Raw genomic sequence first — 52,291 nt, 5'->3', positions numbered from 1 at the left:
CCCAGCCGGGATTCGTCTCGCTCCGGATGCACCGGGGAACCGCGGGCAGCCGGCTCATGATGAACGTCGCGGTCTGGGAGTCGACCGAGGCGCTCGCGACGGCGTTCGGCAGCCCGGAGTTCCAGCGCATGGCGGCCGACTTCCCCGACGACATCGTGTCGTACCCGCACATCTTCGAGCGCATCGACGTATGACCCGGCACCTGGCAAGGCGTGGGGGACCGTGAGCCCCGGGTGGTCGATCGGTTGTCGAGGAGCGCACGAGGGACGGCCTGGAGGGTGGGGAGCCGGACCCGGGCCCCGGGCCCGGACCGACGCCAGTGAGAGCTGCGAACGAAAGGGTGGTCCGATCAGCGTGCGTGCCAGGCGCCGCGCGCCGGGCGCCCGTCTTGTTCGCGGCTCTGAGCGATGAGGAGTCCCGATGAGCGTGCAGGAGATCCCCCAGCGAGCACAGCAGCCCTCGGCGGAGCTGTACCAGCAGGTCCAGCAGTTCTACGTGCGGCAGATGCAACTGCTGGACAGCGGCGAGGTGGACGCGTGGATGCACACCTTCACCGAGGACGGCGTCTTCGCGGCGAACGGGCAGCCCGAGCCCACTGTCGGACGCGAGGCGATCGGGGCGGCCGCCCGCAAGGCCGGTGACCACTTCGCCGCGCAGGGCATCCAGCGCCGCCACTGGCTGGGCATGGTGTCGGTCACCGGACAGGAGGGGACGACGGTGACCGCACGCTCCTACGTCCTGCTCATCGAGACCCCGCGCGGCGGTCAGGCGACGATCCTGTGCAGCGCCACCTGCGAGGACGTCCTGGAGATCGGCCCCGAGGGGCCGGCGGTGCGGCGGCGCCACGTCAGCCGCGACGACCTGGTGTGACGGACGGGACACCACCTCGCACGCCGGGACACGAAGAGACCGGACATGACGGAGGGCCTCCGCGGGCGACGCCCGCGGAGGCCCTCCGTCATGTGCCGGGGCCGCGCCCCGGCGCCCCTCACGGAGCCGTCACCACGGTGGCCGCGTTGAAGCCGCCCTGCCCCCGGGCCAGCACCAGCGCGGTGCGCAGCGGCATTTCGCGGGGGGTGGCCGTGACGAGGTCCAGGGCGAGGTGCTCCGGCAGGCCGTCGCCGGTGATGTGCACGGAGGGCGGGATCACGCCGTCGCGCAGCGCCAGCAGGGCGGCGGCCAGATCCAGCGAACCGCCGCCCGCGGCGAGCCGGCCCGTCATGGTCTTGGGCACGGAGACGGACACACCGCGCGGCCCGAACAGCGCGCAGATCGCCTCGGCCTCGGCCCGGTCCAGTTCCGGCACCCCGGCGGCGTCCGCGAACACCACGTCGACCGCGTCCGCGGTCAGGCCCGCGTCGGCGAGCGCGCCTTCCGCGGCCCGCCGCAGGCCCGGCTCGCCCCCGCTGCCGGGCCGCGGGTCGAAGGTGGCCGCGTACCCCGCGAGCGCACCGTAGGACCGGGCGCCGCGGTCCCGGGCGGTGGCGGCGTCCTCCAGCACGAGGATCGCACCGCCCTCACCGGCCACCTGGCCGCAGGCGGCCGCGTCGAAGGGCAGGAAGGCGCGGACCGGGTCCGAGGCGGTGCTCATGTGGCCGCCGGCGAGCAGCGCGGCCCAGCCCCAGGGGCAGATCGCCCCGTCCACGCCGCCCGTGACGATGCGCCGGCTGCCCTTGCGCAGCTGCCGGCGGGCCTGGGCGACCGCGTCGAGCCCCCCGGCCTGTTCGCTGACGATGACCCCGCTGGGCCCGCGCAGGCCGTGTCTGATGGATATCTGGCCGGTGTTGACGGCGTAGAACCAGGCGAAGGACTGGTAGGCGCTGACGTGACGGCTGCCCTTGCCCCACAGGGACTCCAGCTCCCGCTGGCCGAACTCGAACCCGCCCGCCGACGCGGCGGTCACCACTCCGGACGCGAACTCCGGCTCGCTGCGCGGGTCGAGGCCGCTGTCGGCGATCGCCTCGTCCGCGGCGGTGAGCGCGAGCCGTGTCATGTGGTCGGTCTGCGGCAGCAGCCGGCCGGGGATGTGCTCGGCCGCGTCGAAGCCGGGGACCTCCCCGGCGAGCTGTGCCGGATACCCTCGGGCGTCGAACCGGGACACCGGCCTGATGCCGCTCTCCCCGGCCAGGGTGGCCCGCCACCAGCGGTCGCGGCCCAGGCCGTTGGGCGCGGCGACGCCCATCCCGGTGAACACCGGGTGGGCGGGGCCCGCGGAGGGCCGCGGGGTGGCCGTGCCGCTCGCCCGGGTGCTCGTCGGCGTGCTCATCGGACACTGCCTTTCCGTGTGCCGTCGGGCCGGGTCAGCACCATCGCGCTCTGGAAGCCGCCGAAGCCGCTCCCGACGGTGAGGACCCGTTCGGTGTTCTGTTCGCGTGCCGTCAGGGGCGTGTAGTCCAGGTCGCACTCGGGGTCGGGCTCGTGCAGGTTGGCCGTGGGCGGGATCACGCCGTGCTCGATGGCGAGGGTGCTCGCGGCGATCTCCAGCGAGCCGATGGCCCCCAGCGAGTGGCCGATCATCGACTTGATGGAGCTGACCGGGGTCTCGTAGGCGTGCGCGCCCAGGCTCTTCTTGAACGCGGCGGTCTCGTGGCGGTCGTTCTGCTTGGTCCCCGAGCCGTGCGCGTTGACGTAGTCGATGGCCGTCGGATCGAGGCGGGCCTGGTCCAGGGCTACGCGGATGGCCTCCGCCATCTCCTTGCCGTCCGGCCGCAGGCCCGTCATGTGGTAGGCGTTGCAGCGCGAGGCGAAGCCGGAGATCTCGGCGTACAGACGGGCGTCGCGGGCCCTGGCCCGGCCCAGTTCCTCCAGGACGAACACGGCGGCACCCTCGCCGAGCACGAAGCCGTTGCGGGAGGCGTCGAAGGGGCGCGAGGCGTGCTCGGGGTCGTCGTTGCGCGGCGACGTCGCCTTGATGGCGTCGAAGCAGGCCACGGTGATGGGGGAGATGGGTGCCTCGGTGGCTCCGGCGACCATGATGTCGGCCGAGCCCTCGCGGATCAGCTCGGCGGCGTGCCCGACGGCGTCCAGTCCCGAGGTGCAGCCGGTGGAGACCACGGCGGCCGGGCCCTGGGCGCCCACGGCCCAGGCCACCTCCGAGGCGAACGAGCTCGGCACGAAGTGATCGAAGAGGTGCCTGCTCGTGTACTGGTGGTCGACCAGCCACTTGCGGCCGCCGTCGCTGACCACGTTGTACTCGGTGTCCAGGGACGTCGTGGCCCCCACCGCGCTGCCGACGGTGACGCCGACGCGGTGCGGGTCGAGTCCCGCGAAGTCCAGGCCGCTGTCGGCCATGGCCTCCCGGGCGCACACGACCGCGAACTGCGCCGCGCGGTCCATCCGGCTCGTCTCCTGGGGCGACAGGCCGGACTGCTCGGGGTCGAAGTCGGCTTCCGCGGCGATCCGCGAGCGGAACTGGGACGTGTCGAATCGGGTGATCGACCGGGTGGCGGTGCGGCCGGACGTCAGCAGTGACCAGAATTCCTTCAGCCCGATGCCGCCCGGCGCGATCACCCCGATCCCGGTGATGACTACGCGTCGTTCCATGTGACTCCTCCGTTGTGCCGGGATGGGCGTGCGGGCGCGGAGTCCTGGGTGTGCCCCGGCGGATCCCGCAAGCAACTCGACGGTGCACTGGGTGACTCAAACCGTGCTGGAGGGCCGACCCAGCCCAGGCTCGCGCCGCCCCGGGACGAGGGCGGCGCCGCGGCCTTCCCGGCGCGCCGGGCGAAAGGGCGGGGCGGCCGGAGCCGGTGTCCGCCGCGCGCACGGCGACGGCCCGCGCCGCCTGCGGGCGGGCGGGCCGGGGGCGCGGCCGTCAGCGCCTGGCCTCCGCGTGGGCCTTGGCGTGGCCCAGCGTGGCCAGGCTGTTGGTGCTGAGCGCCTCGTGCACGTAGGAGCGTGCGCCCGCGACGGTGGCGTCGGGGCCGAGGACCCGCTCGATGTTGGCCGTGTTGAGGGTGACGGTGTGCTGCGAGGCGGCCCGTACCCCCTCCGGCGTCTCGGTGAACGTCCAGACACCGGTGTGCAGGGTCATCAGCGCCGGCAGGGTGACCTGCTTGTAGGCGATCTTCTCCGGCGGGAAGGTCACCCGGTACGACTTGGTGGTGTGCGTCGAGCCGTCCTTGGCCCTGGTGTCCATCTCCAGGGTCTGCAGGCCCGGCGTGTCCTCCTCGAGCCGGACGCTCGCCACGTGCGGCAGCCGCTCGCTCCACAGGTGCGCCTCGTTCACGAAGTCGTAGACGTCCTTGGCGGCGCCCTGGACGAGTACGGAGTCCTCGAAGGAGAACGTCACGTCCTGCGTCGAGCAGGCCAGTTCGACGTTCTCCTTGAGCGCGGCCAGCTCGGAGCGGGAGTTGCGGTCGACCGCCTCGTCGATCCACCGCAGGCCGTCCGGGTCGTCGTCGACCGCCCGGTAGTCGTGCAGCAGCCGGACGCGGGACCGGGTCGCGGACAGCGCCTCGATGATCCAGGTGCCGCCCATGGCGGCGACCGGAGGCGCGGTGACCTCCTGGCGGAAGGTGATGCGGCGGGCCGCGGGGTCCAGGGTGCGGTGCGAGGTCCAGTTCTTCGCCTCGCCGTTGGCGGTGGCCCAGATCCGGATCCGCTCCTCGCCCTCGCCGCGTTCGACGTGGTCGACGTGGATGGTGGGCGGGAAGATCCGGGGCCAGTTCTCCACCTCGGCGAGCAGCCGGTAGACCACATCGGCCGGCGCCGAGACCGTGATCTCGTGCGCCACTTCACGGATGGTCATCGTCGTCTCTCCTGTCGGGGGGGGGTGCGGGTCAGAAGTTGCCGAGGCCGCCGCAGACGTTGAGGGCCTGCGCGGTGATGGAGGCGGCGGTGTCGGAGGCGAGGTAGCCGACCAGGCCCGCGACCTCCTCGGGGGTGGAGTAGCGGCCGAGCGGGATCTTCGCCTGGAACTTCTCCAGGATCTTGTCCTCGGTGGTGTCGTACGCCGCCGCGTACCCGGCCCGCACCCGCTGGGCCATCGGGGTCTCGACATAGCCGGGGCAGACCGCGTTCACGGTGATGCCGGTCGGCGCCAGCTCGTTGCCGAGCGCCTTGGTGAAACCGACCACGCCGTGCTTGGAGGCGGAGTACGGGGCGCCGAGCACCACGCCCTGCTTGCCCGCCGTGGAGGCGATGTTGATGATCCGCCCGCGCGGCCTGGTCCGCATGCCGCCGGTGTTCAGCACCTCACGGGTCATACGGAAGACGCTGTTCAGATTGGTGTCGATCACGTCCTCCCAGAGCTCGTCGGTCAGGTCGGCGGTGACGCCGCCGCCGGACCGGCCGGCGTTGTTGACCAGGACGTCCACGGCGCCGAACCGGTCGACGGCCGCCCGCACGAACGCTCCCACGCTGTCCGCGGACCGCACGTCGAGCGTCGAGCCGTCCACGTCCAGGCCCTGCTGCTGGAGTTCCTTGACCGTCGCGGCCACGTTCCCGGCGTCGCGCGCACCGATGTACACCCGGTGCCCCTGGGTCGCCAGCAGCCGCGCGACGGCGAGTCCGATGCCGCTCGTCGCGCCGGTGACCAGCGCGGTCCGGCTCTCCTGTGTCGTGTGCTGTGTCATGCTCGCCTCCTCGGGCGTCCGTCAGCGGGTGGCGGCCACGGTCTGCTCGCCGAGGTACCGGTTCACGGCCTCGACCAGCAGGCGCGGGGTGACCGCGTCGGCCAGGGTGTGGTCGGCGAGCGCGACGCCGTACTCGCGCTCGATGCGGCCGCAGGTCTCCAGGAGCGCGAGCGACTCGTAGCCGAGCAGCTGGAATTCGGTGTCCGCGAAGTCACCGTCGGCGACGCCTTCCTCCTCGGTGCCGGCCGCGGCGTACAGGATGCGTTTGAGGTCGTCCTCGGTGAACTGGAGCCCTGACATGGTTCCCCCTCCTGACGGGTTGGCCGGCACGGTCCGTGACGGGCGCCACGAGTGTCCGGACGCCGACCATTGGGCCAGAGCGGCCTCAAGAAGGACTGGATCGCGCCGCCGGAGCACCTGCCGGGCGGGTGCGGTGAGGGACCCGTGATTTCCTCATGCCTTCGGTGTGATCTGTTCGCTGCCCAGGGCGCCGTACGCGGTTCCATACTCAAGGACGCGAGCGGGCCGGTGGACGGAGCCGCACCTTTGCCGGTCCCGCCGCTCCGAGGAGGTGGTTGACCGTGACTCCCCACGCGGAAGACGCCCCCCTGCGCATCCACCACCTGTGGTCCCTGCGCGAGGACACGGTGGTCGGCTGGGACGAGGAAGGGCGGGCGCTGGTGCTCAGCGGCCCGCAGGGCACCGAGCGGGTCGAGGACCCGGGGCCCGCGGTGGCCGAGGCGCTGCGCCGGATGGAACTCGGTCCCGTACTGCTCGCCAACCTGCCGCCGCCGGAGGGCCGCACGGCACCCGGGCACGAGACGTTCACGGTGGTCCTGTCGGTGCTCCGCGGGATCTCCCCCATGGTGATCAGGACGCTGTCCCTGGACGATCTGAGGGGGCCGGTGCTCTCCGTGGTACCGGTGGGCCGCAGCGCCCGCTTCGCCACCGTCCGGCTGCCGGCGTGGCGCCGGGTGCGGCTGCGGCCCACCGCGACCATCACCGTGCGGGGCAACACCTTCCTGGTGCAGTGCCACACCCTGGGGCACCGGGTGGAGATCCACCGCCCGGAGGCGATGTGGGTGGTGTCGCTGCTGGCCTGGCCCATGACACCGGAGGCCATGGTCGAGGTGCTTCCGCTGCCCGCCGAACTGACCCTGGAGATCCTCGGCTACCTGGCCGGGGCCGGGCTGACGGTGGCCGCGGCCTGACCGCCCCGCCGCGCGCTGGGCGAGCAGGCGGCGGGGCCGGTCACAGCAGCCAGCCCGACTCGCGGGCGATGCGGATCGCGTCGACCCGGTTACGCGCGTTGAGCTTGGTCACGGTGGTGGTGAGGTAGTTGCGCACCGTGCCCACCGAGAGCCGCAGGTGTGCGGCGATCTCCTGCGGTTCCGTGCCCTGCGCGGCCAGTTGCAGCACCTCGGTCTCGCGGGTGGTCAGCGGGCTCTCCGCGCCGCCCCAGGCGGCCAGGGCCAGTTGCGGGTCGACCACCCGCTGGCCGGCGGCGACGCGGCGCACGGCGTGGGCGAGTTCGCTGGGCGGGGCGTCCTTGAGGAGGAAGCCCGCCACGTGTGCGGACATCGCCCGGCGCAGGGTGCCGGGACGGCCCAGACTGGTGAGGATCAAGGCCCGGCACTCCGGGAGACGCTCGTGCAGCAGCTCGGCCGCGCTCAGGCCGTCGAGGCCCGGCAGGTCGATGTCGATGATGGCCACGTCCGGCCGGTGTTCGCGCGCCGCGCTCAGGATCTCGTCGCCGCGTTCCAGCTCGGAGACCACCGTCAGGTCTTCCTCCAGATCGAGCAGAGCCACCAGCGCGCCGCGGACCATGTGCATGTCCTCGGCCAGCAGGATCCGTATCATCGTCGCTTTTCCCCGTTCCCCCGCCGACTGCGTACGCTGGATGCTACTCAAGCGTATAGCCGCCGTCGTTTTTCCGTCAGTACGCAAAGATCACGCCAAGACTCCTCACGCGATGTTGTCGGCCCTGCCGTACGTCGCCTTGCCGGCCCCGCCCCGACCCGGACACATGTCGCCCGAGCGCGCCGCCTGGAGCGGTGCCTCGGCGGTGATCCGGAAGGTGTCCGCGCCCGAACCGTCGTGCAGGCGCCGCACGATCAGCCGCCCTCCGATGCCCTCCAGCCGCTGCTGGAGGTTGCCCAGGCCGCTGCCGCTGTCCGGCGAGGAGGGCGTCTGGTGACCGGTCACCAGGCCGTCGTTGACGATCGTGAGACGGACCAGACCGTCCTCGACCCGCGCGGAGATCCGGCAGTACGAGGCCTTGGAGTGCCGCAGCAGGTTGGTGACGCCCTCCCGCAGCACCGTGGCCAGCACGGTGGACGTGGCCGGTCCCAGCCGCCCGATGGCGTCATGGGTGTCGACCGTGACCGAGACCCTGGCGGCGGCCAGCACCGACTCGGCGGAAGTGAGTTCGGAGTTGAGGTACATCTCCCGGTAGTCGCGGGCGACCCGGCGCACGTCGGCCAGCGCCTGCCGGGAGATGCCGAGCACCTCGTCGACCTCCTTGCGGGCCCTGAGCGGGTCGGCCGGGATGAGGCGGTGGATCAGCTCGTTCTTGAGGGTGATCGCGGAGAGGCTGTACCCGAGCAGGTCGTGCAGGTCCCTGGAGAACCGCAGCTGCTCGTTGCTGACGGCGAGCCGGGCGAGGTCGGTGCGGGCCCGGTGCAACTGGTCCACCAGGGCGGTCAGCCGGCTCAGCCCGTACACCACGAGACCGGTGAGCGCGGTGGTCTGGCACATGTACACGATGTCGACGACCGCGAGGTGGTGCAGGCACCCGGGCACGAGCAGGCTGAGCGTCGTCAGCCCGTACAGCGTCCAGCCCGCCCTGGCCGGCAGGAGCAGCAGCACGGATCCGGCGAAGAACCCCGCCATCGCGCCCCAGGGCACTCCGAACCAGATCAGCGGCAGATAGGAGAGGGCACCCTGCGCGGCCAGGGTGAGGAACTTGCTGCGCGGCCGTGCCGCGGAGGCGCCGGGAGCCGAGTGCACGAGCTGGAGCAGGAACACGAGGATCAGGCAGGCGACGGCGAGGGCCAGATTGTAGGGACCGAGCGGCTGGGACAGGATGTTGAGGAAGGTGATGCCCAAATAGCATGCGAGCGCGGCCAGCAGAATGCCGCGGGCGGTTCTTGTGAACGTCTGGCCGGAATGTGCTGCGTGTCCGTTCGGGTCCTTACCGTTCATCGCTCGTCCGAGCCCCCCGCCCGTCTCTCCATCCCGGTTCAGATGGAACCGGCGTCATTCTAGGCAGAGTACGGTCAACGGCTGGCGAATTTTCTACCCGGATTCCGTTCCCCTGTCCGAAAGTATTCGGTCAAACGAAGAGCGGGATCGGATTGAGCTGCTCGTACGGTGTAGGGCCGGCGAGGCGTCCGAGCGCGACCGGTACGTCGAAGAGTCTGCCCGGCGCGTACCGGGCCCAGAAGTGCCGGAGCCCCGGCACCACGACCTTGACCACCGGCATTCCGATGTCCGGCCGGGTCTGGTCCAGGACGAGCAGGTCCAGGCCTTTGGCGCGGACGAGGTCGGTGACGGCCCGGACGTCGTCGAGCAGATCGGTGCGCGCCGCGTAGGCCCAGTGGCCGGGAGTGCGCGGCCGGGTGGCCGGATCCGGCGCCAGGTACGGCTGGTTGGCGAGCGTCGCCTCGCGCCACCAGCGGACCGGCAGGGGGTCCTTGATGCGGTACCCCTCGCCGGGGCGGCACGCGCCCACGGCGGGCAGCAGTTGCCCCATCTCGGTGAGCGCCCTGCGCAGCGCGATGGCTGGATCGAAGTGGGCGCCGAAACCGAAGACGATGTCCTCGGTGGGCCCGTCGGTGCGCCGGGAGAGGGCCACCATCGCGGGGATGCCGAAATCGGAGGTGAGGTCCAGCGCCCACACCTTGCGGCCCAGCTTCCGGTACCCCTCGCGCAGCCGCCCGATGTACGGCTCGTCGAACGCGTCCAGGTCGACCGCCGGCTGCCGGGTGCGGTTGTACCACCACAGGGCCACCGCGTCCCGCTCCACCAGCTCCAGGAAACCCTGCAGCAGGGCGTCCTCCGGGCTGCTGCCCGCCGCGTTGCCGTTGGAGTCGGCCAAGGGCCCGTGCGGAGCCGGGGCGCCGGCGGGGAAGTAGAGCATCGACGTGGGCAGCAGCCGCCTGCGCCGCTCGGTCAGGGACCACACGGGGGCCCACTCCACCGGCCGGTCGTCGTCGAAGGGCTCGGGCACGTGGTGGAAGGGAGAGCCCGAGCGGTTCCAGCGGTCCCGCTCGCGGAACTGCCGCTCCGCGTACAACTGGCAGGAGTTGGGGTGGATGGCCTCGTCGCCGAGCGCGCGCAGGGTGTCCACCACGACCGGCTCGTCGCCGTGCCGTGTGCCGCTGTAGCGCTCCACCGCCTCGCACAGCGCACTCGTGCGGGCCTCGGCGTCGGTCAGGCCCTTGCCGCCGCTGAGCGAGCGCAGCCCGGCCAGACCGTTGTCCCGCATCGCGAGGTTGCGCCCCGACACATATGTGGTGGCGAACTCGGGTGCGCCCGGCGAGGGTTCGAGCATCGGGACGATGCCGGTGACCGGGCTCACCAGGTGCCCGTAGCGCTTCAGCAGCTGGTCGGGACTGAGGGCCCGGTGACCGCTGCCGCCCTGGCCCGCCTTGGGCCGCGACACCGGGACGAACGGTGCGGACACACGCCGCGCCGTCAGTCCGGGGTCCCCGCAGGAGGCGCACTGGGGGACACGGGAGACCGCGTGGACCCTGGTCTCCAGCCGGAGGGTGTCGACCGTACGGACGGAGCCCTGGTCGGCGTAGCGCAGCCCGGCCAGCCACTTGGCGGCCTCCAGGACCACGCTCTGCGCGGCCAGGGCGCGGCCCGCCGGCAGTGAGGCGGCCGGCCGGCCCAGCGGACGGTCGAGCCCCAGCGCCTGCTGGAGCGGTGCCTCGTACCCGCGGTGCTGTGCCAGCCGGGCGGCCAGACACGACCAGCAGGGCCCCTCGTCCGGCTGGAAGAACGGGCCGATCCACGGCTCGTAGCCGCACAGCCGGGCGAGCAGCCACGGTCTGCCCGCCGCCCGGTGCTCGACGTCGACCCGCTTCAGCTCCGGGGAGAGGTAGTCGTCGCACAGGACCAGCGTGAGGTCCGCGTCCGCCTCGGTCACGGTGACGCCGGACCCGGCGCCCGCGGCGAGCACCGGTCCCGCGTCCACACCGGCGAGCGGCAGGACGCGGAGCCGGGCGCCGGCGAGGCCCGCCGCCGCCCGGGCGCCGTCCAGGCCGGCCAGGTCCCAGTACGCCTCGGCGACCGGGTCGGTGTCCGTCGCGGCCGGGGCCGGCTGCTCGAAGCGGAGCAGTCCCGCCTCACTGAGCAGGTGCAGACCGCCCTGGGTCTCCTCGGCGGTCAGCGCGGGTGCGGCGGCGCGCAGGATCTCGGCGAGTGACCGGGTGCCGTCGAGCAGCGGGCCGAGCACCTCGGCGAGGGCGCCGCGCAGGGCGGTGACGCCCCGGCGGGAGACCAGGTAGGTCGCCTCGCCGGGGACGTTCGCGGGACGTAGGTGGTGCCTGAAGCCCACGAGAGTGGAGCCGTCCTGTAGGGCGGCCGGCCCGGATCTCCAGGAGTGCGGCGATCCGGAAGTCATATCCACGCCCCGGCGACCGCGTCCTCCTCGACGGCCACGGGATCCGCGGTCCACGCACCGGAGGCGTCGGCGGACGCGGTGTGGGCGCAGAACGTGAACATCGGGTCGTCGGACGGGTCGGGCTGGGCGCAGAACGTGAACTGGGCGTGGTCGACCGGGTCGGGCTGGGCGCAGAACGTGAACTGGACGTGGTCGGCCGCGGCGGCCGGGGTGCGGAACGTGAGCCGGGGTGCGGCGCCGCCCGCGTAGGTGTAGGTGAACTGCACGGTGGAACCGGCGGAATGGTCGAGGGTCTCGACCACCAGGAGCGGGCGGGCGGTAGCCGTTCCGGTGACGCGCGTCGAGCGAGGCGAGACGAGATCGTCGGACGTGATGCTGGCGTGGCTCATCGGAGAAGATCCTGACTGACGTGGTCGGCTGGTGTTCCAATGGCCGGGATTCTTCGCGGAGCCGGCGGCTGACGGACAGTGTCCGGATCATCGGCGACGGGTGAAGTTCTCATTCAAGTGGAGGCTCCACCTCCATCAACCGCTGCCTCAGCGGTTCCCACCAGCTCCGGTTCTCCCGGTACCAGCGCACAGTTTCGGCCAGTCCCTCCTCGAAGCTCCTGCGGGGTGCGTAGCCCAGCTCCTCGCGGATCTTCGTGCAGTCGACCGAGTAGCGGCGGTCGTGTCCCTTGCGGTCCTCGACGTGTTCGACGCTGCCCTCCCAGGTGGCGCCGCACGCCGCGAGCAGCGCTTCGGTCAGCTCCCGGTTGGAGAGTTCGGTGCCGCCGCCGATGTTGTAGACCTCGCCCGCGCGGCCCCGGGTGCGGACCAGTTCGATGCCCTGCACGTGGTCGTCGATGTGCAGCCAGTCGCGGACGTTGCCGCCGTCGCCGTACAGCGGGACCTTCCTGCCGTCGAGCAGGCTGGTCACGAACAGCGGCACGACCTTCTCGGGGAACTGGTGGTGGCCGTAGTTGTTGGAACAGCGGGTCACCCGCACGTCGAGACCGTGGGTGCGGTGGTACGACAGCGCGATCAGGTCGCTGGAGGCCTTCGCCGAGGAGTACGGCGAGTTCGGCCGCAGCGGGTGGCTCTCGGGCCAGGAACCCTCGTCGATCGAGCCGTACACCTCGTCGGTGGAGATGTGCACGAAGACCTCGACGCCGGCCCGGTGCGCCGCGTCGACGAGGGTGTGCGTGCCGACCACGTTGGTGCGCACGAACTCGGCGCCGCCGTCGATCGACCGGTCGACGTGCGACTCGGCGGCGAAGTGCACCACCTGGTCGTGCTCGGCCATCAGCTTCCCGACCAGCTCGGGCGAGCAGATGTCCCCCTCCACGAAGGAGAACCGCGGGTGTGCGCGTACCTCGTCGAGGTTGGCCGGATTGCCCGCGTACGTCAGCTTGTCCAGGACGGTGACCGAGACGTCGCCGGGGCCCTCGGGCCCCAGCAGCGTACGGACGTAGTGGGAACCGATGAAGCCGGCCCCGCCGGTCACCAGGATGCGGGTGGTGGCCGGTGCGGCCGGTCGGATCGGGTGCATGGGGCGGGCTCCTCGGTCGGCGGGGGACTCGTGTCAGGCGGCGCGGACGGCCGGGCGCGGAATGCGGCGGGAGGCCACCTCAGTGACGTAGGCGCCGTAGTCCGTACCCCGCATCTCCTCGCCCAGGCGCAGGCACTGCTCGGGGGTGATGAAGCCGAGGTTGAGCGCCAGTTCCTCCAGGCAGGCGATGAACTCGCCCTGCCGCTGCTCGACCAGCTGGACGTACTGCGCCGCCTGCAGCAGCGAGTCGTGGGTGCCCATGTCCAGCCAGGCGAAGCCGCGGCCGAGCGGGGTGAGCTGGGCCCGGCCCTGCGCCAGGTAGGCCAGGTTGACGTCGGTGATCTCCAGCTCGCCCCGTGCCGAGGGGGAGAGGTTCTTGGCGATGCCGACCACGTCGTTGTCGTACAGGTACAGCCCGGTCACCGCGAGGTTGGAGCGCGGGTGGCGGGGCTTCTCCTCCAGCGACAGCAGCCGGCCCTGCTCGTCGATCTCCCCGATCCCGTAGCGGTGCGGGTCACGCACCCGGTAGCCGAACAGCGCCGCGCCGTCGAGCCGGCGCACCGCGTCGCCGAGGATCTCCGAGAAGCGCGGCCCGTGGAAGATGTTGTCGCCGAGCACCAGCGCGACCTGGTCGCCGTCGATGAAGTCGGCGCCGATGAGCAGCGCTTCGGCGATGCCGCGGGGCTGGTCCTGCTCGGCGTAGGAGATGTTCAGGCCGAGCCGGGAGCCGTCCCCGAGCAGGGTGCGGAAGCTGTCCGAATGGTCCTTGGACGAGATCAGCAGGATGTCCCGGACACCGGCCAGCATCAGCACGGAGAGCGGGTAGTAGATCATGGGCTTGTCGTAGACCGGCAGGATCTGTTTGGACAGCGCACCGGTCAGCGGGCGCAGCCGGGTGCCGCTGCCCCCGGCGAGGATGATGCCCTTCATCTCAGGCCTCCCTCCACTGCCGTTCGAGCCGGGTGCTCACCTCGTACCGCGGCAGCAGGCCCTGCTCCGCGGCCTGGGCCAGCGTGGGCGCCACCGTGTCCCGCTCGGAGTACACCGGCGTGATGTCCTCGGGGATCGGCAGACCCAGCGCCGGGTCGGTGACCGAGATCGCCAGCTCGTGCTCGGGCACATAGCTTGCGGTGACCATGTACGACATCACCGTGTCGTCCTCCAGCGCGATGAACGCGTGGCCCAGACCGACCGGGAAGTACGTGGCCCGGAAGTCGTTCTGGTCCATCAGCACCACGTCCCACTTCCCGAAGGTGGGCGAGCCGACCCGGATGTCCACCACGATGTCCAGGGCCGAACCCTTGGGGCAGTAGACGTACTTGGCGCAGCCGGGCGGGGTCAGCGTGTAGTGCACGCCGCGCACCACACCGCGCCTGGACCGGCTGTGGTTGGTCTGGGTCACCGGGAAGTGCGTGTTCCCGGTGGCCTCGGCCCAGGCCGGTCCCTGGAACGGGGAGAGGAACAGCCCGCGCTCGTCGGGGAAGACGGTGGGGGTGAACTCCAGGGCTCCGGCGACGGCCAGTTCGCGGACCTTCATCACAGCACCTCCTTCAGGGCGGCGATGACCTTGTCCTGCAGGCCGGCCGGCAGCGACGGGTACATCGGCAGCGAGAAGATCTCGCCCGCCAGCTTCTCCGTCACCGGCAACGACCCCTTCCGGTATCCGAGATGGGCGAAGCCGGTCATGGTGTGCACCGGCCACGGGTAGCTGATGTTGAGGTTGATGTCGTACGCCTTGAGCGCCTCGATGATCCGGTCGCGCTCGGGGTGGCGGACCACGTAGACGTAGTAGACGTGCGTGTTGCCCTCGTTGACCTTCGGCAGGATCAGCTCGGTGCCGCCCAGGGCCTCCTGGTAGCGGCGGGCGACCTCCTGGCGGCCGGCCACGTAGGCGTCGAGCCGGGTCAGCTTGCGGCGCAGGATCTCGGCCTGCACCTCGTCCAGGCGGCTGTTGTGGGCCGGTGTCTGGACCGTGTAGTAGACCTTCTCCATGCCGTAGTAGCGCAGCTTGCGCAGCTCGGCCTCCACGTCGGGACGTGAGGTGAGCACGGCTCCGCCGTCGCCGTACGCGCCGAGCACCTTCGTCGGGTAGAAGGAGAAGGCGGCGGCGTCGCCGGTGGTCCCCGCGAGCCTGCCCCGCCGGGTGGCGCCGTGCGCCTGCGCGCAGTCCTCCAGGAGCGCCAGACCGTACCGGTCGGCCAGGGCCTTCAGCGGGTCCAGGTCCACGCACTGGCCGTAGAGGTGGACCGGGAGCAGCGCCTTGGTGCGCTCCGTGATCGCCGCCTCGACCTGGCCGACGTCCATCAGGAAGTCGTCCTCGTTGACGTCGACGAAGACGGGTGTGGCACCGGTGCCGTCGATCGCGACGACGGTGGGGGCCGCGGTGTTGGACACCGTGATCACCTCGTCGCCCGGGCCGACCCCGAGGGCCTGGAGGGCGAGCTTGAGCGCGTTGGTCCCGTTGTCGACACTGACGCAGTGCTCCGCGCCGTGGTACGCGGCGAACTCCTCCTCGAAACCCTTGACACTGTCGCCCAGCACCAGCGTGCCGGACGAGAAGACCTTCTCGACGGCCTCGAGGATGTCCTCGCGCTCGCTGTGGTACTCGGGCAGGTAGTCCCATACATAGGTGGTCATGCGCGTTCCTTCTCCTGTCGTCGTTCTGGTCCTGCGGGCGCGGGGAGTTCAGCGGCGGGCGTGCGGTACGGCGTCTCCCAGGGCGGCCACCGTGCGTTCCAGGCCCTCGTCCAGACCGACCAGCGGACGCCAGCCGGTCACCGAGCGGAACGGGGTGGAATCGACGGTCACGCTCAGGAAGTCGGTCTCCGGGGCGTGCGCGGGCGGCTGCACCGAGACGACCGGGACGGCGGGGGAGCCCGTGCGGGCCGCCGCGTGCCGGGCCACCGCGCGGAAGACGTCACCGAGCGCGTCGCCGCGTCCGGTGCCCACCAGCCAGGCGCGGCCGGCCAGCTCGGCGGGGTGGTCCAGGGTGGCGGCGAACGCGGCGGCGACGTCGGCGATGTGGACCAGGTCGCGGCGGACGGTGCCGTCGTGCCACAGGGTGATCTCCTCGCCGGCCAGCGCCCGGCGGGCCATCGCGGCGACCACCCCGCGGTCCGCGGTGCCCGGCACGGTGCCCTCGCCGTACACCGTGGGCAGTCTGAGGCTGACTCCGCGGACCAGGCCGGCCTCGCTCGCCGCGAGCAGCAGCCGTTCCGCGGTCAGCTTCTGCTCGTCGTACACCGTCAGCGGCCGGTCCGGCTCGCTGCCGTCGAGCGGCTCCCGCGGCGGGGCGCCGACCTGTCCGGTGGTGCCCGCGTAGACCACCAGCGGTGGCCGGCCGGGGTTCGCCACCACGTCCAGCAGGTCGCGCATCACCCCGACGTTGACCCGCTCGCCGCCCGGTTCGGCCGAGGCCCGCCAGCCGCCCTCGCACAGCAGCAGGTGGATCACCACGTCCGCGTCCTTGACGGAGGCGGCCAGGGCGTCCGGGTCGGTGAGGTCGGCGGTGACCACCTCGACCTGCGCGCGGGCGTCGTCCGGCACGGCGGCGGGGCGCCGGGCCACCGCGCGCAGGCGCAGGTCGCGGCCGGCCAGCGCGGCGAGCACGGCCGAGCCCACGAAGCCGGTGGCGCCGAGCACGGCCACCAGGGGCCGGTCGGTCGGTTCCGTTGTCATGCGGGTGCCTCCCAGGGCGGGCGGATGGTTGCGGTGCGGCCGGTGCGCGGGGGCGCCTTGAGCGGTGCGGGCCCCACGGCCTGCCCAGGTCCCGCCGGCCCCGATGCTGCTGCCGTCCGATCGGGTGCGGGCGGAGAAGCGCTGGAGGCGGCCCCGGCACGGGCGGCGCGGACCACGGCTCGACCGGTGCTTGAGACCGGCTGCCTAGTCTCGGCGCGACGTCTTGCGCCGGTCCTCGGCGGACCGGCGCCTCGCCAGCGACCGCGCGACGGGCACCGCCGCCCCTCCATGGTGAAGTCGGGAAGGAAATCCCTGAATGAGTACTGACAAAGCCGCCGTCGGCGGCGGTGCGGCCGAGGCGGGGAAGTCGCCGGGCACCACCACGCTGATCACGGGCCTGACCGCTTTCATGGCAGGGCTCGACAACCTGGTGGTCGTCACCGCGCTGCCCACCATCAGGGAGAAGCTCGGTGGCAGCCTGCAGGACCTGGAATGGACGGTGAACGCCTACACGCTCTCGTTCGCCGTGCTGATGATGTTCGGCGCCGCCCTCGGCGACCGGTTCGGCCGCCGCCGGGTGTTCACCGCCGGTCTGCTGCTGTTCACGGCGGCGTCCGCCGCGGCCGCCCTGGCACCCGGCATCGGCGAACTGATCGCCGCCCGCGCGGTCCAGGGCGCCGGCGCGGCGATCATCATGCCGCTCTCCCTCACCCTGCTCACCCACGCGGTGCCCGCCGCGAAACGGGGTGCCGCCCTCGGTGTCTACGGGGCGCTCAACGGGCTGGCCATCGCGGGCGGCCCGCTGGTGGGCGGCGTCGTGGTGGAACACATGTCCTGGCAGTGGGTCTTCTGGATCAACGTGCCGGTGGGCCTGCTGCTCGCCCCGGCCGCCTGGCGAGGTCTGGCCGAGAGCCGCGGCGCGAACAGCCGCCTGGACGTGCCGGGCACGTTCCTGGTCAGCATCGGCATCCTCGGCCTCGTCTACGGCCTGATCCGGGCGGGCGGCCAGGGTGGCTGGGGCGCCTGGCAGGCCGTGGGCCCGCTGCTGGCCGGCGTCGTGGTGGTGGCCCTGTTCGTCCTGTGGGAGCGGCGCAGCAGCGCGCCGATGCTGCCCATGGACATGTTCCGCAACCGGGCCTTCAGCGCCGTCAACGCCGGCGGCCTGCTGATGTCCGTCGGGATGTACGGCGTGGTCTTCCTCATCACGCAGTTCATGCAGACCATCCAGCACCTGTCACCGGCCGGGGCGGGCGTGCGGATGCTGGCGTGGACGGCGATGCCGCTCCTGGTGGCACCCGTCGCGGGCATCCTGTCGGACCGGATCGGCGGACGGCCCGTGGTGGTCTTCGGACTCGCGCTGATGGCCGCCGGGTTCGCCTACTGGGCGCTGGTGATGAGCCCGGACGTGTCCTACGCCGCGCAACTGCCCGGCTTCGTCCTGGGCGGCGTGGGCGTCGCCTGCTTCTTCGCCCCGCTCCTCAACCTGACGATGAGTTCCGTCGCCGAATCCGAGCAGGGCATCGCCTCCGGCTCGACCTCGGCCACCCAGGAACTGGGCGCGGCGCTCGGCGTGGCGCTGCTCGCCGGCGTCTTCAGCCACAACGGCGGCTACGCCTCGGGCCAGGACTTCGTCGACGGCTTCGTACCCGCCCTGTGGGTCGGTGCGGCGGCCATGGCACTGGGCGCGGTCGTGATGCTCTTCGCCACCCGGCCCGCCGGCGCGCAGGGGCGGCCCGGTGCCGGAGCGGAGCGTGCCGAACCGGCCCGGGAGGCGGCCGAACCGGCCCCCGTGGCCGGCCGCTGACACCTCACCGGCCGGACCGTGGTCTCCACGCGACGCCGCCGTGCGGGGCGCGGCGGTCCCGTCGCCGCGTCACCCGCCGTCCGTCATCAGGTGACCTGTGACCTGTCATCAAGTCACCTGTCATCGAGTCACCTCCGTCAAGCCATCCGCGTTCACGCCACCCGCCGTCCGTCATCATCCCCTCCGTCACCCGTCATCACGGATCACTTCTTCCGTCATCACTGATCACGTCCTCCTCATCACGCCACCGGCAGAAAGGCCGCCGCGACATGAAGGTTCTCTTCGCAAGCCTCGGAAACTACGGACACATATTCCCCCTGGTGCCGCTCGCCCAGGCGGCCCAGGAGGCCGGGCACGAGGTCTGGTTCGCCACCAGTGAGCCGTTCCACCCGATCCTGGAGAAGGCGGGCCTGCGGCCGCTCACCGCGGGGCTCACCGTCCCCGAGGCGTTCATCGAGGCGGCCGGCGGCCAGGCCTTCCTGGATGCCAACGGCGGTGCCGTACAGGCCAGTGACGTGCCGCCCGAGGTACTGGCGGGCCTGGCCGTGAAGGCGTTCGGCTCGGTGCTGCCGCGCAGTGTGGCCGCGGACCTCGCCCCCGTCCTCGACTCCGTCCGGCCCGACCTGGTCGTGTACGAGATCCTCAACCCGGGCGCGGCCTTCGCGGCCGTCGCGGCGGGCGTGCCCGCCGTCTGCCACGGCATCGGCCGGGTCTCCTACGACGACACCATGGATCCGCTGGTCCAGCAGGAGCTGTACGCCACGGCGAGCGACCTGGGGGTGGCCGGCAAGATCGGCCAGAGCCGCACCCTGGGCAACCCGTACCTCGACATCTGCCCGCCCGCTGTGCAGAACCAGGACTTCCTGGCCTCGGACGTCCAGCGGATCCCGCAGCGGTCCGTCCCCTTCGCCGAGCCGGGCGAACTGCCCGCGCGTGTCACGGAGGGCGAGGGCCCGCTGGTCTATCTCAGCCTCGGCACCGTGCTCGGCTCCGCGGAGTTGCTGCGCACCGCGATCGACGGGCTGCTGCCGCTCGACGTGCGCGTCCTGGTCGCGTCCCCCGTGGTCGATCCGGCCGCGCTGGGCGAACTGCCGGACCGGGTCGTCGTGCTCCCCTGGGTGCCGCAGGCCGAGGCGCTGCGGCACGCCACCGCCGTCGTCCACCACGGCGGCGCGGGCACCACGCTGGCCGTGCTGGCCGCGGGGCTGCCCGCGCTGATCCTGCCGCAGCCCGGGGACGACGGCCCCGACAACGCGGCCGCGGTGCGGGCCACCGGGGCGGGCCGGGTGCTGCCGGCCCCGGAGGTGTCCGCCGAGGCGGTGGAGGCAGAGATGCGCGCCCTGCTGGGCGACGGCGCCCACCAGGAGGCCGCCCGACGTGTCGCCCGCGAGATGGCGGCCATGCCCGAGCCGGCCGAGACGGTCGCGCGGTTCCCCGAGTTCGTCCGCTGACCGGCCCCGGTACGCACCGCGCCCCGAGCTCGCCCTCGAGCGCGGGGCGCGGTGCGTACGGGACGCCGGGCCCCGGCCCGGCGCCACCGCGGGAACCGGCGTGGCCGAGGCCGCGGGCGCGGTCCCTCCGCGGCGGCCACCGGGCTCGTGGAACGGGGTTGTTCCCAGCTCCAGGGCGGCTCGACCGCAGGTGGCGATGCTCTGACCGACCGTTCTTCTCCGACCCAGCCGAAAGAGACCACCATGCCGAAGAACCACCACGCTCTGGTCCAGCACTTCGTGGACATGATCAACAGCCATGACGTCAGCACCATGCCGGAGCACACGGCGCCCGGCCACATCGACCACAACCCGGTGGTGGCCGACGGCATCGAGGCCAACCAGGCCTTCTGGGTCGCGGTGTTCGCCGCCTTCCCCGACATCAAGGCCGTGGCGCACGACATCGTCGCGGAAGGGGACAGGGTGGCCGGCCGCTTCGAGTACACCGCGACCCACCAGGGCACGTTCCTCGGCGTCCCGGCGACCGGGCGCACGGTGAGCTTCCAGTCCATCGACATCTGGAGGGTGGAGGACGGCCTGCTCGCCGAGCACTGGGACCAGCTGGACATGGGTGACATCTTCCGGCAGCTGGGGGTCGACCCGGCGGCCGTCGCGCACGCGTAGGCGCAAGGCGCCGGATGACGTGGCCGACGTGGGCGGGCGGGCCGGCCCCAGGCCGGCCTGTCCTACCGTGCGGCCACAGGCACTCACATCCCGTAGCGGGCAGGCACGTCGGCCTCACCGTCAGCCCGCGAACCGGGAGGGCGTCGGGCCCTTGCCGTCCGCCCGCAGCCGGCGGCGCGCCCTGCCATCCCCCGGCCGATGCGGTCCCGCACGTGGGGAACGACCCCCGAGGAGCTGATCCGTTCCAGCGACCTGGTCGTGTTCGCGACCGTCGCGGGCGAACCGCACGTCACCGACCCGACGCCGGACGCGGATGAGCGCCGGCACGTTGCGGCGCGAATACCGAGCGCCGCTGCTGCCACCGGCACGCGGTGGGGCGGCCACTGTCCGTCATCCGCCTGTTGTCCTGGGGACGACAAGGTTGCGGCTGAAGGTCATGATGAGCGTGTCGTGCTGGTTGCGGCCCCGGGTCTCCACGGTGACCAGCCCGCGCTCGGGCCGGTCCGGGACGACGCTCTTGGCGAGTACTTCACTTTCGGCGTACAGGGTGTCCCCGTGCATGAGGGGACTGTGGTGGTCGATCTTCTCGAAACCGTGGTGGGTGATGGCTTTTCCTGCGACATCCGCCTCTGACAGCCCCAGAAGCAGCGAGAAGATGTAGCTCCCGATGACGAGGGGCTGCTTGTGGCGGGTGGCGGTGCTCGCGTAGTGGGCGTCCAGGTGGAGCGGGTGGCGGACCATGGTCAGGAGGGAGAACAGGTGGTGGTCGTACTCGGTGACGGTCTTTCCCGGCCAGTGCCGGTAGACGGAGCCCACCTCGAACTCCTCGAAGGTTCTGCCGAAGCCCATCACGCCTCGCCCCCCGCCGCCGCGGGCAGCGGGACCTGCGGGACGGTGCCTGTCTGCCAGGTGCCCAGAGCCAGTTCCATGGTGACGCCGGGACCGAAGCCGGCGATCACGCCGCCGGCGCCGTCGCGGGGCCGGCTCTCGGCGGTACGGCGCAGGACGTCGAAGACGGCCGCCGAGGCCACGTTGCCGTGATGGGAGAGGGTGTGCCGGCTGTCGGCGAGTCCGGCGTCGGGAACGCCGCCGTGGGTGCGCATCGCATCCAGAACGCGGGGGCCGCCTGTGTGCACGACGTAGAAGTCCAGCCCTGGCAGCCGCAGGCCGTTCTTCTCGATGAAGGCGTTCAGCCGAGGAATCATCTGCTGCATGGTCCCTGGGACGCCCTTGTCGAGGCGGAAGTGGAAGCCGGTGTCCTTGACCTCGTAGGCGATCCAGGCGCTGGTACCGGGCAACACGTGAGAAGTCTGCGCGTGCAGCCGTACCCCCGTGCCTTCACCGTCACCGCGTACCACGGCGGCGGCGACGGCGTCGCCGAACAGTCCGTTGGACAACAGGCTGCTGACGTCGTGGTCGTCGGGCTGGTAGCACAGGGAACAGAACTCGCAGGAGACGATCAGGGCGTTGGCGCCCGGGTGGGCCACGCAGTAGTCGCTCGCGCGATTGATCGCCGCGGTTCCCGCGGCACAGCCGAGCTGCGCGACGGGCAGCTGCACGGTGTCGGTGCGGAACCCCAACTCGTTGATCATCCATGACGTGAGGGAGGGCATCATGAACCCCGTGCAGGAGACCAGCACGATGATGTCGATGTCCTCGGCCCGCAGTCCGGCATGGGCGAGAGCGTCACTGATCACCGGGGGCAGACGCTTCTTGGCCTCGCTTTCGAAGACGCGGTTGCGGTGAGTGAATCCAGTGTGCTGCAGAGTCTCGTCGACAGGACGGACGATGTGCCGCTTGATCACGCCGGTGTTCTTGATCAGACGGAGCACCAGCGGCAGTTGCGGGTGGTCCGGGTGCAGTCGCGCGGCGAGCGCCAGCGTGTCCGCTTGTGTGATCACATGCTCGGGTACGGCGACGGCAGGCCTGCACAGCAGAGGCAGCGGCATCTCACCCACCCCCCGCGACGCGCCACTCGGCACGGAGCGCGCCCTCGGCCGCGCGGTGCGCACCGTTTCTGCTGTCCGGAGTCACCGGGGCTCCGGGCGCGCGGTGCGACGGCGCGGACGCGCCCCTGTCCGCGGTGAGAACGGCCGTTCTCCGGCCCCCTGAGTGTTCCCGGGCCCAGTCGTCCATCAGGACGTCGCTGTGTCTCATGCCTTCCCTTTCCTCACAGCAGAGGCCGGCGGGCGATGCGGCCGGATGGGTGCCGTACGTCTCGACGCCTCGGTGTTCACTTGGGTAACGGGCATGCCAGGCTTTCGGTTCATCTCCTCACGGCCCGGGCGAGAGCGATGTCCGGGGTCCGGGAGCCGGCGACGGGAATGTGACGGCAAGACCTAGCGTGCCGACTCCCCCCGCACCGCCCGGGTCGCACGCAGGGCGGCGATCAGGGTGCGCGCCTCGATGTTCACGTAGTTGCCGTGCAGCAGCAGGCCGCCGAGTTGTTCCTCCGTCACCCAGATGAACTCCTCCGGCACGTCGAGCGGGAACTCGTCGCCGGTCTCCACCAGCACGTAGCGGTTGTCGGCGTGGTGGAAGCGGCCGCCCTCCTCGGACTGCACCGAGTCGAACAGGATCCGTTCCCGCGGCGCGCCGAGGACCAGGTCCAGGTAGCGGGGCCGGGCCCCGGCCGGCAGCGACCGCGCGCGGCCCGGCTGGCACTGCACCGTCGGCCCCAGCTCCGCCACGTTCAGTACCCCGGCCTCCGACCTGGCCTGCGCCAGCAGGTGGGGCACGCCGTCGACACGGCGCACCAGGAACGCGGCCAGGCCCCGCTCGGCCGGTGCGAGCAGGGGCTGCGACCAGTGGGTCACCTCACGGTTGGTGGCGCGAATGTCCGCGGCGAGCAGCGTGAAGTGATGCCCGGACTCGTGGGCGATCTCGTCGTCGGTACGCCGCCAGTGGGTGACGTCCGCCAGCGGTATGGAACGCTGGACCAGTTCGCGCCGTGACTTCACCTCGGTGAGCCGGCCCAGGACCTCCTGCAGCGAGTACAGCGGGCGCCCGCCGCCGGCGGACGCGGGAATCTGCGACAGCACGGTCCGGGCGTCCATGTTCAGCACGTTGTCCTCGTGCAGCAGCCCGTACAGCTGCCCGAGGGTCAGCCACACGAAGTCCTCGTGCGCGGGCACTTCGCCGACCGCCTCCACCACCACGTTCCGGTTGCGCTTGCGCAGGAACCAGGCGCCCTGCTCCGACTGCAGCGAGTCGAACAGCACCCGGCTGCCCCGGCCGCCCTGGCGCGGCGGCACGAAGTGCTCCAGGTAGCGGACCGCCGAACCCCCGTGCACGCCCGTGTAGTTGCTGCGGGTCGCCTGGACGGTCGGTGACAGCTGCACCGTCTCCAGGTTGCCCGGCTCCATCTTGGCCTGCATCAGGCAGTGCAGGACGCCGTCGAACTCCTTGACCACGATGCCCAGGATCCCGATCTCGGGCTGGTTGATGATCGGCTGGGTCCAGCTGCTCTCCCGTCCGTTCCAGGAGGTGCGCACGTCCAGCCCCTCGATCGAGAAGAACCGCCCGCTCTCGTGCACGAGGTTGCCGGTGCCGTCCTGGAAGTGCCATCCGGCGAGCGCGGAGAACGGGACGCGCCGTACGTCGTAGCGCTTGGCGCGGCGCTGGGCGGTGAACCAGCGCCGGAACCCGGCGTTGGGCGTGATGGCGCTGTCGTGTGCCTGCGCGGACAGCGCGAAGCGCAGGGCGAGGTCCGCGGTCGTCTCGGAGGGCACCCCTGGGGTCGCGGCGATCGTCATGGACGGGCTCCTTCGCGTGGGCTCGTGCGCGGAATGGGGACCACGACCCTCCTGCACCCCGATCGCCTACGGCTGGAGAGAGCCTTGAGACGGGGGAGCGAACGCCGTACGCAGCGCTCCAGCCGGTCTTGAGCAGCACCGTCTACCGTCGCCGGCATGGACTTCCGCAGCCTGGAGATCAGTGAACTCGCCCTTGCGGACGTGTTCCTGGTCTCGTCCCGGGCCGTCGAGGACGACGTCGTGGTCCGCTACGAGGCGTTCCGCCAGGACTACGTCGAGGAAGCGATCGGACGGCCCTTCGCGATCCGGTACAGCGACCTGTCGGTCGCCCGGCGCCGGGTGCTGCGCGGTATCCACGGCAGCACGGGCCCGGACGGCCGCGCCAGGCTGCTGTGCTGCGTGCGGGGTGCCGCCGTCCATATCGTGGTGGACCTGCGCGTCGGGTCCCCGGACTACGGCCGGTACGAGACGCTCTGGCTGGACCACCGCACCGCGGCCGGGGTGTTCGTCCCGGAGGGGCTCGGCCACGCCTGGCTCGCCCTGGAGGACGACACGGTCGTCGCCTGCCACAGCTCCCGGCCGCACACGGAGGGCGCCGCCTACACGGTCAGTGCGCTCGACCCGGCTCTCGCCCTGCCCTGGGGGCTCACCAGGGCGCCGCTGATGACCGACGACGACCTGGCCGCGCCCACCGCGGCGGAGGCGCTCGCCCGGGGGCTCCTGCCGGCCTACGAGGACTGCCTCGCGCTGTACGCCGGTTCCTCACGCGCCGCCACCGACTGAACCACCAGGCCCCGCGTGCCGTGAGGGACACGCGGGGCCTGAGTCGTGTCCGGAACCCCCTCGGACGCCCGGCCCCTGCCGCGACCAGCGACGGACCATGAATCGGTCACACGCCGGGCAGGACCAGGACACCCGGCAGAGGGGGAGTGACGCACTGTCCGCCCGGCGGGCCGCGTGGGAGGTTCGAGGTCCTACGACAGACAAGGGGGCCGCATGCGAATCTTCGTTCTGGGGTCTTTGGACGCCGAGCTGAGTGGCGTCCCGATCCTGCCCACAGCGGCGAAGCCGCGGCAGATCCTGACACTGCTCGCCATCTACGCCAACCAGGTCCTGCCGGTGTCCGCGCTGATGGAGGAGATCTGGGGCGACGCCCCGCCGCGCAGCGCGCTCACCACGCTGCAGACGTACATCCTCCAGCTCCGGCGCTGCATGGACAAAGCGCTGCAGGGCGAGCCCGGCGGCTCCAAGGAAGTGCTGCTGACCAGGCAGGGGGGATACCTCCTGCGTGCGGAGCCCGGCAGCATCGACGTGCACGAGTACGACCGGCTGTCCTCCCTCGGCCAGCGCGCCTACGACCGCGGCGACAACCAGCAGGCCGCGGAGCTCTTCCGGGAGGCCCTCGGCCTCTGGCGGGGCCCCGCCCTGGTCGACGTGCGCACCGGGCCGCTGCTCGAGATCGAGGCGATGCGGCTGGAGGAGAGCCGCCTCGGGATGATGGAGCGGCGCAACGACGTCGAACTACGGCTCGGCCGCCACGCCGAACTGCTCACCGAACTCACGGCGCTGACCGCCCGGCACCCGCTGCACGAGGGTCTGCACGCCCAGTCCATGGTGGCCTTCTACCGGGCGGGGCGCCCCTCCGCCGCTCTCCAGGTCTTCCAGAACCTGCGCGGCCACCTGGTGGAGGAACTGGGCATCGAGCCCTCACAGCGTCTGCAGCGTCTGCAGCGGGCCGTGCTCGGCAGCGATCCGGTGCTGGACATCGATCCCGGGACCGGGCGGCTGCTCGACCGCTTCACCGGGTGACTCCGCAAGGAGGATCCGTGCGCGTGCTGTTCTCCGGAGGCCTCGGCATGCCGGCCGTGCTGCGACTCGTCCTGCTCGCCAGGGCGATGCAGGCGGCCGGCAACGAGGTCCGGTTCTGCTGTCCGGCCCGGGCCCGCCACCGCGTGGTCCGGGCCGGACTCGTACCGGTCCTGGCCGGGCCGCGGCAGTTCGGCCGGGCCTGGCGGCCCGACCTGGTGGTCCACGATCCGCTGTGCCCCGACTCGGCCGCCATGGCGGCCGAGTCCGGGGTGCCCACCATCGGCTACCTCCCCTACGCCCGGCCGCCGTTGTCGCCGCGGCCGACCGTCTGGATCGACCCCTGCCCCCCGCCGCTGCGGGAGCGGCCGGAACCCGGTGCCTGGCAGGTGCGCTGCGACGCCTGGGAACTGCCGGGGAGGCCGGCGCCCCGGCTCCCGGCCCTCGCGCTGACCCCGCGCGTCTGCGTCACCGGGGCGCCGGCCGGGTCCCGGCCGGAGGACCGGCGCCGGGCGCGGCTCTTCCGGCGGGTCGCCGAGGGCGTCGAGAGCCTCGGCCTGCAACTCCTCGAACTGACCGGCGACGACCATCCCTGGAGCCTGCTGCTGCCCGGCTGCGTCGCCGTCGTGCACGGCGGCGACGAGGGGGTCGTGTACGCGGCGGCCCGGTTCGGCGTCTCCCAGCTGGTGCTGCCCGCGGGGGAGGACGAGCGGCGGGCCGGAGCGCGCCTGGAGCAGGCCGGCATCGGCCGCTGCCTCTCCGACGACGAGCTGGCGGGCGACCCCAGCATGCTGCGGCTGCGCTTCCACGTCGCCGAGCTGGTCAACGGCGGCCGTGCGCTGCCCGAGGCGGTCCGCCTCGGCCTGGCCGTCGCCCGCATGCCGCAGCCCGCGGACCTCGTCGCGGACATCGAGGCGCTGGTGCGCTGAAGCCGGGCGGGGGAGAACACGTACGACGGGTCCGCGCCGTCAGGGGATGTCCGGCGCGGACCCGTCGGTCCGGATGCCCAGCGGGCAAGCCTCCCAGGCCTGCGGGCCTGCGGGCCTGCGGGCCTGCGGGCCTGCTGACCCGCGGCCTGCGCAGGGGGGTGGCGGGCAGGAGGCCTTCGTCCGCGCGGCCCGGGGGAGGACCCCAGTCTGCCGACCGCCTCTGGAGAACGGCTCGAACAGCGGTCGGCGGACCGTGCCCCGCTCAGCGGGGTCCGTCGGGGCGGTCCGGGACGAGCCGCTGCGGCGCCGTCCAGGTGAGGCCGATCGACTCGCAGGCAGTGGCGGGCCCGGCCCAGGGGTCCTCGCCGTGGATGTCGAGGATCTGCTCGCGCAGCCACAGGTCGAAGGGGTCCTTCGACTCCGCCCAGCGCTTCCTGGTCCGCTCCGGGTCGGCGGTCTCGAACTCCAGGATCACGTGGTCCCGGTTCGGCCGCGGGTCGATGCGCAGCACCTCGTGGGTGATGCCCAGCCGCCGCCGTGAGGCCTCGTACTCGCGCAGGCGCGGCCCCTGCAGCTCCTGGGTGAGCCGGTGCCAGGCCATGGGCTTGCCGTTGCGCAGCGGCACGGTGCGCACCACGGACCGGGTGCCCTTCTCGCTGCGCCGGCCGCCCTTGCGGGGCGCCAGCATCCGCATGCCGAGCGCCGAGAACAGGTTGGACGCCACCCCGTGCGCCCAGCGCTCGGCGATCCTGCCCTCCTCGTCGAACCGCCAGACGACGATGCCGACGGAGACGAACGAGCGGCCGGTGGGCGCGACGCCCAGCAGGTCGCCGAGGTGGGTGCCGCGCCAGGTGTTGTGGATGACGACCATGTCGCCGTGCGCGCTGATGTCCTCGATGGTGACGTGGAAGTCGGGGAAGGCCTCACGCAGTCCGCCGATGGTGTACTTCACGCCCTCGCGGCCCTGGGGCGCCCCGGGCAGGCCCTCGTGGTCGACGACGTCCGGCCGGTACAGCTCGTCCACGACCGAGAAGTCGCCCCGGTTGACGAACTCGGCGAAGACGCGCCGGATGCTCGCCTTGTTGCGTTCCTCGGTACTCTCCCACGCCGTCAGCGCGGGGTTCTCGGTGGTCGCGGTGGTCACAGCGGCAGTCCTCTCTTCCTGGGCGTTCACGAACGCGCTCACGCCGCGGTGGCGGCGTTGGAAGCCCACCGCGTGGCATAGGCGACGTGTTCCTGTTCCGTGGTGCGCAAGGTGCGGGCCCAGCCGAGCTTCAGCACCCGGTCGCGGAGCCAGATGGCGGCCGGGTTCTGCAGCGCGCCCATCACGCCGATGCGGTGGGCGAGCAGCTGCATGGGCCGGGTGCGCTCTTGCCGCTCGGCCTCGTAACCGCGCAGCGCCTCGGCGACGGTGGCACCGGGCGCGGCGAGGTGCTCGGCCAGCACGAGGGCGTCCTCGACGGCGAGGCAGGCGCCCTGCCCGATGTTGAAGCTGACGGCGTGCGCCGCGTCGCCGAGCAGGGTGACCCGGCCCCGTCCCCAGACCGGGTCGGGCTTGCGGTCCACCACGTCGCTGCGGATGATGCTCTCCGGCACGGTGGCGTCGAGGATCCGCCGCACCGGGTCGACCCAGCCGGCGTGCCGGGCACGCAGCATGTCCAGGGTCTGCTCGGGTGTGCCCTCGTCGCGGCCGCCCGCGGGGCCGTTGGCGACGCTCATCCAGTGCACGACTCCGGGGGCGATGTCGTAGTAGGTGAAGCGGGTTCCGGGGCCGAACAGGGCCTGGAAGCTGCCGGGTTCGAACTCCTCGGCGCTCATCCTCGCGTGACCGCGCCAGGCGATGTAGCCGGTGTAGTCGGGCGGCTGGTGGCCGAGCAGGCCGGCGCGCACGGCGGAGTGGACGCCGTCGGCGCCGATCAGGAGGTCCCCGTCCTCGGAGGTTCCGTCGGCGAAGTGCAGGCTCACCCCGTCGGCGTGCTCGGTGTACCCGGTGACCTCGGCGCCGGTGACGACGGGCGCGTCCACGGCGTCGCGCAGGATGCCGTGCAGGTCGGAGCGGCCGATGGCGACCGTGGGCTGTCCGTAGCGCTCGATGAACTCGCCCACCGGGTAGCTGCCGATGGCCCGCCCGGTCGAGGTCGCGAAGCGGCACACGGACTGGACGGGGGCGATCTCGGTGACCTGCTCGGCGAGCCCGAGGTGGGCCAGGGCGAGCATGCCGTTGGTGAAGATGTGCAGTCCCGCGCCGCCGTCGCGCAGTTCGGGCGCGCGCTCGAAGACGACGGACTCGATGCCCTGCTGCTGAAGGGCCAGCGCGGTGGCGAGACCGCCGAGTCCGCCGCCGGCGATGAGGGCTCGGCGGATGGGGCGGGGTGCTGGTGCGGACATGTCCTTCTCCCGGGAGTCGGGGCGGATGGCTTGGGTGCGGACGGGGAGTCAGCGGTTCAGCTGGGGCATCTCGGCGGCCGGGTAGCGTTCCCCGGCCGTGATGCCGTACGGGGCGATGGAGTCGATCGCCGCCAGGACGTCGTCGCTGAGCCGGACCTCGCTCGCGGAGACGTTCTCCTCCAGGTAGGTGCGGCGCTTGGTGCCGGGGATGGCGACCACGTCCTGACCGCGGGAGAGCACCCAGGCCAGCGCCAGGCGGCCGACCGTGGTGCCGGTCGCGGCGGCCAGGTCGCTGAGCTGGTCGACCACGGGCAGGTTCCGGCGGATGTTCCCGCTCTCGAAGCGGGGCGCGATGTGCCGGAAGTCGAGGCCCTCGGGGATGTCGGAGGTGTCGCGGATGGTGCCGGTCAGGAAGCCGCGGCCGAGCGGGCTGTAGGCCACGAATCCGATGCCCAGCTCGCGCGTGGTCTCCAGCACGCCGTTCACCTCGACGTCGCGGGTGAACAGCGAGTACTCGGTCTGCACGGCGGTCAGGGGGTGCACCGCGTGGGCGCGCCGGATGGTCGCGGGCGCCGCCTCGGAGATTCCCAGGTGCCGCACGAGCCCGGCCTCGACGAGTCCGGCGAGCGCGCCGAAGGACTCCTCCACGGGGACCTCGGGGTCGACCCGGTGCAGGTAGTAGAGGTCGAGGTGGTCGGTGCCCAGACGGCGCAGGGTGCCCTCGATCGACCGGCGGATGTACTCGGGGCGGTTGTTGACCCGCCACGTCAGACGGCCGTTGTCGATCTCGCTGCCCACCTTGGAGGAGAGCACGACCTCGTCGCGGCGCCCGGCGACGGCGCGCCCGATCAGCTCCTCGTTGGCGTACGGGCCGTACATGTCGGCGGTGTCGAGCAGGGTGACGCCCAGCTCCAGGGCCCGGTGGATGGTGGCGAGCGCTTCCGTCGCGTCCGCCTCGCCGTAGCCGATCGACATGCCCATGCAGCCGAGCCCCTGGGCGGAGACGTCGAGGCCGGGCTTTCCCAGCGTGCGGTGTCCGATTGCCATGCGGTGTTTCTCCTTGGAATTCACGCGTTACATCTGATGTCCGGGGCGAGGGCCGTGGGGCCCGCGGAGCCTTGCCGGGGGCCGTTCAGGCCGGGACGGGTGCCTGCCAGGTCACGGAGAGGCCGGTGTAGACGTACCGGCTGGCCTCGATGCCGAGCAGCACGACGCGGTGGCCGGGGCGGATGCGTCCCGAGGTCCAGCCCGCGTCCAGCGACAGCGGCACCGCCGCGGAACCGGTGGCCCCCACATCGGCCAGGTTCTCCACGATCCGCCCGGTGAGCGCCTGGTTCTCCTCGGCGGACAGACCGGCGGACTCGTACTCGCCGGCGAAGTAGTCGGCGTTGCCCTCCGGCAGCACGATCGCGTCGAACTCCCCGAGCGGGCGGCCCTCCTTGCGCGTCAGCTCCTGGATCGCGCGGACGAACACCTGCGGTCCGAAGGACGAGGTGCCCGGCACGTCGATCTTCATCTGGATCAGCTGGCGGCGGCGCAGCTGCTCCGCCTGCGACACGTCCGTACCGCCGCCGATGATCTCCATCCCCGGCTTGCGCAGACCGCCCACGCAGGCGTTGACGAAGGTGGACGGGTCCGCACGCGGGCCGGCCGTGTCGTCGACGGGCTCGGCCCGGAGCACCACGGCCCCCGCGCCGTCGCCGAACGTGTACAGCGTCAGCCGGTCCCGCATCCGCACCCGCGCCGGGTCCTTGCCCAGGAAGAGCGGCGCCATCAGCGGCGAGACGGACTCGCTGCCCACCACGAGAGCGGTGCGCGCCGTCCCGTCGGACAGCTGCCGCCTGGCCAGGTCCAGTGCCTGCACCCAGCCCGCGCAGGCCCCGCGGATCTCGATCGCGGCGATGCTCTCCAGGCCCAGGTAGTGCTGCAGGGTGGTGGCCACGTTGGGCAGCGTGTACTCCGGCGTCGCCGTGCACACCACGATCAGGTCGACCTCACCGGGCTCCACACCGGCCCGGTCCAGGGCCTGCCGGGAGGCACGCTCGGCCATCCGGCTGTTGTTGATCACGTGCTCGCCCGTGACCGGGTCGATCATCCAGTACCGGGTCCTGACCTGGATGCCCTCGAGGACGTCGTCCGGCAGCGGCCCGACGTACTTCTCCAGTGCGGCGTTGTCCAGCGGATCACCGGGCACATAGCTGCCGGTGGAGAGGATCTTCACGTCGTACGCGGTGGTCATCGGCCGGACTCCGTTCTGCGCAGGGGGGCGGGGGAGAGGACGAGCGAGGTGTGGGTGCCGCCGAGGGACGAGCTGTTGACCACGACGGGGCGGTGGGCGCGGCCCTCGCGCCAGGCACCGACGGCGAGGACCGCCGACAGGTGGGCGCCCGCGCCGGCCGGCTCGCCGAGCACCCGCTTCGGGGTCTCGAACCGCACCCGGTCCAGGTCGAACACCCGCTCCGAGGCGGCCCGTTCGGGACGGTCGGCGACGGCGAGACCCGCCGCGTTCGCCCAGACGGCGCCGATGTCCCCGGGGCGCAGCCCGGCGCCGTCCAGCGCCGCGCGCATCGCCCGCTCGACGCCGTCGCCCGAAGGATCCCAGCGGCCGATGCCGCAGGCGTCCGAGACGGTCGCGTGGCCCAGGACCACGGCGTGGATCGTGGCGCCGCGCCGCTCGGCGCTCTCACGGCGCTCCAGCACCAGCGTGATGCCGGCCTCGGCGAGCGTGTACCGGCGCCCGGCGGCCGTACCGAACAGCGGCATGGCGCGGTACGCGTCCAGCGCACCCGGCGAGAAGGCCTCCACCGCGGGCACCAGCAGGCGCTCGGCGCGACCGGTGCGCAGCATGTCGCAGGCGGCGACCAGGGCGGCGGCGCCCGCCGCGTGGCCCGAAGTCAGCGTCGACGTCGGTCCCTTGGTACCGAGGGCCATGGCGACCTGGCCGGCCGCACCGTTGTACACGGTGGCCGGGAAGACGGCCGGGTTCGCGGCCTGCGCGCCCGCGGCCAGCACCGGCGCGGTGAACCGCTCGCTGCTCTCCATCGGACCGATCGCGGTGCCGGCCACCACGCCGGTCGCGGCCGTGGCGGCCGCGTCGCCGAGCGCGTCCGCGTGCCGCAGGGCGGCCCGGCAGGCGGCGACGGCGAGCTGGGAGACCCGGTCCATGCGCCGGCGCTCCCGGGCGGTGCCCGCGGCCGAAGGGTCGAACTCGACCCGGGCCAGGCGCAGCCCGTCCTCGGGAACGCCCTGCCGCCGTCCGGCCGCGTACGCGTCCCAGAGCGCCTCGGCGCCCTCGCCCGCCGAGGTGATCACACCGAAGCCGGTGACCACGACGTCGTCCGGACGGGAGTGCGCGGCCGGCACGGCGGGGCCGCCGGGGCGGGCGAAGGCGACCGTGGCGTTGGCCCCGGCGAACCCGAAGTTGTTCGACAGCGCGGTGTCCAGCACCATCGGGCGGCCCGTCCCCGCCACCGGGTCGAGCCCGCACTGCGGATCCTCCCCGGCGAAGGAGGCGGTGGGCGGCGCCACCTGGTCGCGCAGCGCCAGCACCGTGACGATGCCCTCCACCGCACCGGCCCCGCCGAGCAGATGACCGATCAGCGACTTGGTGCTGGACAGGGAGGTCTTCTCGGCGGCGTCGCCGAACGCGGCACGCACCGCGTTGCTCTCCGCCGCGTCGTTCTTCTGCGTGCCGGTGCCGTGCCCGTTGACGTACCGGACGTCGTCGGGGGTCAGGCCCGAGGCGGTCAGGGCCGCCCGGATCGCCCGCGCCGCGCCCTCCCCCTCGGGATGCGGCGCCGTCGGGTGGTGGCCGTCCGCGGACAGACCGTAGCCCAGCACCTCGGCGACGACCGGCGCGCCGGTCCGCTCGGCCGCCTCCTGCGACAGCAGCACGAGCATGCCGCTGCCCTCGCCCAGCGACAGGCCCGACCGGCCCTTGGAGTAAGGGGCCGCGGGCTGCACGGAGAGCGACTCCAGGCTGCTGAACCCGGCGAACGCCGACTCGGTGAAGGCGTCGCTGCCGCCCACGAGCATCGCGTCCGCGCGCCCCGCCCTGATCACGTCCAGGGCGTGGGCGAGCGCGTGCGCGCTGGAGGCACAGGCCGTGTTGGCGCTGAGCACCGGACCCTTGAGGCCGAAGGCGGCCGACAGCGCCTCCGCGGCGGCCTGCGGCGGTACGAACGTGTACCGGTGCCAGTCGGGAGTGCGGCCCTCCTGCACCTCGCGCAGCGCGAGTTCGGCGCTGCGCCAGCCGCCGTGGCAGGTGCCGTACGCGACACCCCAGCGTTCGGCCGGGATGTCCGTGCCGACCGTCAGGCCCGAGGCGGCCATGGCCTCCTCGGCGGCGCTCAGCGCGAAGTCCACGCAGGAGTCGCGGACGCCGGAGCCCGGGGCGTAGTCGTAGGCGGGGCGGGGGCGTTCGGTGATCTCGCCGCCCACGGTGGTCTGGTAGCCGTCCATGGGCAGACCGCGCACGGGCGAGATCGCGACCCGCCCCGCCCGCACCCCGTCCCACAGGGCCTCGGCAGAACCGCCCTGCGAGGTGATCGCGCCCACGGCGGCGATCACGACACGGACGGCCTGGTCCGGAACGTCACTCATGCTCTGCTTCCCTTTCTGGACAGGCCTGTCCGGCCGCTCACGCGGGCCTGGACAGGCTGAGGGCCACGGCCTGGCCCTCGATGCCCCGGGCCAGCGCCATCGCGTGCGCGGGCCTGGCCTCCCGGGCGCTGCCGCGGACATGGTCCAGAGCGCACGCCGGGTCGGGGTCGTCGAGGTTGAGCGTCGCGGGCAGCGCCCCGTGGTGCAGGGCGAGCGCGCACACGGCGGCGTTCAGCGCGCCGCCGCCGCCGACGAGGTGACCCGTCTGCGGCTTCACGCTGCTCACCGGCACGGACGCGGCGGCCGTGCCCAGCGCGGTGCGCAGTCCCGCGCTCTCCGAGGCGTCCCCGAGCCGGGTGCCCGAGCCGTCGGCGGCGACGTAGCCGAGGTCGCCGGCGGACAGCCGGGCGTCCCGCAGCGCGTGCCGCACCGCCCGCGACACGCCCCGGCCCCGGGCGTCCGGCGCCGGCGGCGTACCGCAGTCGTGGCCGGCGCCGTAGCCGGTCAGCTCGGCGTAGATGCGGGCGCCGCGGCGCAGCGCCGACTCCTTCTCCTCCAGGACCAGCAGCGCGGCACCCTCGCCGGGAACCGCCCCGCTGCGCTCCCGGTCGAAGGGCCGGTACGCCGCCTGGCCGAGGCCGTTGCGCGTGGTCAGCACGCCGAGCCGGTCGAGCAGCGTCATCGCCCACCAGTCGGTGGCGTCCTCGTAGCCGCCCGCGATCACCACGTCCGCGTCCCCGCGGCGCACCGCGCGCATGCCCCGCCCGATCGCGGTGGCCCCCGCGTCCGCGCCGCCCGCGAAGAACGCGCTGGCGCCCCGGATGCCGTACGTCTGCGAGATGTTGAAGACCGCGCCGGGCTGAAGTCCTTCGACGAAGAACAGCGGCGGCATGATGACGTCCGCGCGCCGGCCGAGGTGCGCCAGGTCGGCCCGGCCGTCCGGGCGGCGGATGACCTTCAGCTCCTCGATCAGCTGGTCCATGCGGCCGATCGACTTGTTGCCCCCGAGGTAGAGGCCGGCCCGGTGGCCGAGCTCGTCGCCCCCGGCCTGGTTGTGCGGCAGGCCCGCGTCGTCGAGGGCGAGCCGGGCGGCGGCCAGCGCGAGACGGTCGCCGCGGTTGATGGTGCGCAGTTGCCGCCTGGTGGCGAACCGGGTGGCGTCGAAGCCGGGTATCTCACCGCCCAGCCGGGTCTGCAGCGGCGACGGGTCGTAGGCCCGGATCGGGCCGATCCCGCACTCGCCCGCCACCATCGCCTTCCAGTTGGCCTCGGGGCCTTCCCCCAGGGCGGTCAGCAGGCCGATGCCGCTGACGACGACCTGGCGTCCGGTGCCGCTCATCGGTGCTCCTCCGTCTCCTCGGGCCGTCATCGCTCCGCCTTCTCGGCGCGTTCGTCCTCGTAACGCCCCACGACCAGACCGACGTTGGTGCCGCCGAAGGCGAAGGCGTTGATGAGGGCGTGGCGCACGTCGTGCTCGCGCGCCGTGTTGGGGACGAAGTCGAGGTCGAGCTTGCGGTCGGGGGTCTCCTGGTTGATGGTCGGCGGCACCAGACCGTGGTTGATCGCCCCGATCGAGGCGAACACGCTGAGCGCGGCGCCCGCCGAGGTGAGGTGACCGGCCATCGACTTGGGCGAGCTGACCAGCAGCCGGTAGGCGTGGTCGCCGAACACCTTCTTGATCGCCGTGGTCTCCGACAGGTCGTTCCCGTGGGTGCTGGTGCCGTGCGCCGCGACGTAGTCGATGTCGGACGGTTCGAGACCGGCGTCCGCGATCGCGGCCTGCATGGACTCGATGGCCCCGCTGCCGTCCGGCGGCGAGTCGGTGACCCGCCAGGCGTTGAGACTGGTGCCGTAGCCCAGGATCTCGGCGAGGATGTGCGCCCCGCGGGCGCGGGCCGCCTCCAGGTCCTCCAGGACGAAGGCGACGCCGCCCTCCCCGAGGACGAACCCGGACCGCTTCCCGTCGAAGGGGCGGCTGGCCCGGGCGGGGTCGTCGTTGTACTCCTTGGTCAGCGCCCCCAGCAGGCTGAAGCCCACCAGGTCGAGCCAGGACGTCAACGAGTCGTAGCCGCCCGCGAGCATCAGCGTCGCGTCACCCTCCTGGAGGGTGCGGAAGGCCTCTCCGATGGCGTGCGCGGAGCCCGAGCAGGCGGTGGACACGCCCAGCATCGGGCCGGTCGCGTCCAGCATCCTGGCCATCGCGGCGGTGGGGATGCTCTGGCTGTAGGACAGCGCGTCCGAGGGCGCGTACGGGAAGAACGCGTCGTCGCGGCCGGTCTCCTCGCGCAGCGCCCCGACGTCCACCAGCCACTGCAGGTCCGGGCGGTCCACGCTGGCGCCCATGGCCACGCCCATGTCCGCGCCGTCGTAGGTGTCCTTGCCGACACCCGCGTTGCGCAGCGCCTCCCAGGCCGCGCCCACGCCGAAGGTGCCCGGCCGCAGCAGCCGGCGCAGGCCCACCGAGGCGGGCACGGCGTCGGCGAGGTCGAAGTCCTTGACCTCGCCGGCGATGGTCACGTCGTGGCCGGTGGTGTCGATCGAGGTCAACTGCCCGACGCCGCTGCGTCCTTCGGCCAGGCCGCGCCAGGTGCTCTCGGCGTCGTTGCCGAGCGGCGTGACGGCGCCCATGCCGGTGACGACCACCCTGCGGTTCATCGCAGCGCCTCCGTCCCCGGCACCGGCCGGCTGCCGAGGCGGTCGGTCAGGTGGGACCGCATCATCGGCCTCCCTCGGTCGTGGACCGCCCCAGACCGAGCTGCGGGGTCCGGCCGTCAAGCCTCATGCCGATCGTCTCCTTCTGCCGTGGGTGTGCTGTGGGGTGCCGTGTCCGGCGTCGTGCGGGTGGGCGGCCCGGAGCCTCGGGCCGTGCCGGGCGGGTCGGCCGGGCACACCACGACGGCGTGGGCCACGGCGAGACCTCCGCTGTGGCTCAGGGAGATGTCGATGTGGTACATGCCGAGGGCCTGGGCGACGGTCTCCGCCTCGCCGTGCAGGCGTACTTGGGGACGTCCGCCGCGGTCGTTGACGACCTCGATGTCCGTCCACTCCATGCTCGGGGTCATCCCGGTCCCGAGGCACTTGAGTACGGCCTCCTTGACGGCCCAGCGGCCCGCGAGGTGTTCACCGGTCCGTCTGCGGCGGTCGCAGTAGGCCAGCTCGCGAGGGGTGAACACCCGCTCGCGCAGCCCGGGTTGCGAGGTCATCAGCTCCTCGACCCGGGCCACCTCGGCCACGTCGACGCCGGTCCGCACGCGCAGCGGCGGCGGGTCGGGGCGGTCGGGCGACCGCCCCGCGCCCGGCTCACGCAGCGGCTGCGGCGAGTGAGGCACGCTCGGCCACCAGGTCCGTCAGGTTCTGCACGGTGAACAGCGTCAGCACCTCGTCCGCCGTGAGCTTGCCGGCCAGTTCCTGCACGTCGATCTGCGGCAGGGACTTCTTGAGCTGTGCCAGGCCGACCTCGTTGATGATGTCGTCCTCGTCGGCGAACTCCTCGTCGGGGATGCCGCCCTGGAGCAGTTCGGCTATGTCCGCGACCTTGATCTTCACGTCCGAGGCCCGCTCGATGCGGAACAGGACGTCGAGCAGGTCGATGGACTCGGCGTCCAGGTCGCCCAGCAGGGTGGCCTCGGGCACGACCTCCTCGATGTCGAGGCCCAGCGCGACGGCGACGGCGTCCTGGACGATGGCGGAGAAGTCTTTCTCCTCGTACGACATGTGTTCTTACCCTTCGTGAACTGTTGTTGCTGATGGGACGGGCCGGACGAGTGCGGCGGGCCGGCGGCTGCCGGGGTGTGTCAGGACGCCACCGGCTCCTGCCAGGTGTCCGGCACGAGGGAGGAGCAGAGCTGCGTCAGGCGGCGGGGGTCCCCGCTGGAGCGGGTGCGGACCTCCTGGAGCGTCCGGCCGGCGAGCCCGCTGAGCACCCGGCCGGGGCCGATCTCGGTGTACGCGCTCACCGGGTGCCGTGCGGCCGTGCGCAGCACCTCGACCCAGCGGACGGGGCCGGTGAGCTGGCGCCGCAGCAGTTCCCTGGCCTCCTCGCCCGAGCGGACGTAGGTGCCGGAGACCGAGCTGATCACCGGCAGGACCGGATCGGCGAACGGCCGGGCGGCGAGCGCCTCGGTGAACTCCTCCTCCACCGCCTGCATCAGCGAGCAGTGGAAGGGGGCGCTCACCTTCAGCGGCACGACCCGCTCGGCACCGGCGCGCAGCGCGACCCGGCCGGCCTCCTCGACGGCGCGGGCGTGCCCCGAGATGACCGTCTGCAGCGGCTCGTTGTAGTTCGCGACCTGGACCAGGCCGAAACCGTCGGCGTCGGCACAGGAGGCCAGCACCTTGTCCGCGGGCAGGCCGAGGACGGCCGCCATCGCGCCGGGCACCTCAGCGGCCACCTCGCCCATCAGCCGGCCGCGCAACCGGACCAGTTCCAGGGCCGATTCCAGGGACAGCACGCCCGCGGCCACCAGGGCCGGATACTCACCGAGGCTGTGGCCCGCGGTCGCCTCGGGCCGGTAGCCGGCCGTCCGCAGCACCTCCCACACGGCGAGGCTGGTCGTGGCGATCGCGGGCTGGGTGACCTCGGTGCGGGCGAGTTCCGCGGCGCTTCCGCTCACGCAGATCTGCGACAGCGGCAGGCCCAGGATCTCGTCGGCACGGGCGAACAGCCGCCGGGCCGAAGGATAGGTGTCGAGCAGGTGCGCGGCCATGCCGGGCCGTTGCGAGCCCTGCCCTGGGAACATGGCCAGGCAGCTGGTCCGCGTGCCGTGGCCGTCGAGGCCGGTCCGACCGGTCATCAGGTACTCCTTCCATGAGTCGGTGCGGGGGTGCGCTGCCAGCCGGCCGCGTCGGGTGCGGCGGCCGGCTCGGGGCGGTTCCAGGCGCCCGGCCGGCCCCAGCCGCGGCCGGTGGCCCGCGGCGCCTCCCGCGGGCCGGGGGCACGGAGCACCGCGGTGAGCACGACCAGCAGCGCGGCCAGTTCCTCCGGCGTCGGATTGCCCCGCAGCACCGACAGCGGGGTGGGCGGTGGCGTGTTCACAGCGGCTCGTTCCCGTGCTTGCGCAGCGGCTGCCTGGCCCGCTTGGTGCGCAGCATGTCCAGGGACTTGATCAGCACCCGCCGGGTGTCCGCCGGGTCGATGACGTCGTCCACGTGACCGCGCCGGGCGGCGACGAAGGGGTTCATCAGCTGCTCGGTGTACTCGGCCACCAGCTCGCGGCGCGCCTTCTCCGGCTCCGCCGCCGAGCGGATCTGCCGGCGGAAGATGATGTTGGCCGCGCCGTCGGCGCCCATCACGGCCGTCTGGTTGGACGGCCAGGCGAACGACAGGTCGGAGCCGATCGACTTGGAGTCCATGACGATGTACGCGCCGCCGAACGCCTTGCGCAGGATGACCTGCACGCGCGGCACCGTCGCCTCGCAGTACGCGTACAGCAGCTTCGCGCCGCGCCGGATGATCGCGTTGTGCTCCTGGTCGGTCCCTGGCATGAACCCCGGCACGTCGACCAGTGTCACGAGCGGGATGTTGAACGCGTCGCAGGTGCGCACGAACCGCGCGGCCTTCTCCGAGGAGTCGATGTCGAGCACCCCCGCCATGGCGGCGGGCTGGTTGCCGACGATGCCCACCGTGTGGCCGTCCAGGCGGGCCAGGGCGCACACGATGTTCGGCGCCCACCTCTCCTGGACCTCCAGGTAGTCGCCGTCGTCCACGATGTGGCCGATGACCGTCCTGATGTCGTACGGAGTGCGGTCGTCGACCGGCACCAGGCGCAGCAGTTCCTCGCAGCGCCGGTCCGGTTCGTCCAGCGGCCGGGTGTACGGCGGCGTCTCGGCGTTGTTCGACGGCAGGTAGGAGAGCAGTTCCCGCACGCCCTCGAAGCAGGACTCCTCGTCCGGGGCGACGAAGCTCGCCACGCCGGTCCGCGTGCCGTGGGTGTAGGCGCCGCCCAGCTCCTCCTGGGTGATCTTCTCGCCGGTGACCGCCTGGACCACGTCGGGCCCGGTGATGAACATGTTGGCCATGCCCTCGACCATGAACGTGTAGTCGGTGAGCGCGGGGGAGTAGACCGCGCCGCCCGCACACGAGCCGAGCACGACGCTGATCTGCGGCACCACGCCCGAGGCGCGGACGTTGCGGGCGAAGAGCTTGCCGAAGCCGGCCAGGGCGTCGATGCCCTCCTGGATGCGGGCGCCGCCGCCGTCGTTGAGTCCGATGACCGGCGCGCCGACGGAGTCGGCGAGGTCGAGGAGCTGGTGGATCTTCGCGGCGAACGTCGCGCCCAGCGCGCCGCCGCGTACCCGGGCGTCATGGGCGAAGACGAAGACCGTACGGCCGTCGACCTCGCCCCAGCCCGTGATCACTCCGTCGCCCTCGGGGTGGGAGTCCTCCATGCCGAAGCCCGTCGCCCGGTGCTCGGCGAACAGGCCGAGTTCGGTGAACGTGCCCGGGTCGAGCAGCATCTCGATGCGCTGACGGGCCAGCAGCTTGCCCTTGGAGAGATGGCGGGCGTCGGCCTCCGGGTCGTGGCCGAAGTGGGCCTCCGCCCGGCGGGCGGTCAGCTCGTCGGTCAGATCCGTCATCGTCGCGGTGCGTGCCGGTGCCGTGCTCTCGGGGTCGGTCTGGTCGAGGTCAGGCAGCACGGCCTGGGGAGCGTCCGGAAGAGCCATTGCGGTCCCTCTCTGTCCTGCCCTGTCGCTTCGGGGCCTTCACAGCAACCCTCGGCCACGGGGATGGGCGCGGGCCTTGAGCGGGTCTTGACGGGACTGGAGCGCCTCTTGACCGGGGGTGTAAACCCAGGCCGGCGCCTGTGAGCCGGGGTGCGGTGAGGGGCTCCGGGACGTGCGCGGCGAGCCCTGCGCACGGGCGTCCCGGAGCGAGTCAGACGGTGGGCTGGACGGCCTCGGCCACCTCGTCGGCGTGGCCCGTCCTGAGTTCGGCCGCGAAGCTGCGCTGCAGGCCCTCCAGCCGGTAGCGGGTGGGCAGGTCGGCCGCGGGGGGCTCGGCCACGGTCAGGAAGTGGGCCTCCACCAGCTGCTCGCAGGCGTCCTCGATCGTCGCGAAGTCCTTGCCCAGCACCGGGCACGCCAGATCGGCGTCGAACTCGGACACCGTCAGGTCGGCCAGGCAGCGCAGCACCTCACGGGCGTCGTCGGGCAGCGCGTTGTAGGACGCGGTGAAGCTGGCGCGCACGCTCAGCGAGCTGTGCGTCAGCTCGTCGAGCCGCCGCCGCTCGTCGCTCAGCCGGTCCGCGTAGCGGCGCAGCGACCAGTGGGGCCGGGAGCTGAGCCGTACGGCGGCGGCGCGCAGGGCGAGCGGCAGCCCGCCGCAGTACCGGGCGATCGCGGCGGCCGCGGCCGGCTCCTGGGTGACCCGCTCGCCGCCCAGCAGCCGGGCCAGGAGCCGCACACTGTGCCCGTGCGGCAGCTCGGCCAGGTTCAGGACCCGGGCGCCGAGCGGCGTGCTGAGCCGTCCCCTGCTGGTGAGCAGCACGGCGGACTCCCCGCTGCCCGGCAGCAGCGGCTGCACCTGCTCGTCGTCGAAGGCGTCGTCGAGCGTGATCAGCAGCCGGCGCCCGGTGAGGGCGAGCCGGTAGACCTCGGCGCGCTCGTCGGGGTCGGCCGGGATCTCGTCCGGGTCCGTCCCGAGCGCGCGCAGCAGCCGCCCCAGGATCGCGTGCGGATCAGCGGGACGCGTGCCGCTGCCGCGCAGTGCCGCGTACAACTGCCCGTCCGGGAAGGCGGACTGGAGCCGGTGACCCAGCCGCACGGCCAGCGCGGTCTTGCCGACCCCGCCGCCGCCGACGACCAGCACGGCCGGCGGCTGGGTCACCGAGGGATGCGTCAACGTCCGCTGAGCCAGGTCCAGTTCGCGCTCGCGGCCGGTGAAGTCGGGGAGGTCCAGCGGCAGCATGTGCGGTACCGCGGACGAGGGCCGGACCGGGAGGGAACGCGTCCCGCCGCCGTGCGGCTCCGCGTTCCGCTCGGGCACCGGGGCGGCAGCGGCCGCCTCGCCGCGCAGGATCGTCTCGTAGAGCTGCTGCACCCGCCGCGAGGGGTCGGTGCCGAGTTCCCTGGCGATCAGCGCGCGCATCGACTGGTAGTGCTCCAGGGCGTCGACGCTGCGCCCCTCCAGGTACAGGGCGAGCATCAGGCGTTCGCCGAGCTGTTCGGAGAGCGGGTCGGTCAGCAGGGCGGCGCGCAGCTCCGCGAGGACGGCACCGGGGCGCTCCAGCCGGATCTCGGTGTCGGCCCACTGGCTGAGTGCCTCGTGGTGCAGCTGCCGCAGCGTCTCGCGGACCCGGGCCGCCCAGTCGCTGTGCATGCCGCCCAGCGCGTCCCCCCGCCACAGGGTCAGCGCCTGCTGGAGCAGCACGCTGCGTTCCTGGTCGCCGAGCGTCTCCTGCTGGGCGTCCTTGAGCAGGCGGCGGAACCGCACCAGGTCCACCGCGCCGGGATCCATCGAGACCAGGTAGCCGGCCGGCGACCTGACCAGGCCGATCGGCTCGGGCAGGTCCGCCGAGGCACGGGCCAGCGCGCGGCGCAGCCGGGTGACGTAGGTGTGGACGACGTTGCGGACCCCGGCGGGCGGCCGGTCCCCCCAGACGCGGTCGACGAGGGACTCCAGCGGCACCGGCCGCTCGGGATCGACCAACAGGGCGCCGAGGATGCTGCGTTGCCGTGCGGGGCCGATGTCGGCCAGGGCGCTGCCCGTCCACAGTTCTATCGATCCCAGTATCCGGATCTCCATCGAAGACCACCCGTCCCTTCCGTGGCCGGAAAACTAACTCCGGCCGGTGCAGCCCTCCTCGATTCCTGCTCTGCCCCGACGGAGCGGTTCGTTCCGCTTGCCCGCCGGGTCCAGGGCCGCCGGACCTGCGCCCTTCCCGCGCCGCCCGCGAGTGGCGGTCGCGCTCCAGCGGAGCACGAGGGACAGGCGAGGGGAGCGGCCTAGCGTCACCGGACGAACCGAACAAGCCACTGCCTGAAGGAGTCCCCATGGCCACCGAGGAGCACGAGTTCACTCTGCCCGGCGCGGACCTGCCGCAGCCCGACGAGGACCTGCGCAAGCGGCGCGAGGCGGTCGTCATCGAGCACACCGTCGCCGAGGGCGCCTGGGACATCGACGGAGTGATCGCGACGTTCCCGCGCGGCGGCGTGTACCGCGTCATCCCGTTCGAGGAGTCCCCGCTGATCGGTGAGGAGGCCATCAAGAAGGGCTACTTCGCCGAACTGCAGAAGGCCTTCCCGGTCGCGGACCACAGCCTGTTCCACGTCCACCACACGCCGACCGCCGTGATCGTGGAGGCGCAGTTCCGCGCCAAGCAGGAGGCGGACTGGCGCGGCATCCCCAACCGGGGCAAGACGGTCGACGCCCCCGTGGCGATCTTCTTCCACTTCGACGGCGACGTGCTGATCGACGAGACGCTCTACTTCGACATGGCCACCTTCGCCCGTCAGCTCGCCTGAACCCCCGCGCCGGGGCGCCCCCAGTCGGCGCCCCGGAGGCCCGGGTCCCGCCCACCGCCGACCGACAAGGACCACCCATGAGCGTGTCCAGGACGGACCGGAAGACCAAGCCGCAGCCGACCCACTCGGCGGGGGTGCGCCCGATCCTCCTCGAGGCAGCGGGCCTCACCCTGTCCGGCCTGCTGGCCGAGCCCGACGGCCCGCCGCGGGCCACCGTCGTCGCCGTGCACGGCGGTGGCATGCTCGCGGGCTACTTCGACGGGCAGGTCCACCCCGACCTGTCCCTGCTCACCCTCGGTGCCCGCCTCGGTTTCACCGTGCTGGCCCTCGACCGGCCCGGCTACGGCAGGTCCGCCCGGCAGATACCCGCCGGCATGACCCTCGGCGAGCAGTCCGCCGTGCTCTCCGCGGCACTCGACGCCTTCGCCGCACGGCACGCCGTGGGGCGGGGCTTCCTGCTGCTCGCCCACTCCTACGGCGGCAAGCTCGCCCTCACGACCGTCGCGGACACCCCCGGCCTGCTCGCCCTCGACGCCTCCGGCGTCGGCCACCGCTTCAGTGCCGGGCCCGCCGGCCGGCGGCTGCGCCGCAACCTCGACTGGGAGCGCAACTGGGGCCCGCTGAGCCTGTATCCGGCGGGCACCTTCCGCGCGGCCGAGGCCCTGGTCGCGCCCATGCCCGAGCGCGAGGCCTCCGAAGTGGACCTGTGGCCGGAGATGTTCGAGGAACTGGCCCCCCGGATCGACATCCCGCTGCGGCTGACCTTCGCCGAGCACGAGGGCTGGTGGGTGCACGGGGAGGAGGACCTCGGCCACCTGGCCTCCCGGCTGGCCAAGGCCCCCGTGCTCCGGATCGGGCACCAGCCCCGCGCGGGCCACAACATCAGCCTCGGTCTGGCCGCACGCTCCTACCACCTGAGCGCGTTCGCCTTCTTCGAGGAGTGCCTGCAGTCCGCCGCGGAGACCCGTCCGTGAACCCGGACGCGCGCTGATCCTCCCGTCCGGGCCCCGCGCCGACGCGGCCGGGCCGGCCGGCGACGACCGGGTTCCCGTAGCCGGAGACCTGGCCGGGCACCGTACCGTCCGGCGCGGAAGGCGATGCCGTGCGGCGGGAGGGCGCACCGTGAGACTTGATGGCGAACAGAAGGGGAGCCCGGGCCGGGCTCCCCTTCTGTTCGGAGCTTTCACCGCCCGCCCGCCCGCGCCGCGTCCGTGCACGCGGCGCGGGCAGGCGGCCGGTCCGCGGACCGGCCCGCAGGCGCCCGGGCTCGGCCGGCCCGCCTCCAGTGGTCGCACGGACGTCACCGCTCCTGCGACCGCTCCGGCCGGCCGGTCCGGTGAGCTGTGCGGTCACAGCCCCGGACCCGCGGATCCGCGGCCCGAAGCCGTACCGGGGTGAGGCCCCCCAGGGCCCCCTGGAGGCGCGGCCGGTCGCCCGCTCGACCGCGCAGGCGCGGTCATCCGGATACGGCGCCGTACGGCGTCCCGCGCCCGCGCCCGCCCCACGGCGGGCACCGGCCCGCTCCCGGGTGAGAGCCCCGCCCTCTCGGACCGCCCTACGAGCCCCGCCCGGCCGGCGACGACGCGGGCGACGGCAACGCCGCTTCCAGGCGGACCGGTTCGGTGCCCACCGCCGAGACCAGGGCACCCAGACGGGGATCCGTCAGGTCCGTGAAGCAGAGGTCCCCGAAGCGCAACGGAGTCCCGTCCGCCAGGCCGTCGAGCGGAAGCTCCGAGAGGTCGAGACGGCCGAGTGCGTCCAGGTCCGTCCTGCCGATCTTGATCAGTGCCTCCTTGCGGACCCACTGGCGCAGGAAGGCGCGGCCGGGGTCCGCGTCCGCGGCCACCAGGGCACGCTCGGTGGCGGTGAGCGCACGGTCCATGAGCCCGGGGCCGTGGACGCGTCCCAGACGCTCCACGTCGACGCCCACCGGGACGTGCCCGGCGGCCGCGGCCACCACGCCGTCGGTGTGGGACAGGCTCAGATGCACGTCGGGACGGCCCGCGAGCAGCGGCCTGCCGTGGTCGGTCCCCTGGCACGTCGGGCAGCGCTGGCCGAAGGGCACCTCGGCCGGGGCGACGCCCAGCAGCCGCCCCGCGCAGAACCGGACCAGGACGTGCGCGGCGAGGAAGTCCCGGCGGGCCGGCTCCCGGCGGAACCGTGCGAGGCGCGCCCGTTCCCGGGCGTTGAGCAGGTGCGTCCCCGCCGCCGGATGCCGCAGCACCTCGTCGGTGCCCGCCGCCACGGCCACCGGGCCGTCCGTGTCAGTCATCTCCGCGGCGCGGGTCGCCGTCAGCGGCCGTCGGCGCCGGCCAGGACGCGGTCCACCAGCCCGCCGACGGTGACCCCGGCCAGTTCGGCGCGACGGATGTTCACGCCGTACTCGCGCTGCACCGTGACCAGCAGGTCGGCGAGGTCGAGCGAGTCGATCTCCAGCGTGTCGATGACGGTCTCCGCGGAGGTGTCCTCCTCCGGAATTCCGAGGGCGACGAGTTCGGTGCGGAGCAGCCCGTGCACGGACTCCGCAGTCACCTCAGTGGACTGGGACATGGAATTTCTCCTCATGGTTGCGCGGAAAGCGAGCCGCGGGCGGTGTGGATGCGCTTTCACACTCTCTCCAGTCGCACTCGACAAATCCTTGAACGGAACTGGAAGAATGCTTGATGGATTCCCGAAGAATGCTGGAATTTCCTTGACGGGCGGAGGGGGAGAAGTGTGCGTCATCGGGGTGGTCCGGAGAATCCGGTCCCGGGGGCGAGGGTGGCGCGATCCCGCCCGCCATCTGCCTGGAACCGGCCGTGACCTGTGCAAACACTCCTGATGGCGGAGTTCGGGTGAGCCGTGAAGAACACCCGCGGGGGACCCGCACGCGCGGTCGCGGCAAGGCGCCGGCCTTTTCTTCGATCTCTGCGATTTTCCACTGTGGCACCGGCTCGCTCCGGTGTCCAGATTGAGGCCTGCGACGCGGGAAGGCACCTCGGGGAGTATTGCCCGCGCCGATCGGCCCGCGTATTGTCGGTGCAATGCATGATGACGTCGTAATCACAGGCATAGGCGCGCTGACTCCGGTCGGAAATGACCGGGAGAGCAGCTGGGAAGCGATCGTGGCGGGCCGGTCGGGCGTCGGGCCCATCACCGCTTTCGATCCCGCAGGAATGGACACCCGGATCGCCGCCGAAGTGAAGTCGTTCCGGCCTTCCGAGCATTTTGACGCCAAACGCACCCGGCGCATCTCGCGGTTCACGGCCTTCGCCGTCGTGGCGGCGCGCGAGGCCGTGGCCGACGCGAAGCTGGACATCGACGACGACAACCGGGACCGGGTGTCGGTCGTGGTGAACGCCGGGGCGGCGGGCTTCGACACCATCGAGGCGGCCACCAGGCTGCTGGTCGACGGCAAGGAACCCAGCTCCTACTTCGTCCCCTACTCGCTGACGAACATGCCCAGTTGCGAGGTGGCGATCGACCTCGGCGTCCACGGCCCGGTCAACGCCAACGCGCTGGCCTGTGCGAGCGGTCTGTACGCGCTGCTGGACGCGCGGCGGCTGATCCTCTCCGGCGAGGCGGACGTGGTCGTCTGCGGCGGAACCGAGGCGGTGATCACGCGGTCCTTCATGAACGGCCTGTCCACCCTGGGCGCGCTCTCCCGGCGCAACGACGACCCCACCCGGGCGAGTCGTCCCTTCGACGCGGACAGGGAAGGGTTCGTGCTGGGCGAGGGGGCGGTGATCATGGTCCTGGAGTCCGCCGAACACGCCCGCCGGCGCGGGGCCACCCCGTACGCCGTCGTCAGCGGCGGCGCGTTGACCTGTGACGCCTTCCACGTCACCGCCCCGCACCCGGAGGGCGAGTTCGCCACGGCCGCGATCAGGACCGCGGTGCAGCGGTCCGGGATCGCGCCCGAGGACCTCGACTACATCTGCGCCCACGGCACCTCCACCAAGGCCAACGACCGCACCGAGTCCAGGGCCATCCGCGCGGCGCTCGGCGCGGCGACGGACCGGATCGCCGTGAGCGGTCCGAAGTCGAGCGTCGGCCACATGGTCGGCGGCGCGGGCGCCCTGGGCGCGATGCTGTGCGCCCTGGCCATCCGGGACGGGGTCGTGCCGCCCACGATCAACCTGGACTCGCCCGACCCCGAGTGCGACCTGGACCATGTGGCCAACGTCGCGCGGCGGACGCCCGTGCGCACGGCGATGGCGAACGCCTTCGGGTTCGGCGGCCAGAACTGCGTCGCGGTGTTCAGCGCCCCGGAGCCCGCCTGAGAGAGGACGCCCGGCCCCCGGGGCCGGCAACGCCCAGGAGCCCTGCCGGGCCTCGTCGGGCCCAGTCCGGTCGCAGGCGCCCGGGTGACCGCGGACCCGCTCCTCACTCCGCGGGCCGGACACACCGTCCGCGCCTGCCCGGACCCTTGGCCGCGCTCGTCCGGCCCGGCGAGCCGGTGCGGCCGCCGGTCGCAGCCCGCCCCGTGTCCCACGTCACCGGCCCCCGGCGCCGCGCCGGCTCAGGGCGCGTCGACGGCCGCTCACCGTACGCCCGTCGGGCGCGGTGAGCCGGGCCGTCGGGTGACCTCGTACCCCCCGGCCGGGTCCGCCCGGCGTCACCCGGCGGCTGAGCAATATCAGAGATGGACGAACGGTCCGGAGACCACATGCTTGTAGCCATGTATGACAGGAGCACCGACAATCCGGCGGCCCCGGCGGTGCGGCCATGACGGCCAGGCGGTTCACCGCGACCGTCGTCGGCGGCGGCATCGGCGGACTGGCCGCGGCGGCGGCACTCGCACGGTGCGGCCTCGAAGTGACGGTCCTCGAACGCGCACCGAGCTTCGAGCCCGCGGGCTCGGGCCTGATGCTCTACCCGAACGGCGTCGCCGCCGCGGACGCCATCAGCAACCGGCTCGGCCGGCGCATCCGCGAATCCGGACACGTGGTACGGCCGCAAGAGCAGCGCGTGCTGCTCAGCTCCTCCGGCCGGATCCTCGCCCGCGAGAAGATCGGCCGGCTGGGCTGGCCCGACGGCACCCCGCCGATCTCCATCCTGCGCACAGCCGTACAGGACGCGCTGATCGACGAGGTCTCCGCCGCCGGTGCCGAGGTCCGCATGGGCACGGTGGTGAGCGACTACGCGACGGACGGCGGCCCCGTCTCCTTGCGGCTGTCCGACGGCAGCACCCGCTGCGCGGACCTGCTGGTGGCCGCGGACGGGATCTGGTCGGCGGTGCGCGAGCAGATGCTCGCGGACGGACCGCCCCGCTACTGCGGGTACACATCGGTGCGCAGCCACACACCCGGCGACTGGCCATGGCCCCAGGGCTTCGTGGCCAACGGGAACGGCGTCCAGATTTTCGCCGCTCCGGTCGCCGACGGCACGCTGTACTGGACGGCCAAGATCACCGCGCCGCCCGGAACCTGGCGGCCGCTCGGCCCGGAGGCGGCGCAACGACGGCTGGGGGAGCTGATCGCCGGATGGCCGGCCCCGATCGTACGGCTGGTCGCCGGCAGCGACCCCGCCGACGTCGCGGTCACGGACGTCCACGACCGTGACCCCGTGTTGCGGTGGGTCGACGGCCGCGTGGTCCTGCTCGGCGACGCGGCGCATCCCATGGCCCCCGCCCTCGGACAAGCGGCGAACATGGCGCTCGAGGACGCCGTCGTCCTCGCCTCGGAGCTGCGCACGCACGTCGTGGACGGCGGCCGCGGCGACTTCGGGTCCGCGCTGCGCGCCTACCAGCGCCAGCGCGTGGAACGCACCACCCGGGTGGTGCTCCTCTCCCGCCGCCAGGGTCTGCTGGACCAGGGAGCGGGCAAGGTCCAGTCGCTCGTGCGCAACACCGCCATGAGTCTGCGCCGGCGCAAGGATGCGGCGCTCCACGAGATCACCCGGTGGGCCGTCCCGGCCTCCGCGGCGTGACCCCGCCGACGTTTCCAGCCACACGGCCGGGAGGACACGATGAACAGGCAACGACGATCCGGCCCGGATCCGTCCCGGCACGACACCGGCGCACGGGCGGGCATGGTCCTCGCCACCGGGCGCGAGGCCGGCCGGGGGAGGCCGGATCCGGCCGCGGAACCCGACCGGCCGAAGCGATACGGACCGGCGGATCTGATCCGCCTGCTCGCCGAGGACGTCCGCACCATCGTCGAGCGCGACCCGTCCGTACGCACGGTCGCGGAAGCCCTGCTGCATCCGGCACTGCCCGCCCTGGGCGTCCACCGCGTGGCGCACCTGCTCCACGGACGCGGCGCCCGGCTGACGGCGCGCGCCCTGATGACCTGCGCCCGGGCGCTCACCGGTACGGAGATCCACCCCGGTGCCACACTGGGCCGCAGAGTCCTCATCGACCACGGTGCGGCCGTGGTGATCGGCGAGACAGCGGTGGTCGGCGATGACGTGACCATCTATCACCAGGTCACCCTCGGAGCGGTCGGCTGGTGGCGGGACAACCGCAGGCTGCCCGGAGAACGGCGCCACCCGGTCATCGGCAGTGGTGCCGTGCTGGGCGCCGGCGCCACCGTCCTCGGACCGGTGGACATCGGCGACAGAGCGGTGATCGGAGCACAAGCCCTCGTCCTGACGGATGTGCCGGCTGACACTCACGTGGTGGCCGAGAAGGCGGTGCGAAAAGCGCATGGCGCGCTGCCGGAAATAGCGTGGATGCCCTGATCAGCAGGCCTGTTCCGCGTCATCTCGTCCTCGCCCCGGAAGAAGCGGAAGAAGCGGAAGAAGCGGAGGAAGCGTGCAAGCAGATGCGACGGTGCTTCTCGTCGGCGCCACCGACCGTACGGTGCGGAAGGCGAAGGAGCTGGGTCTGCGTGTCCTCGTGCTCCAGCACCCGGAGAGATTCACGGAGGCACCGTGTGAACTCGCCGATGCCGTCCGGGCCGTGGACTACACGGATCTGACCGCGCTGGAGACGGCGGCCCGCGAGCTGTGGAGCACCACGGGATTCACCGCCGTCGTCTCCCTCACGGAGCCCGGTCTGGAAGGGGCGGGCCTGCTCAACGACGTGTTCTCCCTGGGCGGCACCGGGCTGGAGGCCGCCAGGTGCTTCCGGGACAAACTCGCCATGCGCCGTCGCCTGGCCGCGGCCGGCAGCGGATCGGTCACCGTCGCCGCGGCGCCGCTGACGACCCGCCGCGACCTCGATGAGTTCGCCGACCGGCACGGTTGTCCGTTCGTCGTCAAGCCGAGGAACGGCACGGGGAGTTACGGGGTGTTCCGGGTCACCGGCCCCGAAGCGGCGGACACGGCGTGGGCCGCGGTGAGCGCGCTGAACGGGCATCGCATGGCCCGCACGACCATGCCGTTCTCCGTCGACGGCTTCATGATGGAGGAATACGTCGACGGTCCTCAGTTCAGCGCGGAGTCCCTCAGCTTCAACGGCCGCCACGTGGTCGTCGGAATCACCGAGACGCATCTCGCCGGCGACAGTTTCGCGGCCTTCTCCCACGCCATGCCCGCCCGCCTGGACGGCGCCGCCCAGGCCCGCGTCCTCGACGCCACGAGTCTGTTCCTCGACGCGATGGGGCTGCGGGACGGGCCCGCGCACACCGAGTTCAGGCTCAGCGAGCGGGGGCCGGTGGTCATAGAGTCGCACAACCGGTTCGGCGGCGGCGCCATCAACGAACTCGTGCGCGGTGCCTACGCGATCGACCTGGAGACCTACGCGCTCGGCTGGCCGTTCGGTCTGGTGCCCGAACTCACCCGGCCGCCGCGGGCACGCGGCGCCGCCGCGGTTCGCTTCCTGGTCGGCGGCCCGGGACGGGTGGAATCGATCACAGGGGTGGAGGACGCCCGGGCGGAGCCCGGTGTCCTCACGGCCGAGATGTGGGTCAAGCCGGGCGACACGGTCCGCCCGGTCGAGGATTCCTGGGACCGTCTGGGGCTGGTGGCCGCCACCGCGGACAGCAGCGAGACGGCGGTCCGGCTCGCGGGCCGGGTCCTGCGGGACACCGTCCGGATCCAGGTGCGAGGCGAGGACGGCGTCCTGCGGCCCGCACGCCTCGCCCTCCCGGACGAGGCGCGGCGCCGTCCGGCCCAGGGTGGATCCGCCGCCCCCGTGGCCGCAGCGGACTGACGCACGCGCCGCCCAACGCGCCGGCGCGGCGCGGACGCGGGCCGGCCCGCCTCGTGACGGACGGCCCGGGGCGATTCCGCGCTGAACCTTTCGTTCTCCCCCTCCGGCACGTCGCCGCAGGGGACGGTACCTGGGCGGTGGGTGGTGGGTGGTGGGCGGTGGCCGTGGTGGGCGGCCCCCGCCCACCGCCCGGGCCGTGAAGCGATCCCGTCCGGAGAACCGTCTCATCCGAAGTCGCCGCTCCCGACGCCACACCAGGCCTGCCCGTGAGACCCGCCCCACGACAGACGGCCGACCTGCCTGAGCCCTACTGGTTCCGTGCGGTGTCCGCGGCGCGGTCCGCCGGGCCGGGGGCCGTCGTGGCGCGCAACAGACCGCGCACGAGGGCGATCCGGTGGTCCGCTTCCCGCTCCGACGCGGCGTCGATCACGACATGGCCGTGCCGGCTTCCGGAGTTCCTGATCTCGGGGACCGTGTCGCCCGGCGTGAACGGGAACTTCAGCTCGTGCACGAAGGGGAGCGCGCGGATGGCGTCCAGCCCCTCCACGGAGACGAGCCGGCCGGGACGGAGCTGGAAGAAGGAGACGCAGCCCACCCGGTGGGCGGCGTCGACCTGGACCGGCTTGCCGAGGAGCGCGCGGAAGATGGCCGTCTCGATGTCGAACCCGGAGGCGAGCGCGATGGCCCGGTGGATCCGGTCGCCCGGGGCGCGGGTCTGCGACTCCACGATCCTCGGGCCGTCCGGCGTCAGGATGACCTCCGTGTGCGCCGGGCCGAACCGGTAGCCGGTCTCGCTCAGGAACCGGAGGACCAGGTCGGTGACCGCCGCCCGGTCGGGTTCGGCCATGGAGGCGGGATGGACGTGCCCGATCTCGGTGAAGCCGGGCGGCGGCGTCTTCCGCTTGGCGGTGACGCCCACGACGTGGTGGGTTCCCTGG

The 52,291-nt window shown here is 72.8% G+C and carries 48 protein-coding genes (1 of these 48 running past the window's edge); 15 read left to right on the top strand and 33 right to left on the bottom strand.

What is annotated here, in order from left to right; genetic code table 11:
- Together IG64_RS22575 and IG64_RS22570 are read left to right on the top strand one after the other, a co-directional pair.
- Positions 1–194: antibiotic biosynthesis monooxygenase family protein (locus tag IG64_RS22575; protein WP_037859104.1), on the top strand; the 194-nt coding region annotated here is incomplete at its 5' end.
- Between the two features lie 226 nt (positions 195–420).
- Complete coding sequence (locus tag IG64_RS22570; protein ID WP_037859037.1) at positions 421–870, top strand: nuclear transport factor 2 family protein; 450 nt, start codon at positions 421–423, stop codon at positions 868–870.
- Positions 871–988: 118 nt separating this feature from the next.
- Here the strand turns inward: IG64_RS22570 and IG64_RS22565 are convergent, their stop codons facing one another.
- The 5 genes from IG64_RS22565 to IG64_RS22545 all read right to left on the bottom strand — a co-directional run bounded on the left by IG64_RS22565 (position 989) and on the right by IG64_RS22545 (position 5,876).
- Positions 989–2,266, bottom strand: coding sequence for a ketosynthase chain-length factor (locus tag IG64_RS22565; protein ID WP_078884149.1), 1,278 nt, complete (start codon positions 2,264–2,266; stop codon positions 989–991).
- A complete protein-coding gene (locus IG64_RS22560) occupies positions 2,263–3,543 on the bottom strand; it encodes a beta-ketoacyl-[acyl-carrier-protein] synthase family protein (protein WP_037859036.1) in 1,281 nt (426 codons plus the stop codon). The genes IG64_RS22565 and IG64_RS22560 overlap by 4 nt, the downstream gene beginning before the upstream one ends.
- A 271-nt stretch (positions 3,544–3,814) precedes the next feature.
- Positions 3,815–4,750, bottom strand: a complete 936-nt coding sequence (locus IG64_RS22555; protein ID WP_037859034.1) for an aromatase/cyclase — start codon at positions 4,748–4,750, stop codon at positions 3,815–3,817.
- Positions 4,751–4,781: 31 nt separating this feature from the next.
- Positions 4,782–5,576: a 3-oxoacyl-ACP reductase FabG gene (fabG, locus tag IG64_RS22550; RefSeq protein ID WP_037859033.1), complete on the bottom strand. Its 795-nt coding sequence runs from the start codon at positions 5,574–5,576 to the stop codon at positions 4,782–4,784.
- Between the two features lie 21 nt (positions 5,577–5,597).
- Positions 5,598–5,876 (bottom strand): acyl carrier protein, encoded by a 279-nt coding sequence (locus tag IG64_RS22545; RefSeq protein WP_037859030.1) that lies wholly within the window; start codon positions 5,874–5,876, stop codon positions 5,598–5,600.
- 281 nt (positions 5,877–6,157) lie between these two features.
- On the opposite strand from IG64_RS22545, the gene IG64_RS40570 reads away from it, so the two are divergent.
- A complete protein-coding gene (locus IG64_RS40570) occupies positions 6,158–6,787 on the top strand; it encodes a hypothetical protein (protein WP_051813208.1) in 630 nt (209 codons plus the stop codon).
- 40 nt (positions 6,788–6,827) lie between these two features.
- Here the strand turns inward: IG64_RS40570 and IG64_RS22535 are convergent, their stop codons facing one another.
- The 9 genes from IG64_RS22535 to IG64_RS22495 form a co-directional block, all read right to left on the bottom strand.
- Positions 6,828–7,436 carry a response regulator transcription factor gene (locus IG64_RS22535; RefSeq protein WP_037859029.1) on the bottom strand — a complete coding sequence of 203 codons (609 nt, stop codon included), beginning with the start codon at positions 7,434–7,436 and terminating at the stop codon, positions 6,828–6,830.
- A gap of 105 nt (positions 7,437–7,541) precedes the next feature.
- Complete coding sequence (locus tag IG64_RS22530) at positions 7,542–8,780, bottom strand: sensor histidine kinase (RefSeq protein ID WP_078884147.1); 1,239 nt, start codon at positions 8,778–8,780, stop codon at positions 7,542–7,544.
- Between the two features lie 130 nt (positions 8,781–8,910).
- Positions 8,911–11,208 carry a TOMM precursor leader peptide-binding protein gene (locus IG64_RS22525; protein ID WP_078884146.1) on the bottom strand — a complete coding sequence of 766 codons (2,298 nt, stop codon included), beginning with the start codon at positions 11,206–11,208 and terminating at the stop codon, positions 8,911–8,913.
- Positions 11,205–11,597 carry a hypothetical protein gene (locus IG64_RS22520; RefSeq protein WP_037859025.1) on the bottom strand — a complete coding sequence of 131 codons (393 nt, stop codon included), beginning with the start codon at positions 11,595–11,597 and terminating at the stop codon, positions 11,205–11,207. Before IG64_RS22520 ends, IG64_RS22525 begins: the two co-directional genes overlap by 4 nt.
- 109 nt (positions 11,598–11,706) lie before the next feature.
- Positions 11,707–12,738 carry a dTDP-glucose 4,6-dehydratase gene (gene rfbB, locus IG64_RS22515; RefSeq protein ID WP_037859023.1) on the bottom strand — a complete coding sequence of 344 codons (1,032 nt, stop codon included), beginning with the start codon at positions 12,736–12,738 and terminating at the stop codon, positions 11,707–11,709.
- A 33-nt stretch (positions 12,739–12,771) separates the two neighbouring features.
- On the bottom strand, positions 12,772–13,668 hold the full coding sequence (rfbA, locus tag IG64_RS22510) for a glucose-1-phosphate thymidylyltransferase RfbA (protein WP_037859022.1): 897 nt from the start codon (positions 13,666–13,668) through the stop codon (positions 12,772–12,774).
- 1 nt (position 13,669) lies between these two features.
- Positions 13,670–14,275 (bottom strand): dTDP-4-dehydrorhamnose 3,5-epimerase family protein, encoded by a 606-nt coding sequence (locus IG64_RS22505; RefSeq protein WP_037859020.1) that lies wholly within the window; start codon positions 14,273–14,275, stop codon positions 13,670–13,672.
- On the bottom strand, positions 14,275–15,375 hold the full coding sequence (locus IG64_RS22500; RefSeq protein WP_037859017.1) for a DegT/DnrJ/EryC1/StrS family aminotransferase: 1,101 nt from the start codon (positions 15,373–15,375) through the stop codon (positions 14,275–14,277). The genes IG64_RS22505 and IG64_RS22500 overlap by 1 nt, the downstream gene beginning before the upstream one ends.
- 48 nt (positions 15,376–15,423) lie before the next feature.
- A complete protein-coding gene (locus IG64_RS22495; protein WP_037859015.1) occupies positions 15,424–16,416 on the bottom strand; it encodes an NAD-dependent epimerase/dehydratase family protein in 993 nt (330 codons plus the stop codon).
- Positions 16,417–16,732: 316 nt separating this feature from the next.
- On the opposite strand from IG64_RS22495, the gene IG64_RS22490 reads away from it, so the two are divergent.
- The 3 genes from IG64_RS22490 (at position 16,733) to IG64_RS22480 (ending at position 20,334) form a co-directional block, all read left to right on the top strand.
- A complete protein-coding gene (locus IG64_RS22490) occupies positions 16,733–18,220 on the top strand; it encodes an MFS transporter (protein ID WP_078884145.1) in 1,488 nt (495 codons plus the stop codon).
- A gap of 320 nt (positions 18,221–18,540) precedes the next feature.
- Positions 18,541–19,671, top strand: a complete 1,131-nt coding sequence (locus tag IG64_RS22485) for a glycosyltransferase (protein WP_234438591.1) — start codon at positions 18,541–18,543, stop codon at positions 19,669–19,671.
- 243 nt (positions 19,672–19,914) lie between these two features.
- The gene (locus IG64_RS22480) at positions 19,915–20,334 is read left to right on the top strand and encodes an ester cyclase (protein WP_037859012.1); all 420 of its coding nucleotides are present in this window, start codon (positions 19,915–19,917) and stop codon (positions 20,332–20,334) included.
- A gap of 390 nt (positions 20,335–20,724) precedes the next feature.
- On the opposite strand, the gene IG64_RS22475 is transcribed toward IG64_RS22480, so the two are convergent.
- The 3 genes from IG64_RS22475 to IG64_RS22460 all read right to left on the bottom strand — a co-directional run bounded on the left by IG64_RS22475 (position 20,725) and on the right by IG64_RS22460 (position 24,089).
- Positions 20,725–21,183 carry a MaoC family dehydratase gene (locus IG64_RS22475; protein WP_037859009.1) on the bottom strand — a complete coding sequence of 153 codons (459 nt, stop codon included), beginning with the start codon at positions 21,181–21,183 and terminating at the stop codon, positions 20,725–20,727.
- On the bottom strand, positions 21,183–22,277 hold the full coding sequence (locus tag IG64_RS22470) for a type III polyketide synthase (protein ID WP_051813228.1): 1,095 nt from the start codon (positions 22,275–22,277) through the stop codon (positions 21,183–21,185). Before IG64_RS22470 ends, IG64_RS22475 begins: the two co-directional genes overlap by 1 nt.
- 396 nt (positions 22,278–22,673) lie before the next feature.
- Positions 22,674–24,089, bottom strand: coding sequence for an NDP-hexose 2,3-dehydratase family protein (locus tag IG64_RS22460; RefSeq protein WP_037859005.1), 1,416 nt, complete (start codon positions 24,087–24,089; stop codon positions 22,674–22,676).
- Positions 24,090–24,245: 156 nt separating this feature from the next.
- Between IG64_RS22460 and IG64_RS22455 the strand changes: the two genes are divergently transcribed.
- The 3 genes from IG64_RS22455 (at position 24,246) to IG64_RS22445 (ending at position 26,824) form a co-directional block, all read left to right on the top strand.
- Positions 24,246–24,872, top strand: coding sequence for a dTDP-4-dehydrorhamnose 3,5-epimerase family protein (locus tag IG64_RS22455; RefSeq protein ID WP_051813206.1), 627 nt, complete (start codon positions 24,246–24,248; stop codon positions 24,870–24,872).
- Positions 24,873–25,085: 213 nt separating this feature from the next.
- Positions 25,086–25,898: an AfsR/SARP family transcriptional regulator gene (locus IG64_RS22450; protein WP_037859003.1), complete on the top strand. Its 813-nt coding sequence runs from the start codon at positions 25,086–25,088 to the stop codon at positions 25,896–25,898.
- Positions 25,899–25,915: 17 nt separating this feature from the next.
- Entirely contained in the window at positions 25,916–26,824 is a 909-nt protein-coding gene (locus tag IG64_RS22445; protein ID WP_037859002.1) for a glycosyltransferase, read from the top strand.
- 262 nt (positions 26,825–27,086) lie between these two features.
- On the opposite strand, the gene IG64_RS22440 is transcribed toward IG64_RS22445, so the two are convergent.
- The 13 genes from IG64_RS22440 to IG64_RS22380 form a co-directional block, all read right to left on the bottom strand.
- Positions 27,087–27,968, bottom strand: coding sequence for an ester cyclase (locus IG64_RS22440; protein WP_051813224.1), 882 nt, complete (start codon positions 27,966–27,968; stop codon positions 27,087–27,089).
- A gap of 38 nt (positions 27,969–28,006) precedes the next feature.
- Positions 28,007–29,212: an FAD-dependent monooxygenase gene (locus tag IG64_RS22435; RefSeq protein ID WP_037858999.1), complete on the bottom strand. Its 1,206-nt coding sequence runs from the start codon at positions 29,210–29,212 to the stop codon at positions 28,007–28,009.
- A gap of 48 nt (positions 29,213–29,260) precedes the next feature.
- A complete protein-coding gene (locus IG64_RS22430; RefSeq protein ID WP_037858996.1) occupies positions 29,261–30,259 on the bottom strand; it encodes an aldo/keto reductase in 999 nt (332 codons plus the stop codon).
- Positions 30,260–30,344: 85 nt separating this feature from the next.
- Positions 30,345–31,451: a 3-oxoacyl-ACP synthase III family protein gene (locus IG64_RS22425; RefSeq protein ID WP_199811639.1), complete on the bottom strand. Its 1,107-nt coding sequence runs from the start codon at positions 31,449–31,451 to the stop codon at positions 30,345–30,347.
- A complete protein-coding gene (locus IG64_RS22420) occupies positions 31,448–33,814 on the bottom strand; it encodes a beta-ketoacyl-[acyl-carrier-protein] synthase family protein (RefSeq protein WP_037858994.1) in 2,367 nt (788 codons plus the stop codon). Before IG64_RS22420 ends, IG64_RS22425 begins: the two co-directional genes overlap by 4 nt.
- Before the next feature lie 37 nt (positions 33,815–33,851).
- Positions 33,852–35,153 carry a beta-ketoacyl-[acyl-carrier-protein] synthase family protein gene (locus IG64_RS22415; RefSeq protein WP_037858991.1) on the bottom strand — a complete coding sequence of 434 codons (1,302 nt, stop codon included), beginning with the start codon at positions 35,151–35,153 and terminating at the stop codon, positions 33,852–33,854.
- Between the two features lie 26 nt (positions 35,154–35,179).
- Positions 35,180–36,469 (bottom strand): beta-ketoacyl-[acyl-carrier-protein] synthase family protein, encoded by a 1,290-nt coding sequence (locus tag IG64_RS22410; protein ID WP_037858990.1) that lies wholly within the window; start codon positions 36,467–36,469, stop codon positions 35,180–35,182.
- 116 nt (positions 36,470–36,585) lie between these two features.
- Complete coding sequence (gene acpS, locus IG64_RS22405) at positions 36,586–37,143, bottom strand: holo-ACP synthase (protein ID WP_063758827.1); 558 nt, start codon at positions 37,141–37,143, stop codon at positions 36,586–36,588.
- Positions 37,115–37,528, bottom strand: coding sequence for an acyl carrier protein (locus tag IG64_RS22400; protein WP_037858989.1), 414 nt, complete (start codon positions 37,526–37,528; stop codon positions 37,115–37,117). Before IG64_RS22400 ends, acpS begins: the two co-directional genes overlap by 29 nt.
- Before the next feature lie 80 nt (positions 37,529–37,608).
- Positions 37,609–38,607 (bottom strand): ACP S-malonyltransferase, encoded by a 999-nt coding sequence (gene fabD, locus IG64_RS22395; protein WP_078884144.1) that lies wholly within the window; start codon positions 38,605–38,607, stop codon positions 37,609–37,611.
- Positions 38,607–38,849 (bottom strand): acyl-CoA carboxylase subunit epsilon, encoded by a 243-nt coding sequence (locus tag IG64_RS22390; protein ID WP_037858987.1) that lies wholly within the window; start codon positions 38,847–38,849, stop codon positions 38,607–38,609. The genes fabD and IG64_RS22390 overlap by 1 nt, the downstream gene beginning before the upstream one ends.
- Positions 38,846–40,477, bottom strand: a complete 1,632-nt coding sequence (locus IG64_RS22385) for an acyl-CoA carboxylase subunit beta (RefSeq protein ID WP_234438590.1) — start codon at positions 40,475–40,477, stop codon at positions 38,846–38,848. The genes IG64_RS22390 and IG64_RS22385 overlap by 4 nt, the downstream gene beginning before the upstream one ends.
- A gap of 211 nt (positions 40,478–40,688) precedes the next feature.
- The gene (locus IG64_RS22380) at positions 40,689–42,557 is read right to left on the bottom strand and encodes an AfsR/SARP family transcriptional regulator (protein WP_051813204.1); all 1,869 of its coding nucleotides are present in this window, start codon (positions 42,555–42,557) and stop codon (positions 40,689–40,691) included.
- Between the two features lie 248 nt (positions 42,558–42,805).
- Between IG64_RS22380 and IG64_RS22375 the strand changes: the two genes are divergently transcribed.
- Both IG64_RS22375 and IG64_RS22370 read left to right on the top strand, forming a co-directional pair.
- Entirely contained in the window at positions 42,806–43,276 is a 471-nt protein-coding gene (locus tag IG64_RS22375; RefSeq protein WP_037858985.1) for a nuclear transport factor 2 family protein, read from the top strand.
- Between the two features lie 77 nt (positions 43,277–43,353).
- Positions 43,354–44,250: an alpha/beta fold hydrolase gene (locus tag IG64_RS22370; RefSeq protein WP_051813203.1), complete on the top strand. Its 897-nt coding sequence runs from the start codon at positions 43,354–43,356 to the stop codon at positions 44,248–44,250.
- Between the two features lie 581 nt (positions 44,251–44,831).
- Here IG64_RS22370 and IG64_RS22365 read toward each other — a convergent pair.
- A complete protein-coding gene (locus IG64_RS22365) occupies positions 44,832–45,548 on the bottom strand; it encodes a 4'-phosphopantetheinyl transferase family protein (RefSeq protein WP_051813201.1) in 717 nt (238 codons plus the stop codon).
- Between the two features lie 20 nt (positions 45,549–45,568).
- The gene (locus IG64_RS22360; RefSeq protein ID WP_037858984.1) at positions 45,569–45,826 is read right to left on the bottom strand and encodes an acyl carrier protein; all 258 of its coding nucleotides are present in this window, start codon (positions 45,824–45,826) and stop codon (positions 45,569–45,571) included.
- Between the two features lie 473 nt (positions 45,827–46,299).
- On the opposite strand from IG64_RS22360, the gene fabF reads away from it, so the two are divergent.
- The 4 genes from fabF to IG64_RS22340 all read left to right on the top strand — a co-directional run bounded on the left by fabF (position 46,300) and on the right by IG64_RS22340 (position 51,353).
- A complete protein-coding gene (gene fabF, locus IG64_RS22355) occupies positions 46,300–47,538 on the top strand; it encodes a beta-ketoacyl-ACP synthase II (protein ID WP_037858982.1) in 1,239 nt (412 codons plus the stop codon).
- A gap of 445 nt (positions 47,539–47,983) precedes the next feature.
- Positions 47,984–49,186, top strand: a complete 1,203-nt coding sequence (locus tag IG64_RS22350) for an FAD-dependent oxidoreductase (protein ID WP_051813199.1) — start codon at positions 47,984–47,986, stop codon at positions 49,184–49,186.
- A 39-nt stretch (positions 49,187–49,225) separates the two neighbouring features.
- The gene (gene epsC / locus IG64_RS22345) at positions 49,226–49,939 is read left to right on the top strand and encodes a serine O-acetyltransferase EpsC (RefSeq protein ID WP_420709958.1); all 714 of its coding nucleotides are present in this window, start codon (positions 49,226–49,228) and stop codon (positions 49,937–49,939) included.
- Between the two features lie 73 nt (positions 49,940–50,012).
- Positions 50,013–51,353 (top strand): ATP-grasp domain-containing protein, encoded by a 1,341-nt coding sequence (locus IG64_RS22340; protein WP_158771617.1) that lies wholly within the window; start codon positions 50,013–50,015, stop codon positions 51,351–51,353.
- A gap of 307 nt (positions 51,354–51,660) precedes the next feature.
- Here IG64_RS22340 and IG64_RS22335 read toward each other — a convergent pair whose 3' ends face one another.
- A protein-coding gene (locus IG64_RS22335; RefSeq protein ID WP_051813195.1) for an ATP-grasp domain-containing protein crosses the window boundary here: on the bottom strand, positions 51,661–52,291 show its 3' portion. It continues 611 nt past the right edge of the window; the window shows 631 of its 1,242 coding nt (coding positions 612–1,242); its start codon lies beyond the right edge, outside the window — the gene reads right to left on this strand; the stop codon is at positions 51,661–51,663.

Source organism: Streptomyces sp. NRRL S-340 (assembly GCF_000720185.1).
Classification (GTDB): Bacteria; Actinomycetota; Actinomycetes; order Streptomycetales; family Streptomycetaceae; genus Streptomyces.
Note: the sequence above shows the minus strand (reverse complement) of the source record. Positions and strands in the feature narration are given on the sequence as shown.

Bases quoted from the DNA above. Each gene is read 5' to 3' on its own strand.
- IG64_RS22545 (WP_037859030.1), bottom strand. From the start codon at position 5,876: ATGTCAGGGCTCCAGTTCACCGAGGACGACCTCAAACGCATCCTGTAC.
- IG64_RS22480 (WP_037859012.1), top strand. From the start codon at position 19,915: ATGCCGAAGAACCACCACGCTCTGGTCCAGCACTTCGTGGACATGATC.
- IG64_RS22430 (WP_037858996.1), bottom strand. From the start codon at position 30,259: ATGGCAATCGGACACCGCACGCTGGGAAAGCCCGGCCTCGACGTCTCC.
- IG64_RS22450 (WP_037859003.1), top strand. From the start codon at position 25,086: ATGCGAATCTTCGTTCTGGGGTCTTTGGACGCCGAGCTGAGTGGCGTC.
- epsC (WP_420709958.1), top strand. From the start codon at position 49,226: ATGAACAGGCAACGACGATCCGGCCCGGATCCGTCCCGGCACGACACC.
- IG64_RS22455 (WP_051813206.1), top strand. From the start codon at position 24,246: ATGGACTTCCGCAGCCTGGAGATCAGTGAACTCGCCCTTGCGGACGTG.
- IG64_RS22385 (WP_234438590.1), bottom strand. From the start codon at position 40,477: ATGGCTCTTCCGGACGCTCCCCAGGCCGTGCTGCCTGACCTCGACCAG.
- IG64_RS22425 (WP_199811639.1), bottom strand. From the start codon at position 31,451: ATGACCACCGCGTACGACGTGAAGATCCTCTCCACCGGCAGCTATGTG.
- rfbA (WP_037859022.1), bottom strand. From the start codon at position 13,668: ATGAAGGGCATCATCCTCGCCGGGGGCAGCGGCACCCGGCTGCGCCCG.
- IG64_RS22420 (WP_037858994.1), bottom strand. From the start codon at position 33,814: ATGAGTGACGTTCCGGACCAGGCCGTCCGTGTCGTGATCGCCGCCGTG.
- IG64_RS22530 (WP_078884147.1), bottom strand. From the start codon at position 8,780: ATGAACGGTAAGGACCCGAACGGACACGCAGCACATTCCGGCCAGACG.
- fabG (WP_037859033.1), bottom strand. From the start codon at position 5,576: ATGACACAGCACACGACACAGGAGAGCCGGACCGCGCTGGTCACCGGC.
- IG64_RS22565 (WP_078884149.1), bottom strand. From the start codon at position 2,266: ATGAGCACGCCGACGAGCACCCGGGCGAGCGGCACGGCCACCCCGCGG.
- IG64_RS22410 (WP_037858990.1), bottom strand. From the start codon at position 36,469: ATGAACCGCAGGGTGGTCGTCACCGGCATGGGCGCCGTCACGCCGCTC.
- IG64_RS22350 (WP_051813199.1), top strand. From the start codon at position 47,984: ATGACGGCCAGGCGGTTCACCGCGACCGTCGTCGGCGGCGGCATCGGC.
- rfbB (WP_037859023.1), bottom strand. From the start codon at position 12,738: ATGCACCCGATCCGACCGGCCGCACCGGCCACCACCCGCATCCTGGTG.
- IG64_RS22370 (WP_051813203.1), top strand. From the start codon at position 43,354: ATGAGCGTGTCCAGGACGGACCGGAAGACCAAGCCGCAGCCGACCCAC.
- IG64_RS22365 (WP_051813201.1), bottom strand. From the start codon at position 45,548: ATGACTGACACGGACGGCCCGGTGGCCGTGGCGGCGGGCACCGACGAG.
- IG64_RS22400 (WP_037858989.1), bottom strand. From the start codon at position 37,528: ATGTCGTACGAGGAGAAAGACTTCTCCGCCATCGTCCAGGACGCCGTC.
- IG64_RS22555 (WP_037859034.1), bottom strand. From the start codon at position 4,750: ATGACCATCCGTGAAGTGGCGCACGAGATCACGGTCTCGGCGCCGGCC.
- IG64_RS22505 (WP_037859020.1), bottom strand. From the start codon at position 14,275: ATGAAGGTCCGCGAACTGGCCGTCGCCGGAGCCCTGGAGTTCACCCCC.
- IG64_RS22500 (WP_037859017.1), bottom strand. From the start codon at position 15,375: ATGACCACCTATGTATGGGACTACCTGCCCGAGTACCACAGCGAGCGC.
- IG64_RS22490 (WP_078884145.1), top strand. From the start codon at position 16,733: ATGAGTACTGACAAAGCCGCCGTCGGCGGCGGTGCGGCCGAGGCGGGG.
- IG64_RS22525 (WP_078884146.1), bottom strand. From the start codon at position 11,208: ATGACTTCCGGATCGCCGCACTCCTGGAGATCCGGGCCGGCCGCCCTA.
- IG64_RS22415 (WP_037858991.1), bottom strand. From the start codon at position 35,153: ATGAGCGGCACCGGACGCCAGGTCGTCGTCAGCGGCATCGGCCTGCTG.
- fabF (WP_037858982.1), top strand. From the start codon at position 46,300: ATGCATGATGACGTCGTAATCACAGGCATAGGCGCGCTGACTCCGGTC.
- IG64_RS22475 (WP_037859009.1), bottom strand. From the start codon at position 21,183: ATGGGCTTCGGCAGAACCTTCGAGGAGTTCGAGGTGGGCTCCGTCTAC.
- IG64_RS22380 (WP_051813204.1), bottom strand. From the start codon at position 42,557: ATGGAGATCCGGATACTGGGATCGATAGAACTGTGGACGGGCAGCGCC.
- IG64_RS22360 (WP_037858984.1), bottom strand. From the start codon at position 45,826: ATGTCCCAGTCCACTGAGGTGACTGCGGAGTCCGTGCACGGGCTGCTC.
- IG64_RS22435 (WP_037858999.1), bottom strand. From the start codon at position 29,212: ATGTCCGCACCAGCACCCCGCCCCATCCGCCGAGCCCTCATCGCCGGC.
- IG64_RS22375 (WP_037858985.1), top strand. From the start codon at position 42,806: ATGGCCACCGAGGAGCACGAGTTCACTCTGCCCGGCGCGGACCTGCCG.
- fabD (WP_078884144.1), bottom strand. From the start codon at position 38,607: ATGACCGGTCGGACCGGCCTCGACGGCCACGGCACGCGGACCAGCTGC.
- IG64_RS22520 (WP_037859025.1), bottom strand. From the start codon at position 11,597: ATGAGCCACGCCAGCATCACGTCCGACGATCTCGTCTCGCCTCGCTCG.
- IG64_RS22495 (WP_037859015.1), bottom strand. From the start codon at position 16,416: ATGACAACGGAACCGACCGACCGGCCCCTGGTGGCCGTGCTCGGCGCC.
- IG64_RS22560 (WP_037859036.1), bottom strand. From the start codon at position 3,543: ATGGAACGACGCGTAGTCATCACCGGGATCGGGGTGATCGCGCCGGGC.
- IG64_RS22570 (WP_037859037.1), top strand. From the start codon at position 421: ATGAGCGTGCAGGAGATCCCCCAGCGAGCACAGCAGCCCTCGGCGGAG.
- IG64_RS22460 (WP_037859005.1), bottom strand. From the start codon at position 24,089: ATGACGATCGCCGCGACCCCAGGGGTGCCCTCCGAGACGACCGCGGAC.
- IG64_RS22535 (WP_037859029.1), bottom strand. From the start codon at position 7,436: ATGATACGGATCCTGCTGGCCGAGGACATGCACATGGTCCGCGGCGCG.